Annotated in this window: 55 protein-coding genes and 2 pseudogenes (2 of these 57 running past the window's edge); 26 read left to right on the top strand and 31 right to left on the bottom strand. The window is 62.5% G+C overall.

Going from position 1 to position 56,825, the window contains the following annotated elements; translation table 11 throughout:
- The 5 genes from R8871_RS19470 to ugpQ all read right to left on the bottom strand — a co-directional run.
- Positions 1-769 carry the 5' portion of an ABC transporter ATP-binding protein gene (locus R8871_RS19470; RefSeq protein ID WP_175051942.1) on the bottom strand. The gene continues 302 nt to the left of window position 1, outside the view, so the window shows 769 of its 1,071 coding nt (coding positions 1-769); the start codon lies at positions 767-769; its stop codon lies off the left edge, out of view.
- A gap of 45 nt (positions 770-814) precedes the next feature.
- Positions 815-1,606 (bottom strand): ABC transporter permease, encoded by a 792-nt coding sequence (locus R8871_RS19465; protein WP_054035688.1) that lies wholly within the window; start codon positions 1,604-1,606, stop codon positions 815-817.
- A complete protein-coding gene (locus R8871_RS19460) occupies positions 1,603-2,541 on the bottom strand; it encodes an ABC transporter permease (RefSeq protein ID WP_217468905.1) in 939 nt (312 codons plus the stop codon). Before R8871_RS19460 ends, R8871_RS19465 begins: the two co-directional genes overlap by 4 nt.
- Before the next feature lie 157 nt (positions 2,542-2,698).
- A complete protein-coding gene (locus R8871_RS19455; RefSeq protein WP_175051941.1) occupies positions 2,699-3,811 on the bottom strand; it encodes an ABC transporter substrate-binding protein in 1,113 nt (370 codons plus the stop codon).
- A 116-nt stretch (positions 3,812-3,927) separates the two neighbouring features.
- Positions 3,928-4,713, bottom strand: coding sequence for a glycerophosphodiester phosphodiesterase (gene ugpQ, locus R8871_RS19450; RefSeq protein WP_175051940.1), 786 nt, complete (start codon positions 4,711-4,713; stop codon positions 3,928-3,930).
- A 554-nt stretch (positions 4,714-5,267) separates the two neighbouring features.
- On the opposite strand from ugpQ, the gene R8871_RS19445 reads away from it, so the two are divergent.
- Positions 5,268-6,038 carry a DeoR/GlpR family DNA-binding transcription regulator gene (locus R8871_RS19445; RefSeq protein ID WP_093645621.1) on the top strand — a complete coding sequence of 257 codons (771 nt, stop codon included), beginning with the start codon at positions 5,268-5,270 and terminating at the stop codon, positions 6,036-6,038.
- A 68-nt stretch (positions 6,039-6,106) separates the two neighbouring features.
- Here the strand turns inward: R8871_RS19445 and R8871_RS19440 are convergent, their stop codons facing one another.
- Positions 6,107-7,774 (bottom strand): Na/Pi cotransporter family protein, encoded by a 1,668-nt coding sequence (locus R8871_RS19440; protein WP_175051939.1) that lies wholly within the window; start codon positions 7,772-7,774, stop codon positions 6,107-6,109.
- Between the two features lie 225 nt (positions 7,775-7,999).
- Between R8871_RS19440 and R8871_RS19435 the strand changes: the two genes are divergently transcribed.
- Entirely contained in the window at positions 8,000-8,683 is a 684-nt protein-coding gene (locus R8871_RS19435) for a histidinol-phosphatase (protein WP_175051938.1), read from the top strand.
- 27 nt (positions 8,684-8,710) lie between these two features.
- Here R8871_RS19435 and R8871_RS19430 read toward each other — a convergent pair whose 3' ends face one another.
- Genes R8871_RS19430 through tauA form a run of 3 tightly spaced genes read right to left on the bottom strand, consistent with a single transcriptional unit; the run spans position 8,711 to position 11,454 of the window.
- A complete protein-coding gene (locus R8871_RS19430; protein WP_175051937.1) occupies positions 8,711-9,580 on the bottom strand; it encodes an ABC transporter permease subunit in 870 nt (289 codons plus the stop codon).
- On the bottom strand, positions 9,577-10,389 hold the full coding sequence (locus R8871_RS19425; RefSeq protein ID WP_175051936.1) for a taurine ABC transporter ATP-binding protein: 813 nt from the start codon (positions 10,387-10,389) through the stop codon (positions 9,577-9,579). The genes R8871_RS19430 and R8871_RS19425 overlap by 4 nt, the downstream gene beginning before the upstream one ends.
- A gap of 42 nt (positions 10,390-10,431) precedes the next feature.
- Positions 10,432-11,454 (bottom strand): taurine ABC transporter substrate-binding protein, encoded by a 1,023-nt coding sequence (gene tauA / locus R8871_RS19420; protein WP_175051935.1) that lies wholly within the window; start codon positions 11,452-11,454, stop codon positions 10,432-10,434.
- A 241-nt stretch (positions 11,455-11,695) separates the two neighbouring features.
- Here tauA and R8871_RS19415 point away from each other — a divergent pair, with 241 nt between their 5' ends.
- Positions 11,696-12,175 carry a hypothetical protein gene (locus R8871_RS19415; protein WP_246287626.1) on the top strand — a complete coding sequence of 160 codons (480 nt, stop codon included), beginning with the start codon at positions 11,696-11,698 and terminating at the stop codon, positions 12,173-12,175.
- A 54-nt stretch (positions 12,176-12,229) separates the two neighbouring features.
- On the top strand, positions 12,230-12,364 hold the full coding sequence (locus tag R8871_RS38725; RefSeq protein WP_281370241.1) for a hypothetical protein: 135 nt from the start codon (positions 12,230-12,232) through the stop codon (positions 12,362-12,364).
- Positions 12,365-12,482: 118 nt separating this feature from the next.
- Here R8871_RS38725 and lipA read toward each other — a convergent pair whose 3' ends face one another.
- The 3 genes from lipA to R8871_RS19400 all read right to left on the bottom strand — a co-directional run bounded on the left by lipA (position 12,483) and on the right by R8871_RS19400 (position 14,692).
- Complete coding sequence (gene lipA, locus R8871_RS19410) at positions 12,483-13,490, bottom strand: lipoyl synthase (RefSeq protein ID WP_054035853.1); 1,008 nt, start codon at positions 13,488-13,490, stop codon at positions 12,483-12,485.
- A gap of 13 nt (positions 13,491-13,503) precedes the next feature.
- Positions 13,504-14,229: a lipoyl(octanoyl) transferase LipB gene (lipB, locus tag R8871_RS19405; protein WP_175051934.1), complete on the bottom strand. Its 726-nt coding sequence runs from the start codon at positions 14,227-14,229 to the stop codon at positions 13,504-13,506.
- A 136-nt stretch (positions 14,230-14,365) separates the two neighbouring features.
- Entirely contained in the window at positions 14,366-14,692 is a 327-nt protein-coding gene (locus R8871_RS19400) for a DUF2917 domain-containing protein (RefSeq protein ID WP_054035681.1), read from the bottom strand.
- Between the two features lie 98 nt (positions 14,693-14,790).
- Here R8871_RS19400 and R8871_RS19395 point away from each other — a divergent pair, with 98 nt between their 5' ends.
- Entirely contained in the window at positions 14,791-15,759 is a 969-nt protein-coding gene (locus R8871_RS19395) for a transcriptional regulator GcvA (RefSeq protein ID WP_175051933.1), read from the top strand.
- A gap of 37 nt (positions 15,760-15,796) precedes the next feature.
- On the opposite strand, the gene R8871_RS19390 is transcribed toward R8871_RS19395, so the two are convergent.
- The 10 genes from R8871_RS19390 to R8871_RS19345 all read right to left on the bottom strand — a co-directional run bounded on the left by R8871_RS19390 (position 15,797) and on the right by R8871_RS19345 (position 24,573).
- On the bottom strand, positions 15,797-16,066 hold the full coding sequence (locus R8871_RS19390) for a DUF493 family protein (protein WP_175051932.1): 270 nt from the start codon (positions 16,064-16,066) through the stop codon (positions 15,797-15,799).
- Complete coding sequence (locus tag R8871_RS19385; protein WP_175051931.1) at positions 16,038-16,994, bottom strand: D-amino acid aminotransferase; 957 nt, start codon at positions 16,992-16,994, stop codon at positions 16,038-16,040. Before R8871_RS19385 ends, R8871_RS19390 begins: the two co-directional genes overlap by 29 nt.
- A 13-nt stretch (positions 16,995-17,007) precedes the next feature.
- Positions 17,008-18,237 (bottom strand): D-alanyl-D-alanine carboxypeptidase family protein, encoded by a 1,230-nt coding sequence (locus R8871_RS19380; RefSeq protein ID WP_175051930.1) that lies wholly within the window; start codon positions 18,235-18,237, stop codon positions 17,008-17,010.
- 344 nt (positions 18,238-18,581) lie between these two features.
- A complete protein-coding gene (locus R8871_RS19375) occupies positions 18,582-19,226 on the bottom strand; it encodes an alpha/beta hydrolase (RefSeq protein WP_175051929.1) in 645 nt (214 codons plus the stop codon).
- Between the two features lie 8 nt (positions 19,227-19,234).
- On the bottom strand, positions 19,235-19,558 hold the full coding sequence (locus tag R8871_RS19370) for a (2Fe-2S) ferredoxin domain-containing protein (protein WP_175051928.1): 324 nt from the start codon (positions 19,556-19,558) through the stop codon (positions 19,235-19,237).
- Positions 19,559-19,711: 153 nt separating this feature from the next.
- On the bottom strand, positions 19,712-20,869 hold the full coding sequence (locus R8871_RS19365) for a VanZ family protein (RefSeq protein WP_175051927.1): 1,158 nt from the start codon (positions 20,867-20,869) through the stop codon (positions 19,712-19,714).
- A gap of 31 nt (positions 20,870-20,900) precedes the next feature.
- The gene (locus R8871_RS19360; RefSeq protein WP_175051926.1) at positions 20,901-21,527 is read right to left on the bottom strand and encodes an ABC-type transport auxiliary lipoprotein family protein; all 627 of its coding nucleotides are present in this window, start codon (positions 21,525-21,527) and stop codon (positions 20,901-20,903) included.
- 34 nt (positions 21,528-21,561) lie between these two features.
- A complete protein-coding gene (locus tag R8871_RS19355) occupies positions 21,562-22,548 on the bottom strand; it encodes an MlaD family protein (RefSeq protein WP_175051925.1) in 987 nt (328 codons plus the stop codon).
- A 16-nt stretch (positions 22,549-22,564) separates the two neighbouring features.
- Positions 22,565-23,443: an ABC transporter ATP-binding protein gene (locus tag R8871_RS19350; protein WP_175051924.1), complete on the bottom strand. Its 879-nt coding sequence runs from the start codon at positions 23,441-23,443 to the stop codon at positions 22,565-22,567.
- Positions 23,440-24,573, bottom strand: coding sequence for an MlaE family ABC transporter permease (locus R8871_RS19345; RefSeq protein WP_175051923.1), 1,134 nt, complete (start codon positions 24,571-24,573; stop codon positions 23,440-23,442). Before R8871_RS19345 ends, R8871_RS19350 begins: the two co-directional genes overlap by 4 nt.
- A 106-nt stretch (positions 24,574-24,679) precedes the next feature.
- On the opposite strand from R8871_RS19345, the gene R8871_RS19340 reads away from it, so the two are divergent.
- The 3 genes from R8871_RS19340 to R8871_RS19330 are packed head-to-tail and all read left to right on the top strand — an operon-like array spanning position 24,680 to position 26,690.
- Complete coding sequence (locus R8871_RS19340) at positions 24,680-25,585, top strand: biotin--[acetyl-CoA-carboxylase] ligase (protein ID WP_175051922.1); 906 nt, start codon at positions 24,680-24,682, stop codon at positions 25,583-25,585.
- On the top strand, positions 25,582-26,397 hold the full coding sequence (locus tag R8871_RS19335) for a type III pantothenate kinase (protein ID WP_175051921.1): 816 nt from the start codon (positions 25,582-25,584) through the stop codon (positions 26,395-26,397). The genes R8871_RS19340 and R8871_RS19335 overlap by 4 nt, the downstream gene beginning before the upstream one ends.
- Before the next feature lie 53 nt (positions 26,398-26,450).
- Positions 26,451-26,690: a hypothetical protein gene (locus R8871_RS19330; protein WP_175051920.1), complete on the top strand. Its 240-nt coding sequence runs from the start codon at positions 26,451-26,453 to the stop codon at positions 26,688-26,690.
- Positions 26,691-26,693: 3 nt separating this feature from the next.
- Here the strand turns inward: R8871_RS19330 and rfaE2 are convergent, their stop codons facing one another.
- The 6 genes from rfaE2 to R8871_RS19300 form a co-directional block, all read right to left on the bottom strand.
- The gene (rfaE2, locus tag R8871_RS19325; protein ID WP_054035671.1) at positions 26,694-27,176 is read right to left on the bottom strand and encodes a D-glycero-beta-D-manno-heptose 1-phosphate adenylyltransferase; all 483 of its coding nucleotides are present in this window, start codon (positions 27,174-27,176) and stop codon (positions 26,694-26,696) included.
- 126 nt (positions 27,177-27,302) lie between these two features.
- Positions 27,303-28,175 carry a ferritin family protein gene (locus R8871_RS19320; protein WP_175051919.1) on the bottom strand — a complete coding sequence of 291 codons (873 nt, stop codon included), beginning with the start codon at positions 28,173-28,175 and terminating at the stop codon, positions 27,303-27,305.
- Between the two features lie 587 nt (positions 28,176-28,762).
- Positions 28,763-29,548, bottom strand: a complete 786-nt coding sequence (locus R8871_RS19315; protein ID WP_175051918.1) for a PhaM family polyhydroxyalkanoate granule multifunctional regulatory protein — start codon at positions 29,546-29,548, stop codon at positions 28,763-28,765.
- A 195-nt stretch (positions 29,549-29,743) separates the two neighbouring features.
- Positions 29,744-30,625 (bottom strand): enoyl-CoA hydratase/isomerase family protein, encoded by an 882-nt coding sequence (locus tag R8871_RS19310; protein WP_175051917.1) that lies wholly within the window; start codon positions 30,623-30,625, stop codon positions 29,744-29,746.
- Between the two features lie 102 nt (positions 30,626-30,727).
- Positions 30,728-31,948, bottom strand: coding sequence for an ABC transporter substrate-binding protein (locus tag R8871_RS19305; protein WP_175051916.1), 1,221 nt, complete (start codon positions 31,946-31,948; stop codon positions 30,728-30,730).
- Between the two features lie 270 nt (positions 31,949-32,218).
- Complete coding sequence (locus tag R8871_RS19300) at positions 32,219-33,202, bottom strand: fumarylacetoacetate hydrolase family protein (RefSeq protein ID WP_175051915.1); 984 nt, start codon at positions 33,200-33,202, stop codon at positions 32,219-32,221.
- Between the two features lie 169 nt (positions 33,203-33,371).
- Here R8871_RS19300 and R8871_RS19295 point away from each other — a divergent pair, with 169 nt between their 5' ends.
- From R8871_RS19295 to R8871_RS19265, 7 genes and pseudogenes are all read left to right on the top strand, one after another.
- A complete protein-coding gene (locus R8871_RS19295) occupies positions 33,372-34,277 on the top strand; it encodes an IclR family transcriptional regulator (RefSeq protein WP_175051914.1) in 906 nt (301 codons plus the stop codon).
- Positions 34,278-34,287: 10 nt separating this feature from the next.
- Complete coding sequence (locus tag R8871_RS19290) at positions 34,288-35,583, top strand: DUF3108 domain-containing protein (protein ID WP_175051913.1); 1,296 nt, start codon at positions 34,288-34,290, stop codon at positions 35,581-35,583.
- Positions 35,584-35,741: 158 nt separating this feature from the next.
- Positions 35,742-36,530: an alpha/beta fold hydrolase gene (locus tag R8871_RS19285; protein ID WP_175051912.1), complete on the top strand. Its 789-nt coding sequence runs from the start codon at positions 35,742-35,744 to the stop codon at positions 36,528-36,530.
- A 117-nt stretch (positions 36,531-36,647) separates the two neighbouring features.
- Complete coding sequence (locus R8871_RS19280; RefSeq protein WP_007179533.1) at positions 36,648-36,905, top strand: BTH_I0359 family protein; 258 nt, start codon at positions 36,648-36,650, stop codon at positions 36,903-36,905.
- A 328-nt stretch (positions 36,906-37,233) separates the two neighbouring features.
- Positions 37,234-38,304, top strand: a complete 1,071-nt coding sequence (locus R8871_RS19275; protein WP_175051911.1) for a homocysteine S-methyltransferase family protein — start codon at positions 37,234-37,236, stop codon at positions 38,302-38,304.
- 118 nt (positions 38,305-38,422) lie between these two features.
- A pseudogene (gene metH / locus R8871_RS19270) lies at positions 38,423-41,149 on the top strand (methionine synthase); the annotation flags it as partial.
- A 157-nt stretch (positions 41,150-41,306) separates the two neighbouring features.
- On the top strand, positions 41,307-41,516 hold the full coding sequence (locus R8871_RS19265) for an acid-shock protein (protein WP_175051909.1): 210 nt from the start codon (positions 41,307-41,309) through the stop codon (positions 41,514-41,516).
- 131 nt (positions 41,517-41,647) lie between these two features.
- On the opposite strand, the gene R8871_RS19260 is transcribed toward R8871_RS19265, so the two are convergent.
- Positions 41,648-41,974, bottom strand: a complete 327-nt coding sequence (locus R8871_RS19260) for a DUF1840 domain-containing protein (protein ID WP_175051908.1) — start codon at positions 41,972-41,974, stop codon at positions 41,648-41,650.
- A 342-nt stretch (positions 41,975-42,316) separates the two neighbouring features.
- Here R8871_RS19260 and argS point away from each other — a divergent pair, with 342 nt between their 5' ends.
- From argS to R8871_RS38480, 7 genes and pseudogenes are all read left to right on the top strand, one after another.
- Complete coding sequence (argS, locus tag R8871_RS19255) at positions 42,317-44,107, top strand: arginine--tRNA ligase (RefSeq protein ID WP_175051907.1); 1,791 nt, start codon at positions 42,317-42,319, stop codon at positions 44,105-44,107.
- Positions 44,108-44,168: 61 nt separating this feature from the next.
- The gene (locus R8871_RS19250; protein ID WP_175051906.1) at positions 44,169-44,987 is read left to right on the top strand and encodes an SPOR domain-containing protein; all 819 of its coding nucleotides are present in this window, start codon (positions 44,169-44,171) and stop codon (positions 44,985-44,987) included.
- Between the two features lie 184 nt (positions 44,988-45,171).
- Positions 45,172-45,810, top strand: a complete 639-nt coding sequence (locus R8871_RS19245) for a thiol:disulfide interchange protein DsbA/DsbL (protein ID WP_093645709.1) — start codon at positions 45,172-45,174, stop codon at positions 45,808-45,810.
- Between the two features lie 16 nt (positions 45,811-45,826).
- Positions 45,827-46,600, top strand: coding sequence for an SDR family oxidoreductase (locus R8871_RS19240; RefSeq protein WP_175051905.1), 774 nt, complete (start codon positions 45,827-45,829; stop codon positions 46,598-46,600).
- Between the two features lie 3 nt (positions 46,601-46,603).
- Positions 46,604-47,422, top strand: a complete 819-nt coding sequence (locus R8871_RS19235) for a cobalamin-binding protein (RefSeq protein ID WP_175051904.1) — start codon at positions 46,604-46,606, stop codon at positions 47,420-47,422.
- Between the two features lie 246 nt (positions 47,423-47,668).
- Complete coding sequence (locus R8871_RS19230; protein ID WP_175051903.1) at positions 47,669-49,255, top strand: ABC transporter substrate-binding protein; 1,587 nt, start codon at positions 47,669-47,671, stop codon at positions 49,253-49,255.
- Positions 49,256-49,390: 135 nt separating this feature from the next.
- Positions 49,391-49,606 (top strand): annotated as a pseudogene (locus tag R8871_RS38480) (transposase); the annotation flags it as partial.
- Between the two features lie 327 nt (positions 49,607-49,933).
- Here R8871_RS38480 and R8871_RS19225 read toward each other — a convergent pair.
- Positions 49,934-51,898 carry a clostripain-related cysteine peptidase gene (locus R8871_RS19225; protein WP_175051902.1) on the bottom strand — a complete coding sequence of 655 codons (1,965 nt, stop codon included), beginning with the start codon at positions 51,896-51,898 and terminating at the stop codon, positions 49,934-49,936.
- A 176-nt stretch (positions 51,899-52,074) separates the two neighbouring features.
- Positions 52,075-53,148, bottom strand: a complete 1,074-nt coding sequence (locus tag R8871_RS19220; protein WP_175051901.1) for an MBL fold metallo-hydrolase — start codon at positions 53,146-53,148, stop codon at positions 52,075-52,077.
- Positions 53,149-53,336: 188 nt separating this feature from the next.
- On the opposite strand from R8871_RS19220, the gene R8871_RS19215 reads away from it, so the two are divergent.
- From R8871_RS19215 to R8871_RS19200, 4 genes are all read left to right on the top strand, one after another.
- Positions 53,337-53,741: a MerR family transcriptional regulator gene (locus R8871_RS19215; RefSeq protein WP_054035656.1), complete on the top strand. Its 405-nt coding sequence runs from the start codon at positions 53,337-53,339 to the stop codon at positions 53,739-53,741.
- A gap of 86 nt (positions 53,742-53,827) precedes the next feature.
- Positions 53,828-55,657: a bifunctional isocitrate dehydrogenase kinase/phosphatase gene (aceK, locus tag R8871_RS19210; RefSeq protein ID WP_175052181.1), complete on the top strand. Its 1,830-nt coding sequence runs from the start codon at positions 53,828-53,830 to the stop codon at positions 55,655-55,657.
- Between the two features lie 94 nt (positions 55,658-55,751).
- Positions 55,752-56,528, top strand: a complete 777-nt coding sequence (gene can / locus R8871_RS19205; protein WP_175052180.1) for a carbonate dehydratase — start codon at positions 55,752-55,754, stop codon at positions 56,526-56,528.
- A gap of 22 nt (positions 56,529-56,550) precedes the next feature.
- A protein-coding gene (locus R8871_RS19200) for an acetyl-CoA C-acetyltransferase (protein WP_175051900.1) crosses the window boundary here: on the top strand, positions 56,551-56,825 show its start. 934 nt of this gene lie beyond the right edge of the window; the window shows 275 of its 1,209 coding nt (coding positions 1-275); the start codon lies at positions 56,551-56,553; its stop codon lies beyond the right edge, outside the window.

Raw genomic sequence — 56,825 nt, 5'->3', positions numbered from 1 at the left:
GACCGTCGACGGCCATCTTGCCCGTTTTCGGATCGATCACATGCCCCGCCAGAATGTTCAGCGTGCCGACGAACGACGCAACGAAGCGCGTGCGCGGATAGTTGTAGATCTCCGAAGGCGTGCCGACCTGTTCGACACGCCCCTCGTTCATCACGACGATTCGGTCAGAAATGGACAGCGCCTCTTCCTGATCGTGCGTCACGAAAATGGACGTGATGCCCAACTCGCGCTGCAACGCCCGGATGTCTTGCCGCAACGAAATGCGGATCTTCGCGTCGAGCGCCGACAGCGGTTCGTCGAGCAACAGCACCTGCGGCTTGCTGGCGAGCGCGCGCGCCAACGCCACGCGCTGCTGCTGGCCACCCGACAACTGCCACGGATAGCGTTCGCCGAGATGCGGCAACTTGATCAGTTGCAGCATCTCCTCAACGCGCTTCTTGATCTCCGCCTGCGGACGGTGCGTGATCTTCAGCCCGAAGCCGATGTTGTCGGCCACCGTCATGTTCGGAAACAGCGCGTACGACTGAAATACCATGCCGACCTTGCGCTGCCGCGTGCGCAGATGCGTCACGTCCTTGTTATCCAGCCGGATGATGCCGCGCGTCGGTGTTTCGAAGCCGGCGATCATCCGCAACACCGTGGTCTTGCCGCAACCGGACGGGCCAAGAAACGTGATGAATTCGCCGCGCTCGATCTTCATGTCGAAGTGATGCAGCGCCGTGTTCGCCCCGAAGGACTTATGCAGATTTTCGATCTCAAGGAATGCCATGATTCGCTGCCTTAGTCGGACACATGAGTCCGTCAAATGAGTCCGTCAAACTTTCTGGCCGCTAAGCGCGCGGGCCGAGCCGAATACCTGAATCAAACCCATCGACGCCCACGTGATCACGAACGCGATGATCGCAAGCGCCGACGGTTCGTACGCGCGGTTCGCGCCAATCAATTGCAGATACGGGCCAAACGCGGGGCGGTCGAGCAGACTCGCCAGCGTGAATTCGCCGATCACCACGGCAAAGGTGAGAAACGCGCCGGACAGAATGCCCGAGCGAATGTTCGGGAAGATCACCTTGAACAGAATCGTCGGCCAGTTCGCCCCGAGACATTCCGCAGCCTCGGTCAGCGAGCGCACGTCGACCGCACGCAGACCGGCGTCGACCGCGCGATACATGTACGGCAGCGAGAGCGTCACGTAACCGAACACCAGCAACAGGTCGGTCGCGCGTTCGTTGGCCGTGAGCGGCAGAATCGAACTGCTGTTGTAGATACGCAGATAACCGAACACGATCACGATCGCCGGCACTACCAGCGGCAACAGCGTGATGAATTCGACGACCGGCCGCAGCTTCGGCAAGCGCAACTGCACGTAGTACGCGGTCGGCACCACCAGCAATACGCCAACAATGATCGTCAGCACCGCCATCAGGATCGAATACCCGAACGAGGCCTGAAAGCGTGGATCGCTCAGCACGACGCTATACGCTTCGAAGCTGTACACGCCGCGCTTCATGCGCAGGCTGAATTCGAAGGTGGCGAGCAACGGAATCAGAAAGTACAGTGAACCGACGATCATCGCGGTCCACGCACCCACACGCGACTGGCTTTTCATCGACGGCCCCTTTCAGCGCGCGAACGCAGCCAGATGTAGCCGCCATTCGACAGGCCCGTCACGAGCACCATGCCGAGCGCGAGCGCGTAGCCGAGGTTCTGGTTGTGCATCACGTCGCCGCGAATCTGCGCGTACAGCAGGATCGTAACGATGTTCAGCGAACTGCCGGTCAGTGCATAAGCCGTGGCGACCGCGCCGAACGAATTGGCGAACAGCAGCAGCGTCGCGCCAAGCACGCTCGGCCACAATACCGGCAACGCTACGTGGCGCCAGTATTGGAAGGCCGTGCCGCCGAGGCAGTCACAGGCTTCGCGCCACTCGCGCTTCAGACCGTCGAGCGCGGGCGTGACGATCAGCACCATCAAAGGAATCTGGAAGTACAGGTAAGTCAGCGTCAACCCGGAGAAGCTCAGGACGCTGAAGCCCGTCGAGTACAGATTGAAGCCGAGATATTTTTTCAGCAATACGGTCACGAGACCGACGCGCCCGAGCGTACAGATGAAGGCAAATGCGAGCGGCACGCCGGCAAAATTCGAGGCGACGCCGGAGAACGTCATCAGCGTAGGACGAATCCAGCCCGGCAATTTGCCTTGCACCGCAGCCCACGCGAGCAGCGAACCGATCAACGCGCCGCCAAACGCAGAAGCTGCGCTCACCTTGAAGCTGATCCAGTAGGCGTCCAGCACCGTGGGCTGGAGCAGGTCGCGAAAGTTGCCGAGCGTGAAGTGGCCTTGCGGATCCTGAAATGCGCCGACCATCAGAAAGCCGGTCGGCAGAATCAGGAACAGCAGTGCGAAGGTGAAAAACGGCACCACGCCGATCCAGGCGAGAAACTGCGACGCGCGGCCCGGACCGTTGACGCGAGGCGTTGGCGTGGGCACAGGCGGAACCAGCAATTCCGGCTGCACCGATCCAGCATCCGATGAAGCGCTCATAACTCACCCTTAGGCAATCTGGCTAACGCGTGGCGCGCCGCTCTCGTGGAGCGGCACGCTACCTTTGAAACTACGCGTTGCGGTTAGAAGCGGCGGCGTGTGCAGCCTGCGATTGCTCGCTGCTGCATGGCCGCCGCAACCGCGTGCGCCGCGGCGATTACTTGACGTTCGCGCCGACCGTTTCGTCCCAGTGCTTCGTGATGGTGTCCTTGTAGGCGTCCTGTTGGGACAGCGTCGGGAACACCACGTTCTTGTAAGACGACGGCGGCGGCAGCTTGTCGAGCAGCGCTTGCGGGACCTTCTTCTGCGCCACGAGTTCGTTATAGCGCATCGGGTGGCAATAGCCGGTCAGCCAGCCGATCTGGCCTTCGTCGGAGTACAGGTATTCCATCCACAGCTTGGCGGCATTCGGATGCGGCGCGTAGGCGCTGATCGCCTGAACGTACACACCGGCAACCACGCCCGTCTTCGGAATCACCACTTGTACCTTCGGATTGCCCTTCAGCGTGTCGCGGTCAGCCAGCGCGTTGTAGTCCCAACGCACGACGATCGGCGTGGTGCCCTGCGCGAGCGATGCGGCCTTGCCGATCACCGGCACAAAGTTGCCGTTCTTGTTCAGGTCGGCGAAATACTTGAGGCCGGCCTTGTCGGCCTTGCTCACGTCGCCCTTGCTTTGCGACAGACCTGCTGCGAACACGGCCTGGATCGCCTGATTGGCCGTGCGCGGGTCGCCAGCTAGCGAGACGGCGTTCTTATAGTCTGACTTGAGCAGATCGCTCCAGTCGGACGGCGCCTTGTCGATCATGTCGGCGTTCACTTCAAACGACAGCACGCCGTAGTAATCGCCATACCAGTAACCGTCAGCATCTTTCGAATCTTTCGGAATCGAGTTCCACGACGCGACCTTGTACGGCTGCAGCAAACCTTCGGCCTTCGCGGTCGGACCGAACGACAGACCCACGTCGATCACGTCAGGTGCTTGCGGACCCTTGTTGCCCTTGTTCGCCTTGATGGCTTCGACTTCGTCGCCCGAACCCGCATCCGGATTCAGCTCGTTGATCTTGATGCCGTACTTCTTCTGGAAGCCGGCCACCAGTTGACCGTAGTTGCACCAGTCGTGCGGCAACGCGATCACGGTGAGTTGGCCTTCCTGCTTGGCGGCTGCGACCAATGCGTCGAGCGGCGCGGCCGAGGCGCTGCTCACGCCGGCTGCGGCGACACCCGCAGCGGCCGACATCGAAAATAAACGAGCTAACGCGGTGCGCTTCATAGTTATCCCCATCCTCTGCCGAAATTGCTACGTTTGGAAAATTTCTAATTTCTAGCTCTATGGGCGCACACCTGTGCAAGCTCGCACTCGCGCACCCGCGCCATGCTCAGTCCGGTTCAGTCTGGATTCGCCGGCGCCGAAAACATGTCGTGTTCCAGTCTATCGATGCGATCTGTACAAATCATGTCGACGCCCCATTGCGCCAGCACCTGCGCACGCTCGGGCTCGTTCACCGTGTAGGCCAGCACGCGCAATCCGGCCGCCTTGATCTCGGCGACCAGCGGCTCGCTCAGGTACCGGTGGCTCGCATGCAGCGACACGCAGTCCAGCTCCCGCACGATGCGCAGCCAGTCAGCCGGCACCTCTTCGAACAGCATGCCGCGCCGCAGCGAGGGCGCCGCATCGCGCGCAGCAGCAAGCGCCTCGAACGAAAACGATGACAGCAGCGGCGGCGTTTGCCCTTGCCACAAAGTCAGTGCACCGCTTGCGACCAGGCGCCCGGTGATGTCGTCGCGCCCTGCGCAGGGTTTGATTTCGATGTTGGCGGCAATGCCATCTTGTGCGCAACGTGCAGCGGCCTCGGCGAGCGTCGGCAGATGCGTGCCGGCGAACTGCGGCCCGAACCAGGCGCCAGCATCAAGCGCGGCCAGCTGGTTCCACGTGTGTTCAGCAGCGGCGCCATGACCGTTGGTGGTGCGTTCCAGTGTGTCGTCGTGCAACAGAAAGAGCTGATTGTCGGCGGAGAGTTTGGCGTCGAACTCGACCATGCGGTAGCCGTAACGCACACATGCGTCGAAACCGGCCAGCGTGTTCTCCGGCGCCAGCGTGCCGCCGCAGCGATGCGCAACCAGCCTCGGATACGGCCAGTCTGCGGATAAGGTGCGATCAATCCCGTTTCCCACGTCTCGTTACCTTCCAGATAGAGCGGGTTAAATATGCTCTCGACACGTTCCCAGCTGCCACCGCCGTCAGCCACAATTGCGTCATGCAGTCTTTACGCGCGAGCCCCGGGCGTAGTATCGCGCCAATGGACGACGCTGCGATAGCTGGCCGCACGTCCAATGCCGCGCCCGGCTACAGCCCTGCAATCCTATTGTCAGGATGCCGAACCGTGCGGTTTCCCCGCAGCACCGTATACAGTAGCGAATGGTCCAGACGGCAGATCCCAAGATCCATTATGGCGACGACATGTGTCTAACAAATTGCCAGAAAACGCCGCGAAATGCTCGAAATCGGACATTTCAATTCCTTTTCGAACATTTGATGTTCGAAATATGCGCCGCGCTTCGATCTGCGAAGGCTAAGGTGAAATACACAAACTTGCAAGCTGCCAAAAAAATACAACACAATTCGACTAAAGTAGTACGCTTGTAATTGTCCGGACACACATCCGTGTCCACGATGACACTATTAAAACAAGCCCTGTGAACGCGCGTTCGCATCCAAGGAAAAATGCATGTGGCAGGAAGACCGTCATCAGAGAATTCGCGCATTGCTGTCTACGCTTCAGCGCGTATCGACCGAACGGATCATGGCGGACCTCGGGGTGTCACGCGAAACGGTGCGGCGCGATCTGCTCGACCTGGAGGCGCTCGGTGAATTGCGGCGCGTGCATGGCGGCGCGATCAAACCCGCCGACGAGGCGCCGATCGCCGAGCGCGCCCACACGCGCGTCAAATCCAAAACGGCAATTGCCAAGGCGGCCATCGGTTTGATCGCGAGCGGCCAGACACTGTTCATCGACGCGGGCACCACCACCGCAGCGCTCGCTGAAGAGCTGGCGAAACTGGCGAACCTGACGATTGTTACCAACTCCATCGACGTCGCGCTGAAAATGCGTGGCGCCGTGGATCAAACGGAAACGGCCAACGAAGTGATTCTGCTCGGCGGCTCGATCAGTGATCGGGCAATGGCGACCACCGGCGCGACCACCGTGCTCGACATCCAGCGCTATCGTGCGGACATGGCCTTGCTCTCGCCGGTCGGCATCGATCACCGGCATGGCGCGACCAACTACGATCACGCTGAAACCGAAGTGGCGCGCGCCATGGTCGCCAACGCGGACCGCGTGGTGATCCTTGCCGACTACAGCAAGATTGGTCAGCGCAGCCGGATTTCGTACTGTCCGGTCGATCGGATCGATGTGCTGGTCACCAACAAAAAGGCGGCCGAAGCCGCCGACTTTGCATCGCTGAAAAAGAAGCTGGAAGAGATCGTTCTGGCTTAGGGCGCCGGTGCGTTCGGCGCTCCGCGCGAACGCCTCAGGGAGCGCGGCAAGCGCGCCGCGCAAGCCGCTTATTCCTTCACATGCATCGTGTCGAGCACGCGCTTGCGCAAGCGCGTGTCGCGCAGCGCGCCGGCTGCTTCGAGTACCGGATAGGCCGTCGAACAGAACAGCGAATTGAGCCGCTTCATGTCGCTGATCAGATCCAGATGCAACGCGCTGGTCTCGATGCTGCGCAAGGTTTGTCCGGCGAGCCTGTCCAGATGTTTGTATGAATACGCGCGCTCCAGATCGCGAAAGCGCTCTTTCTCGGCCAGCAGCCGCTCGGCGCACCGCAGATCGTTATTCAGAAATACCGAGAGGCCAAGCTGCAGATTGCTGACGAGCCGTGCCTGCAAGTCGTCCAGTTCGCCCAGCCCCTCCTCCGAAAACGACAGCCGGTGCGCGATCTTCTTTTCCTCGATATCGCCGACGATTCGCTCGATGATGTCGCCCGCGTGCTCCAGGTTAATCGTCAACGAAATGATGTCAGTCCAGCGGCGGCTATCGGCTTCGTCGAGTTGCTCGCGGGAGATCAGCGTCAGATAGCTTTTGACCGCGGCGTAAAGCTGGTCGACGTCGTCGTCCATCCGGATCGTTTCGCGCGCCTTGTCGAGGCTGTTTTCGTGGATCAGGCCCGCAACGTTATCGAGCATGGTGCGCACGATGTCGCCAATACGCAGCACCTCGCGTGCGGCGTTCGCGAGTGCGAGCGTGGGGGTGGAAAGTGCAGCGGCATCCAGATGCAGCGGCCGCAGTTCGCCGTTGGGCTGTGGCCGGTCCGGCAACACCCGCGTGCAGATGCGCGCCACCGGATCAATCAGTGAGAGGCATGCGCAGCAACGCAGCGTGTTATAGATCACATGAAAGCCGACCACCGCTTCGCGTGGATTCGCGATCAGCGCCGGCAGGCCGCGTGCAAGCAGCGGCGCGAACGGCAGGATCAGCAGCGCGCCGGCCAGCTTGAACGCCAGGCTACCCAGGGCCAGACGCCGCGCCGCCGCATTCTGCGCGAGCGTGCCCATCAGCGCCAGCAAACCGCTGCCGAGATTCGCGCCGATCACGAGACACAACGCCACCTTCAGTGAGATCACGCCGGACGAGGCAAGCGTTGCTGTCAGCAGAACCGCCGCGAGACTCGAATAGGACAACATGGCAAATGCTGCGCCGACCAGCGCGTCGAGCATGGTGTCGCCGGTCAGCGCGCCGAACATCACGCGTACGCCGGCGCCTTGCATCATCGGCTGCGCGGCTTCGACGATCAGGTGCAGCGCCAGCAGGATCAAGCCAAGCCCGATCAGCGTACGGCCAACCTGGCCCGTGCGGGTTTGCTTGCGCGACAAAAAGAGCGGCACGCCGAACAGAATCAGGATCGGCGACAACCATGTCAGATCGAGTGTCAGCAGCCGCGCCATCAGTGCGGTACCGACGTCGGCGCCAAGCATGATCGCAAGGCCGCTCGTGAGTGGCAGGAGACCTTGCGCGGCGAACGACGTGACGATCACCGCCGTTGCATTGCTGCTCTGCACGAGGCTTGTGACGCCGACGCCTGAAAGGAAGGCACGCCAGCGGCTACTGGTGCTGCGCCCGAGGACACTGCGCAGATCGGCGCCGAGCACGCGCAGGATCCCGGTACGCACGATGTGCGAGCCCCACACGAGGAGCGCCACACCAGCCAGAAGGTTAAGGAGAATCAACATAAGGCACTGCGCATCCGTTCCTGCTGCCATGAGCCGAACCGCATGCCGCGTGAACCGGCACCCGGGGCGTTTATGACAGTAGTGTTGCACATTTTTGCCTTATTGTAATTTTGTGCTTTTAAATATACGCTCGTGCCGATCTGTGGATTGCTGTGTACCGGCTCATCGTCCGGCGCGCAATTCACTCGATTACTTCGTTCGCTCACTTCATCACAAGGACTCTGGATGAGCCGCAACCTTGCGCTGTTCGACCTGGACCATACGCTGCTGCCGCTCGATAGCGATCAGGCGTGGGCCCACTTCATCGCCGGATTGGGCATAGAAGGCGCTGCGCAGCACGCGGAAGAAATCGACGATTACTACCGGCAGTACGTGGCCGGCACGCTCGATATGGCTGCCTATCTGAACTACACATTGGCGCCGCTGGCTCGCCACTCACGCGAGCAGCTCGACGCGTGGCATGCGCAGTTCATGGAGAAGGTGATTGCGCCGGCGATCCTGCCGGCTGCGCGGGAACTCGTGCAACGTCATATTGAAGCGGGCGACCTGTGCTGCATCGTCACCGCCACCAACGTGTTTATTACGAGGCCGATCGGCAAGGCGCTCGGCTTTGACCATCTGCTGGGGATCGATCTCGGCACCGAAGGCGGCGATCCTTTGGCTCGCTTTACCGGAAACGCAGTCGGCGTGCCGACCTTCCGCGAAGGCAAGATCACGCGCACCGAGAGTTGGCTGGCTTCGCTCGGCCATCGTCTGCAGGATTTTCCGCAGAGCTGGTTCTACAGCGACTCAATCAACGACGTGCCTTTGCTCGAGCTCGTCACGCATCCAGTCGCCACCAATCCCGACCCGCGCCTGCGCGCCATTGCGACGGAACGCGGCTGGCCGGTGATTGAGTTGTTTGCTTGAGATTGCGTGGCCTGGCGCGGGCTGCGGCTACACACGCCCCTTCCACGGCACCAGCCGCCGCTCCAGCGCACGCATGCCGAGATCGAACAGCCACGCGATCAACCCGATCAGCACGATGCCCATGACCACCACATCGGTACGCAGAAAGCTCGACGCATTGAGCACCATCTGACCGAGGCCGGCGGTGGCCGCAACCATCTCGGCGGCAACCAGTGTGGTCCAGCCGAAGCCGATGGCAATCCGCAAGCCGGTCAGAATCTCGGGCAACGCTGCGGGCAAAACCACATATCGCACGATCTGCCCGAAGCGGCCGCCGAGCGAATACGCCGCATGAATCTGCTCGATGGTCGCACTGCGCACACCGGCACGCGCCGCCATTGCAATCGGCGCGAAACAGGCGAGATAGATCACGACGATCTTCGCCGTCTCGTCGATACCGAACCAGATCACCACCAGCGGCAGATACGCAAGCGGCGGCAACGGCCGGTAGAACTCCAGCGGCGGATCGAGCAAGCCGCGTGCAACCCGGCTTACGCCCATCAGGATTCCGACCGGCACCGCCGTGACCGCGGCCAGCGCGAAGGCGCCGAACACGCGCAGCGCACTCCATGCGAGATGCTCTGAGAGCGGCAAGCCGCCTTGAATACGGCCGTGCCAGGCGTCCAGAAAGGCGGCCCAAACCGCCTCGGGCGTCGGCAGAAAGAGCGGCGGCAGCCAGTGCAGATGCGTGGCAAGCCACCATAGCGCCGCGAGCGTCGTGACCGAGACTGCGCTCAGCACCACGGTCGGACCTTCGCCCGGCAAACGCCAACCGCGTACCGGCCGCGCTTTACGCCGCGGCGGCTCGCTTGTCTGGGTCAGGGGCACGGTGCCCAACGATTCACGTGAAGCCGTCACGACAGCACCTCTTCATGGTCCTGGTCGCGCTCAGCCCGTTCGTGCAGACGGCGCACCAGCCGTTCGCGCCATTCGATGAAATCCGGCGACGACTTCACCGCACGTGCGTCGCGTGTCTCGAGAAAACGCTGCGCGAATGGCAGGTCGTAACTCTCGGCGATACGGCCGGGTCCCGGCGTCATCACGACGAGGCGTGTCGCCAGAAATAACGCTTCTTCCACGCTATGCGTGATAAAGAACACCGTCTTGCGTGTGCGGCCCCAGACGTCGAGCACGAGTTCCTGCATCGACTCGCGTGTCATCGCGTCGAGCGCGCCCATCGGTTCGTCCATCAGCAGCACTTGCGGATCGCTTGCCAGCGCGCGTGCAATGCCCACGCGCTGCTGCATGCCGCCCGACAGCGCGTAGACCCGCGAGCGCGCATGCTTCTCGAGCCCGACCAGCGCCAGCATGTCCAGCGCGATGCGCTCGCGCTGCGCCTTCGGCACACGCTGGAAACGCAGACCGAGCGCGACATTGTCGAGCACGTCGAGCCAAGGCATCAGCGCGTATTTCTGAAACACGACACCGCGATCCGCGCCCGGTCCAAGAACGCGCTCGCCGTTCAAACGCACCTCGCCTTCGGTCGGTTGAATGAATCCGGCGATGCAGTTCAGCAAGGTCGTCTTGCCGCAACCGGATGCACCCAGCGCGACGACGAACTCACCCGGCTCGATGCGCAGATCGACGTCAGCGAGCGCGATATGCGGCGCCGCGCCGCGTGCGCCTTCGTAGGCGACGTGCAGCCCACGTATCTCAAGACCGCTCATCGTCGTGCTCCATGATGCTGATGGGTAAGCTCGCTAAAGAAGTTAATGCGCCGCACGCTGTACGAACTGCGGGTCGACGCCGGTCGAGTAATCGGCCAGCACGTTCTGAATCGTGCCCTGCGTCTTCAGGAACGCAGCAGTCGCGGCGAGCGATTTCGCCGCTCCGGATTGCGCACCGCCGCCAAGCCATGCGCTCGAAGCCTGCTGCGCCGGCGTCGGGAATGCATACAACGCGAGGCTCGCAGGCACTTCCTGCGCGGTGGCGCCGGACTCCTTCGCAACGGCCTCGACCTGCGGCGACGTCGCGGTCCAAGCCGACGTGTGATCGCGATAGCTCGCATCGGTCGCGGCCAGCACCTTCACAAAGCGCGCGACGAACTCAGCGTTCTGACTAGCAAACTTGCGGTCGACGACGAAGCCGTCGAAAGTCGCCTTACCGGTTTGCTGCGCGACCTGCCCGGATGTGATCAGCACCTTGCCGTTCTTCTTCACCTTCGCCAGTACCGGGTCCCAGATGTAAGTCGCGTCGATGTCGCCACGCTCCCACGCCGCCGCGACTTCAGGCGGGCGCAGATTGACGATCTTCACATCCGACGGATTCACGCCGGCGCTCTGCAGTGCGACCAGCGTATGAAAGTGCGAGGTCGACACGAACGGCACGCCAATTTTCTTGCCCTTCAGACCGGCGACACTGGTGACATTGGAACCGTCACGCGCGACTAGCGCTTCGGCGTCGTTGATGTTGTCCAGAATCCAGAACAGCGAAATATCGACGCCCTGCGACAGTCCGGCGGCAATCGGGCTCGACCCCGCTTCGCCGAGTTGCACCGAGCCCGAAGCCAGCGCGCGGATCACGTCGGCGCCGCTGCCGAGCTTGCGATAGGTGACCTTGTAGCCGGTGGCTTTCTCGACTTCGCCCGTGGCCTGCGCATAACGCCAAGGCACGACCATGTCCTGATACGCGATCACGACTTCTTTGGTGTCGGCGTAAGCGGCGGAAGAAAACGGCGCGGACAGCGCCAGCAGCGTAGCGAACGCAGCGAGCGGACGAAGGAAGCGGTTCATCGGGAAACCCCTTTAGCGTGTGTTGTCTGGGAGGCTTCCGACTATAGGGAGTTTGTTCGCGGACGGTTCTAATTAATCCGCGATTGCTAATGACGCTGTTCGAGCATTGCTTTTCACGCTGAGTTGGATCGGCGCGGCTGTTGCGACCGGCAGTGGATCGGTTCAAGCGGATGATGACGGCTCAGGATGCCTTTGCACAAGCTAGCCGTTCGGCGGATGGTCGTGCTTCCGCTGCGGCCGCATGATCAGCGGATTACCTTCAGTTCGTATTCCTATGGTCGATTTTCTTAGCCGCTTGAGTTGGTTGTTCTTCAATGTGGGCGTGCCTGTTTTTGCGCCGATCGCGTTGCTTCCTATGTCGAATTTTTCGCGCTACTACCGGCACGCGGCGCGAGGTATTGCGCGGCGATCCATTCAGGACGGTCAGCTTTTCTGGGTCGTCATTTCGATGTGTGCGAGCGCGTGCTACGAGATTGGTAGTGCTTTGAGCGAAGCATCGACGCACAGCACATTAGTGCTCATGTTGGCCGCACTTCTCTGGCATGTGCTCTTCATCGTCGCAGCGTCAGTCCTGGTATGCCTGGGTGCGGCTGACGCAGCGGCTCGTCCAGCGCGTCACGCAGGAGAACAGGAGCGTGATAGTTGGTTGATGTGGTTTTCGCTACTCGTAACCGCTGTCGTCGCAGTCTCCTTTTCCGCATCTCATTATTCGTTTACCTAACTAAATTCGATGCTCTGAGATATACTTTTTTCCTCAGTCTCAAGGAGATCCAACATGCCCAATTTGATCGACCGCCTCATCGAAGACCGCGCACTGCGCCATCGCTTCATCCTCTTTCTCTACCCGTTCACGATCATCGGCGGAGTGATATCCGTTACTTGCAGTCTGCTCGCGCGTCATTACCGCTAGGCAACGCCGGCAGATCACAGCGCGGAACCGCTGAACCACCCGTTCCCGCGCCCCAAAAAAACAAAGCCCGCAACACGTGCGGGCTCTGCATTTTCAAACTAGCAACACACTAAACCATTCAAACCACGCCCGCTCCATGCGCCTGCAGATCGGCGTGGTAGCTCGAGCGAACCATCGCGCCCACAGCGGCGTGCGTGAAGCCCATCTTGTAGGCTTCTTCCTCGTACATCTTGAACGTGTCCGGATGCACATACGAGCGCACCGGCAGATGGTGTTCCGACGGTTGCAGATACTGGCCGATCGTCAGCATGTCCACGTCGTGCTCGCGCAGATCGCGCATCACTTGCAAAATTTCTTCTTCGGTTTCGCCGAGGCCGACCATCAGGCCTGACTTGGTCGCGACGTCCGGATGCAGCGCCTTAAAGTCCTTCAGCAGCTTCAGCGAATGCGCGTAGTCCGAACCGGGGCGCGCTTCCTTGTAAAGACGCGGTACCGTTTCGAGGTTGTGGTTCATCACATCGGGCGGTGCGGCATTCAGAATGCCGAGCGCGCGATCCAGACGGCCGCGGAAGTCCGGTGTCAGAATTTCAATGCGTGTCTCCGGCGACAGCTCGCGCGTCTGACGGATGCATTCCACGAAGTGGGCGGCGCCGCCATCGCGAAGATCGTCACGGTCGACGCTGGTGATCACCACGTACTTCAGCTTCAGCGCAGCGATGGTGCGCGCCAGATTGCCCGGCTCATCCACGTCGAGCGGATCGGGGCGGCCGTGGCCGACATCACAGAACGGGCAGCGGCGCGTGCACTTGTCACCCATGATCATGAACGTTGCGGTGCCCTTGCCGAAGCATTCGCCGATGTTCGGGCAGCTCGCTTCTTCACACACCGTGTGCAGGTTGTGTTCGCGCAGAATCTGCTTGATCTCGGAAAAGCGCGAATTGCCAGTGGCCGCTTTGACGCGGATCCAGTCCGGCTTTTTCAGCTTTTCGATCGGGATGATCTTGATCGGAATACGGGCGGTTTTGGCTTGCGCCTTCTGCTTCGCGGTGGCGTCGTAGGCAGCGGCAGGAGCCGGCACGGCATCAGGAGCGGGGGAAGCTGCTAGGTTCGCGGTAACGTCAGTCATTCGTTCGGTCCAGTCAGGCGGTGAGAGCACCGGCCTGCGGTTGGGCGACGGCCGCGGGACTGCCGTCGAGGTTTGCGGTGAGGCGTGCTGCAAAGGTACGGGCCACGTCGTCCCAGCCGGCGGCAACGCCCAGCGTTGCCATATCGACTGTTTCGAGCCCCGCGTAGCCACATGGATTGATGGCCAGAAACGGCCGCAAGTCCATGTTCACATTCAGGCTTGCGCCGTGATAGCTGCAGCCGTTGCGGATTTTTAGACCCAGCGCGGCGATCTTGGCGCCGGCGTGCAACCCGGCGTCCGGCCCGGGCGCCACGTAGATACCGGGGGCGCCCGCCTTGCGTTCTCCGGCGAGATTATACGCCGCGAGGGTGTCGATCACGGCCTGCTCGATCCGGGTGACCATCTCGCGCACCATCAGCTTGCGTCGGCGCAGGTCCAGCAACAGGTAGGCAACCACCTGTCCGGGCCCGTGGTACGTGATCTGCCCGCCTCGATCGACTTTGACAAGCGGAATGCCGCTGTCGGCGGCCAGCAGATGCGCTGGGTCGCCGGCCTGGCCTAGCGTGAAGACGGGGGGGTGTTCGACCAGCCAGATCTCGTCGGGTGTATCGGCGGTGCGCGCATCGGTGAACGCGCGCATCGCCTCGAAACTGGCTTCGTAAGGTTCGTTGCCGAGCCAGCGCAGCGTAAGCGGCGCCGTGGCGGGCAAGGGAGACGGGGAAACCGGGGTGGTGCACATGATCCCGACAGTTTACCGAAATCTGGACATCCCCGCCGGACGCGCCCACTTCAGGACTCGGCGGCGCTTCGTTTCACCCCGAAGCGCCGGTCAACTGCAGCGCCGGTCCGCCATCGCGTCACGGCGCCGCCAGCGCTCACACCGTGCGCCAGCCCCCACGCATGCGGGCTGCCAGCCGTTCGCCCACCCGCGCGAGCCAGTTCAGCGCACGTTCATCGCAGCGTGTCGGCACTGAAAACGCGACCTTCGCATGCGTGCTGCCCTCGGCGCTCAACCACAGCCGTTCACCGCGCCGCAGCCGCAACGTGTGGCCGGGCTGCAGCCAGTAGTCCTCGGTGTCGTCGCTGCGCGTGACCCACACCGCGCCGCCGTGCACGACCAGCTTGGTGCTGCGTGCTACCTTCATAGGAATGGTTTCGCCATTGCGGATTTCAAAGGCGATACTAGAGGAAATTTCTCGCATGATGCCCTCGCCAAAATTCGTTTCGTGACTACAATCCTATGCGTGACAAGGGTTTACGCAAAACGATCTATTTTCACCTCTATGTGAGAAATATTGCGATGGATCTCAGGCAATTACCCCCTCTGAACGCCATCAAGGCGTTCGAAGCAGCCGCCCGTCACGAGAGCTTCTCGCGTGCCGCCGACGAACTGTTCGTCACGCACGGCGCCGTCAGCCACCAGATTCGCGCGCTGGAGGAGGAACTGGGCATCGCACTGTTCGCCCGCGACGGCAAGCGCGTGCGGCTCACGGACACGGGCCGCCGCTATGCCACGCGCGTGCGCACCGCGTTGATGGGGCTTGCTGACGCCACCCGCGAAGTCCGCGCCGGCGACCGCGAACGGCGCCTCGTAGTGTCCATGCTGTCCTCGTTTGCGGCGCGCTGGGTGACGCCGCGCATCGGCAGCTTTATCGAGGCGCACCCCCAGTGGGACCTCGAACTGCTGTCCACCAACGCGCTGACGGACTTCGCGCGCGACGACGTCGACGTGGCGATCCGCTTCGGCTATGGCAAATATTCGGGGCTGCACGCGGAATTGCTGCTGGAGGAGATTTTCTTTCCGGCTTGCGCGCCGAATTTCAACGGCGGCAAGCTGCCGCAAACGCCGGCCGATCTGGCCAAGGTCCCGCTACTACGCTCGGACGACGAACTCTGGCGCCCGTGGTTCGACGCCGCCGGCCTCACCGACTGGCAGGAACCGAAGCGCGGCGTGCTGTATCAGGATTCGTCGAACCTATTGCAGGCGGCCATCGACGGTCAGGGGGTCGCGCTCACACGCCGTTCGCTGGCGATGCACGAGATCGCGGCAGGCCGCCTTGTGCGGCTATTCGATGTAGATGGGCCGAGCCCATGGCAGTACTACTTCATCTGCCCGCCGCAGATGCTCGAAACCGCGCGCGTCAAGGCGTTCCGGGCCTGGGTATTCGAAGAAGTGGGACGGTTCAAACAGCTTTTCGAGCAGGCTTGTGAGGTGGGCTCTGCTGCAAGCGCCGATCTGGCGGCGGACGCATTGCGCGTCACGCCGTAATCCAGGGGCATCCGTAGGCACGGATGCCTAGCCGGCCTTAAAGCACCACTTTCACCATCGGATGACCAGTAAGCGCGCGATAAATATCGTCGAGCTGCGCCTGGCTCGTCGCGCGCACCGTAACCGTCAAACCGGTGTAATTGCCGCCGCTGGACGGCCGCGTTTCCACGCGAGCGGGATCGACTTCGTTATCGAACTGCCGAACCACCGAGACAATGGTCTCGGCGAACTCGGGATGCGACTTGCCCATGATCTTGATGGGAAAATCGCACGGAAACTCAAGCAATGATTCTTTCGCGGGATTCACTTTCTACTCCTTGCTGCGCTTCTTGCGCTTCCCTGGCCTTGGCGCGCTGATAGGCCGCGTACAACGCCGCAAACACCGCGCCCGGCTTGCCGCTACCAACCGGCTGACCGTCGAGCTGCGTGACCGGCAGCACTTCCTTCGTGGCGGAACTGACCAGAATCTCGTCGGCGGCACGCAACTCGGCTTCGGCGATCTCGCGCGCTTCGAAGCGGATGCCGCATTCGCCCGTCAGCTCTTCGATCAGGCTGTAGCGAATCCCTTCGAGAATCTTGTGGCTGCGCGGCGGCGCGTACAACACGCCATCCTTCACCATCCAGATATTCGAAGACGAACCTTCGGTCAGCATGCCGTCGCGAAACTGGATCGTCTCGAACGCGTCGTTTTCAGCCGCGTACTGCGCCATCAGAACATTGCCGAGCAGCGACACCGATTTGATGTCGCAATTGAGCCAGCGACGGTCTTCCGCGGTAACGCAGCGCACGCCCTGCGCGCGCTGGGCAGCGTCCGGCAGATTCAGCGGCGTGACCATCACGAACACGGTCGGCTGAATGCCGGCCGGGAACGCGTGACCGCGTTTCGCGACGCCCCGCGTGATCTGAACGTAGGCAATCGCGTCCTGATCGGCGCGCAGGCCTGCGTCCGATTCATTGACCGCGACTACGCTGTCGATCAGCTCGCGCCAGCCGGTATCGTCGAACGGATTGACGATGCCGATCTTGTCCAGCGACCTCGCGAGACGCGCCAGATGATGCCTGAAGCGAAACGCCGTACGGCCGCTCGCATGCGGATACAAGGGGGCGACTTCGTAAATGCCGTCACCGAAAATAAAGCCGCGGTCGAGAACCGGCACGCGCGCTTCAGACAAGGGCACCAGCTCGCCGTTCAGATAAACGATCGGATCGAGCGAAACATCGGAAACAGCGGTCATCGCAATCGGGCTCTTACTTCTTCTTGTTGAACATCAGCATCAGCGAATCCCACACGCGGCCGACCACGCCGGCTTGCGGCACAGCCTGCAATGCGACGATCGGGAATTGCGCCAGCACCTTGCCGTCGGCCACGAGTTTCGCGGTGCCGACCTGCTGACCGTTCGCGATCGGTGCGATCAGCGGATCGATCTGCTCGATCTGCGGCTTCACCTTGTCGCCCATGCCCTTCGGCACGGTGATGTACTGATCGCCCTTCACGCCGATCTGCACGGTGTCCTGCGCACCCTTGTAGACGCGCGGCGTGCCCAGCACCTGGTTTGCCTTGTACAGACGCACCGTGTCGTACGCGGTGTAGCCGTAGTTCAGCATCTTCAGGCTGTCCTGCACGCGGTCGTGTTCCTTGACCTCGCCCATCATCACCGAGACGAGGCGGCGCGAACCGTCGGTCGTGCCCGGCAGCGAACGCTTCGCGCTGGCGATCAGGCAATAACCAGCAGCTTGCGTGTGACCGGTCTTCAGGCCGTCCACCGTCGGGTCGATCCACAACAGACGGTTGCGGTTCGGCTGCTTGATCTTGTTGTACGTGAATTCCTTGACCGAGAAGATGTTGTAGTAGTCGGGGAAGTCACGAATCAGGCGCGCCGACAGCACTGCGAGGTCGCCCGCCGTGGTGTAGTGCTGCGCGTCGGGCATGCCGTTCACGTCGGCAAAATGCGTGTTCTTCATGCCGAGTTTCTGCGCTTCGGTGTTCATCATGTTGACGAACTGCGCCTCGCTGCCGCCCACCAGTTCGGCCAGCGCGATCGCCGCGTCGTTACCCGACTGGATGATCATGCCGTACACCAGATCGTGCACGGTCACCGGCTTGTTGGCTTCGATGAACATGCGCGATTCGTCGGTGCGCACGCGGCGCACCGCTTCGCTCGGCATCACCGTCTGGTCCATCGTGATCTTCTTCGTCTGCAATGCTTCGAAGACGAGGTACGCGGTCATCAGCTTGGTCAGCGAGGCCGGTTCAACGCGTTCGTCTGCATTGCCCGAGGCGAGCACCTGATTGCTGGTGGCGTCGACGAGCACCCACGAGCGCGCGTTCACCGCGGGCGGCGGCACCTGCGCGAACGCCGTGCTGGCAACGAGCGTTGCCGGCAGCACGATGCCGAGGGTCACGGCACGGCCAAGCGTAGTGGGAACGAAAGAAGAAACTGACGGGAATGACGTGCGGCCGGAGGTGGAGAAACGCATAGGGTCGATTCGTGCGGAAAAATACATCGCGCGCAGGGCGCACAGATTGGAGGAGCCGGTCGGCGAGCGTCAGGCCGTAAAAACGGCGCGGCGCCCATTGGACTTCCGGCGACGCGATCGGTTCGCGCAGCACGCCTCGCATCCGGCACCGCTGCGCACGAGCAAGAAGCTACGCGTCGCGCGAACTGCCGGGTGGGCAATGCTGCGCCCAAAAAAGAGCGCTCATTATACGCGCGCTATCCTGGTATCTTTGAGCAAAGGTCGGCGATTAATTTGCGTTTGCACCTACCTGTACCCCGGAAAACACGCGCGGCGCCCTCCAAGTGCGTCCCCGAGTGCGCTCGTTAGCGCCAGGCGTCGACGATGATCCGCTTCAGGACATGCAGCTTGCGATGCAGAAAATGCTCTGCCCCCGGAATCACGACCACCGGCAATTCCTGTGGCCGCGCCCAGTCGAAAACCGACTGAATGGGAACGGTATCGTCGATTTCGCCGTGAATCACGAGCGTGTTTTCCGGTACCGGCGCGACTTCCCACCGGCTCGCCGCCGTGCCCACGAACACGATCCGCTCGATCGCCTGACCTTCTTCGCGCAGCTTTGCGGCCACGTGCGACAGCACGAAGGTGCCGAACGAAAAACCCGCCAGTACGAGGGGCAGATCGCCCTGTCCTGCCTGAGCGCGCATGTGGTCGAGCACGGCGCGCAGATCTTCGCGCTCGCCGATACCGGCGTCATGCTCGCCTTGCGTTTCGCCGACGCCCCGGAAATTCGAGCGGTACGTCACGTAGTTCAACTGCACGAGCGTGCGGGCGAGCGTCTGCGCGACCTTGTTGTCCATCGTGCCGCCGAACAGCGGATGCGGGTGCGCAACCAGCGCGATACCGCGCGGCGCAGCGCCGCTCTCACGCATCTCGTCGGGCAGATCCAGCGCGACCTCGATCTTGCCGACCGGGCCGTCGATCAGATACTTCTTCGTATGTACATTCATGGCGCGGTTTATTGATCGATTTTCAGACGCTCGACGACTTTGCCGTTCACAAGATGCGAATCGACGATTTCATCGATGTCGCTCTCGTCGACATACGTGTACCAGACGCCTTCCGGATACACGACGAGCGCCGGGCCGAGTTCGCAACGCTCGAGACAGCCGGCCTTGTTGATACGCACATGGCCCGGGCCTGCAAGGCCGAGTTGCTTCACACGCTTTTTCGCGTGTTCCTGCATCGCCTGCGCGTTGCAATTCGCGCAGCTCGGACGCTCCGCGCCGGGATCGCGCTGGTTGAGACAGAAGAAGACGTGGTACTTGTAGTAGGAATCCATGATGTCCGGAGGGGCGAAACCGTAAGAGTGGGAATGGCGCTGGAAGCGCCGCAGCGCGCCTGTTGTGCGGAAGATTATAGCGGGCGGGGCTGGCGGTCGCTGAGCGGCGGACGCACGGCCGCTCGCATGCGCCGCTCCTGCTTCATGTGCGCTTCATGCACGCTTCGTGCTCCGCTTGAGCCACACCTGTTCGACCAGATAGGCGAGCCACACCAGCGCCGCATACGGCCAGATCCACGCGATCCAGTGCGCGAGACCGTTGAAGTGCAGATACCGTCCCTGGCGCCAATCCGCCAGTACGGCATCGAAATACGGATTGACCGGCAGCAGATTGACGAACACCAGCGCGACCGTCAGCGCGCAGGCCGCGAGCGCAGCCCGCGACCTGCGCCGCAAGCGCAGCGCCAGCAGTGCGGCGACGGTGCCGCACACGAGCCCCTCCAACGCGCCGGGCGTCGCCCAGTCGAATGCAAGGCCGGATTGCGATTGCAGAAAAGTCGCGCCTGCCTTCACGCACAAGGTCATGACGATAAACACGATCAACAGGCGCACGAGCGGCGCATGGCGGCGCACCGGCAGCGACGCCAGAGCCAGTGCGGCGAACAGATTGAGCGTGGTGATGACGGCTTCCCAGGCGTCGTCAGGCAGCCAGGCGGCAACGAGCGCCGGCCACGCGCCGACGTGCCAGGCCGTCGGCGTCCACGCGAGCAAGGCGTCCTGCGTCGTTGAATCGAAACGCAGCCACAGCTCGCGCGGCCAGTTACCGAGACCGAAAAGCCGTGGCGCCGGGTACATGGTCGCAAACGGCCACAAGGCGACGAGACACGCGAGCGCCGCCGTGTCGCGCTCGAACCAGAGAAGCCGCACACGCCGCAGCAAGCCGCGATCGAGCAACGCGCCGGTGGCGGGCGACATGATCGCCGCGCCGAGCAACGCACCGAGCGCATTGGCGGCCAGGTCGAGGTTCGAGGCCACGCGCGTCGGCAGATAGGTTTGCACCGCCTCCATCACGCCCGATAGCAGCCCACCGAGCACGAAGGCCAACGCGACCGCCAGCGTGCCGCGCCAGCGCGGATACACCGCGAGCACCACCAGCGCGCCGAACGGCATATAGCCGAGCACGTTCGTGATGACGTCGAACGCCGTCAGGTACTGCGGCATGGGATCGGACAGATAGGCAAAGGGAGCCAGGCCGAGCGAGCGCCAGCCGGAAAACGGATACCACGAACCGTAGACGATCAGCGCCGTATACAGCCCCAACGCCTGCCGGGCGAGCGCCGACGGGCGGCGCTGCCAGGGCTTAACGCTCATGCAGCGCTCCGTTGCGTGCGCTGCATGCCGGTCATTGCGCGGCGACCAGCGCCTGCACGCCAAGCCATGCACTGATCTGCGCGACGAGGTCGTCGCTGGCCGCGGCGAGCGCCTGCGCGCCGCCGGCGGCGTCCGTCGAACTGGACGGTGCGCGGGCGAGGAAGGTGCGCTGGCCGATCACCTTGCCGTTTTGCGTCAACGTGGCGCGCGCGGTGACGGCGGCGTGGCTTTCCGACTGGCTATCGAAGACCTGTTCGAACTCGCTCAGATCGACCTTCAGGACCGGCGCGTGCACGCCATCGGCCCCGGTCAGCACGGTGCCACGCGAACTGAGCGCACCACGCAGACGTTGGGTCAGCAGTTGCGAGGGCGCCATGGTCCAGTGGCTATTCGCATACGACGCCGTCTGCTGCGCGTCGGCGTAGCTGAGCCGGTAAATCAGCTTGTCGGATTCAAGATTGTCGGGCGCGGTGACATCGAGCACCTTCACCGCCGGCAGCGTGCCGGCCGAGGCTGCCGGGTTCGGCGGCCCGAGGTCGTAGCGGATGTCCGAGATCGCCGCGGGGGTGCCGGCGCAGCCTGCGGCCAGCACGCCGAACGCGAGCAGCATCGCAAGCGTGGCGCCAGAGGACAACAATCGGTGGGTCAAGCGTGACATGACAATCTTCCTTCTTCAAAACCTGCAAATCATTTCATTTGGCGACGGGTGTAACCGCGGGTGCAGCAGTGCGCGCGGCGGGCCACGAGAAACCGGCTTCGCCAGGACCCGGCGCCGCGCTCGGCGCACCGAACAGCACGCTGCGCGGATTGGTGCTGAACGTGTCGGCAGCGCGGTCCACGGAACGGGCCGCCGAGCGCACGTCTTCGGCGAGCGAATTGACGCGCGGCAACGTGTCGTAACCGACGCGCGCCGACAACTCCTGGATCGAATTGTCCATCGACACCAGCGCGTCGCCCGCTTGCTGCGCCGCCGTGCCGACCTTGTTCAGGTTCGTCTCGAACGGCCCGTCCGGGCGGTTCAGACTGGTGATCAACTGATTGGTCGACGCCAGCGTGCGATCCAGTGCGTTGATCGTGGCGGGCAGCTTGCCGGCTGCCGGCGCCATCTGCTGGGTCAGCGTGGCGACGCCGTCGGCGGCCTTCTGAAGGCTCGCTGCCGTGCCCTGCAACTGGCTAACCATTTCCGGCGACAACAGATTGTCGACGTCGTCGGTGACTCTTTCGAGTTTGCGCAGCAAAACGTCGCCGCGTTGCTGCAACTGATCGAGCAAGCCCGGACGCATTGGCAATTGCGCCACCGCTTTCACCGACGACGCGAGCGGCGTCGGATCGCGCCCACTGTCATCCAGCTGGATGAAGGCGATACCCGTCACGCCCTGAAACCCGAGGCTGCCGAACGTGGAGTGCGTAATCGGCGCGTGCGTGTCGACGAGGATGCGGATCAGGATTTGCCCCGGATGATCCCGATCGAATTTGATCGACTGCACCTTGCCGACGTCAAGTCCGCGATAACGCACCGCCGCGTCGGTATACAGCCCCGTGACGTTGGTGCGCGCAATCAGATCGTACGGCACCCGCACGGAACGGTCGACGTTGAACAAAAAAGCCGCCACTGCGATCGCAGCCAGCAAGGCCACCGTGAAGATCCCTGCCCAGAAGGCATGTGATTTATTTTCCATTGTCAGGTTCCCTGGTTCACAGCGGCAATTCGGACGATGCCGATTCGAGCGCGGCGCGCGGCAATTTCGCGCGGCGTTCCGGCGGCAACGCCTGCAGCGCGCGACGCCCGCGCAGGCCGAGGAAATATTCCCGGATAAAAGGATGATCGACGCCCGCCGCCTCTTCGACCGGCGCGGCGACCAGCACCTTGCGATCCGCCAGCACGGCGACGCGGGTGGACAGCGCGATCATCGTGTCGAGATCGTGCGTGACCATCACCACTGTCAGACCAAGTGCGCGATGCAGCGCGGAAATCAGTTCGACGAATTCATCCGACGCCTGCGGATCGAGACCGGCGGTCGGTTCGTCGAGAAACAGCAATTCGGGTTCGAGCGCAATGGCGCGCGCAATGCCCACGCGCTTGATCATCCCGCCCGAAAGCGCCGACGGCATCTTCGACGCGTGCTTGCACGGCAGGCCGACCATCTCGAGCTTGAGCATCACGATGTCGCGCAGCAGGTCTTCAGGCACCTTGCCGAGTTCGCGCAAGGGCTGCGCGACGTTGTCGAACACCGAGAGCGACGAGAACAGCGCGCCGCGCTGAAACAGCATCCCGGAGCGGCTGCGCATGAGCAGCGCGTCTTCGGGCGAAATGGTGGCAATGTCCTGACCAAACAGCTTGATGGTTCCCGACGACGGCCGCTCCAGACCGAGAATCTGCCGCACCAGCGTGGTCTTGCCCGAGCCCGATCCGCCGACGATCGAGACGATCTCGCCGCGCCGCACGTCGAAATTCAGATGCTGATGCACGATGTTGCGGCCGTAGCGCTTGGTGATGTCGATCACCTCGATCACCGGCTCCGCGATCTCGGGCATCGGTTGGCCGCGTACGGCCTGGGTGAGTGGCGCGATCATCCTAGCCCCACGTTCTGGAAGAGGATCGCGAACACCGCGTCCGCGAGAATCACGATGGTGATCGAGGTCACCACCGAGGTCGTCGTGCCTTCGCCGAGGCTTTGCGAATTGGCCTTGATACGGAAGCCGAAGTGACAGCCGACTATCGCGATCAGCATGCCGAACGCAACGCCCTTGCCAAGACCGATCCACAAGTTCGCAACCGGCACCACGCTCGGCAAGGCACGCGCGAAATAGCCCATGTCGATGCCAAGGACGATCTTCGCGGCGAGCGCGCCGCCCGTCAACGCGATGATGTTAGTCCACATCACGAGAAGCGGCATGGCCACACCGAGCGCGACAACGCGCGGCAAAATCAATCGCAGGCCGTGCGGGATGCCCATCACACGCATCGCGTCGAGCTCTTCGGTGACGCGCATCACGCCGATCTGCGCGGTAATCGCCGAGCCCGAACGCCCCGCCACCAGAATCGCCGACAGCACCGGCCCCAGTTCGCGAATCACCGACAGTCCAAGAATATTGACGATGTACTGATTCGCGCCAAACAGCCGCAGTTGCTGCGCGGACAGATAGCTCAGCACGATGCCGATCAGGAACGCGACCAGCGCAGTGATTGGCAACGCCTTGGTGCCGGCGTTATAGATGTTCGCGGAGATCTCGGTCCACGGCGTGATCTTCGGTTTGCGCGCGATTGCGAGAAGATCGAGCACGACCTGGCCGAGCATGCCGAATCCGCCGTAAAGATGCTCGAAGAACGAGAAGATCGAAAGACCCAGCCGGGTGAACGGATCGAACTTGACCACCGGCTCGACCTTTTCGCGCGCCGTGTCGAGCAGTGCGATGCGCTCGAAAATGTCGCGTTGTGTATCGGTGAGCGTGGTGTCCGGGGGCATCTTGTGGCCCCACACGCGCCACAGCGCCTGACCGCCGACGTGGTCCATCCGGTCGATACGCGACAGATCCCACTGGCGGATGCCTTCGGCGCCGACCAGCGAGCGCAACAAAGGAATCACGTGACCAGTGGCCTTGTCGCGTGCGAGCGCGAGCGCCGTCCACTGGCCCGAGAGCCGGACGATCTTGCCTTGGCTGCCGGCCGCGACTTCAAGGCCGGGCGGAGTGTCGTAGTTCAAGGATCGCTGGAATCTGGTTATCGGATTAGGGGTCATTGTAACGAAGGCGCGGCGCTTGAACCGTGCTCACGGACTCCAGGCGTTCGCAGTGGCTACAATATGAGACATGAACGCCTCCAAGACCCCACCCCAAGCCGCTTCGGCCTCCGACTGGCGCATCGACCGCGAGCGCGCCGTCGCGCTATTCGGTGCGCATGCGCACGACTGGCCGATCGAAATCGTCGAGGAAACGGGCTCGACCAACGCCGACCTGATGACGCGCGTCAAGGCATTGCCGCGCAAGGCCGGCGCGCTGCCGCGGCCGATCGTGCGGGTCGCGTATCTGCAAACCGCGGGCCGCGGCCGGCGTGGCCGACCATGGTATGCGGAACCGGGCAATGCGCTGTTGTTTTCCGTGGCGTGCGTGCTGCCGCGTCCGCTCGAAGGACTGGCGGGCTTGAGTCTCGCGGTGGGCGTGGCGCTGGTGGACGGCCTGCGCTCGTTGCCGGTCGCGGGCCCGGGGCAGATTGCGCTGAAGTGGCCCAACGACGTGCTGCTCGAAGGCGACAAGCTGGCCGGCATTCTGATCGAAACAGCCTGGAGCACGGACGAGGCGAGCGCTGTCGTGATCGGTATCGGCACCAATGTGAAGGGTGCGGACGAGCTCGCCGCCAAGGTCGGCGCGCTTAACGCGAACGTACCGGCGCAAGCGCGCGGCACTACACCGACCGCATTGCAACGCGCACTGCCGAATGCAAACCTCACCGATACGCTGGCGGCGGAACTGAACGCGCTCGAACCCGCGCTGCAGCGCTTCGGTGCGGAGGGTTTCGCGCCGTTCCAGGCACGCTGGAACGCCGTGCACGCCTACGCAGGCCGCGAAGTCGTGCTGCTGGAGCAAGGTAAAGAACTGGCGCGCGGCGTGGCCGCGGGCGTCGACGAACGCGGACAACTGCTGCTCAACACGGCAGCCGGACGTTTGAGCGTCGCAACCGGTGACGTCTCGCTGCGTCTGGCCGACGATACGGCATGACGAGCGGCGCGCCTTATCTGTTGATCGACGCCGGCAACAGTCGCGTCAAGTGGGCGCTGGTGCAGCCGGACGGTACGCAAATCGCAGCCGGCGCGCTGGCGCACGGCGGATCTGACCAGCCTGACTGGTCGACGTTGCCGACGCCGGGCGCCGCATGGTTATCCAACGTGGCGGGCGAAAGCGTCGCGGCACGGATCGCCGCGCTTCTCGACGCTCACTGGCCGCAACTGCCGCGCACGACGATCCGCGCCTCTGCGCACCAATGCGGCGTGACCAATAGCTATACGACGCCGCATGCACTCGGCAGCGATCGCTGGGCGGGCCTGATTGGCGCGCACGCGGCGTTTCCCGGCGAGAATCTGCTCATCGCGACGTTCGGCACGGCGACTACGCTCGAAGCGTTGCGTGCGGACGGCCGCTTTGTCGGCGGTCTGATTGCGCCGGGTTGGACTTTGATGATGCGCTCGCTCGGCGAGCACACGGCGCAACTGCCGACGCTCGACGCCCACGCCGCGCGCGGCTTGCTCGATGCGGACGCCCCGTCTGAGCGCGAGCGCCGCGGCCCGTTCTTCGCGACGGACACGCCGCGCTCGTTGTCAGCCGGATGCACGTTGGCTCAAGCCGGTCTGATCGAGCGCATGTGGCGTGACTTGCAGGACGAATGGCAGGTGCCGGTGCGCCTGGTGGTAAGCGGCGGCGCCGTGGACGAAGTGACAAGTGCGCTAAAAGTGCCGCATACTCGCCACGATTCGCTGGTGCTGTCGGGGCTTGCGCTGATTGCTGCTGAGCACGCGATAGAACGCGACGCCTGAGCCGCAGCCTTCCGGACAACGGCGGCTGAACTTATTAACGGGGAATACTAACGATGCTGCGCTGGCTGATCGCCATCCTGTTTCTTGCCAATATGCTGGCATTCGTCGCGATGCGCGGCGTATTCGGCCCGACGCCCACAGCCGGCGGCCGCGAGCCGAACCACCTGAACCGCCAGCTCCATGCGGACTGGTTGAAGGTGCAACCCGTCACGGCAGCCGAAGCCGCAGACCAGGCCGTGGTAGGCGGCCCGGCGCCGGCGGCGCCGATCGCGGCGTCGGCGCTTCCGCAGTAAAGCTCACCCTTGCGCGCGAACCTTCTTCAATAACGCGGTAGTCGAGCGCTCATGCTCGAACGGAATCGCCAAAGCCTTGCCGCCCCAGCCCCGCACAATGGCCGACTCCGGCAAAACATCCATGTCGTAGTCGCCGCCTTTGACAAGCACATCCGGCCGCAGCGCCGAAATCAGCTCCACGGGCGTCTTCTCGCCAAAGCAAACCACGTAATCGACGCTCTCCAGCGCCGCCAGCAAAGCCATCCGGTCAGCCTCGTTATTGATCGGCCGGTCATCGCCTTTGCCTAGCATGCGTACAGATGCATCGCTATTGACACCGACAATCAGACAAGCGCCGAGCGCTTTGGCGTCGGCCAGATACGTCACATGCCCACGATGCAGGATGTCGAACACACCGTTGGTAAATACAACCGGTGCGGACATCGAAGCGCGCAGCTTCACCAGCGCATCGCGCGTAAAAATCTTGCGTTCAAAAGTGGCGGCCATGACGGAGTCGCAAATAAAAAAGAAGTGCCGCCACGATACACGCCGGACGGCATGAAGCAAAACGGCCCAGCAAGCTCACGCCTGCCGGGCCGTTCCTGAAACGTTAAAACCGCGAACCTGAACCCATCAAGCCGGCTGTTCAGCCGCTTTCTGATCGGCCTGCAAGCGCAGGACGACTTCCTTGCGATAACGGTTCAATTCCTGCGCGGTGTTGAACGTGCGCTCAAACAGAATCGACAGGTTGTGCAGAATCCGCTCGACCACCTTCTTTTCCCAGCCGTCGTCAAAACGGATCTGTTCGTCGAGCCAGCGTTCAAGCCATTCCGGATCCGGCAGACGCGATTGAATCGTGTCGCGCGGGAACAGCGCCTGATTCACGTGCAGGTTGGTCGGATGCAGCGGCTTTTCCGTGCGGCGTGCCGATGCCATCAGGACGCCGATCTTGGCGAACGCAGCACGCGCGATGTCGCCGGTTTGCACCATCGCTTTCTTCATGTAGCGCAGGTACGCGCCGCCATGACGCGCTTCGTCGCGCGAGATGGTTTCGTAGATGGCCTTGATGACCGGCTCGGTGTGCCATTCGGCAGCACGGCGATACCAGTGGTTCAGGCGGATTTCGCCGCAGAAGTGCAGCATCAGCGTTTCGAGCGGCGGCGCCGGATCGAATTCGAAACGCACGGCGTGCAGTTCTTCTTCGGTCGGGCACATTTCCGGCTTGAAACGGCGCAGATACTCCATCAGCACCAGCGAATGCTTCTGTTCTTCGAAGAACCACACGCTCATGAACGCGGAAAAATCGCTGTCGTGATGGTTGTCACGGAGGAACATTTCCGTGGCGGGCAACGCCGACCATTCGGTGATCGCGTTCATCTTGATCGTCGCTGCCTGCTCGTCGGTCAATAGCGATGCATCGAACTTGTCCCAGGGAATGTCTTTCTCCATGTCCCATCGAACGGATTCGAGCGATTTGTAAAGTTCCGGATAAAGCATGGTGTTCATAGTCCCACCCCTGTTCTGCGCATACTGTCTGTGTCTGTAACTACTACGTGTAGCACTTTTGCTTATGACGAACGAAACGCACCGTTTTGTGCACCGTTTATCGGCCAAGCATTCAATTTTACGCGGTAATCGGCCGCCTAGATGCACCGGGCAGCAAAGAAGTCCGGCGTTTGCGCGGCGCGGCTAACCAGAAGTTACGCGCTGCGCGGCCAACCGTGGGTGAGGGATACCCTATGCCTGAGGTCGAGCCAGTCTGCGATGAATCCGCACCGTCCAGCTCTGCGCCGGTGGTACCGGCGGCGAATGGCGCAAGGACGGGTCGCATGGGTTGTTTTCAGCGCACGCCCAAAAGCCAAATGAAGCTTACACAATGATAGCACGCTGACTTTACGGTTCCCGTGCCCTGGCAGACGCAATTCCCGCGCCTGATTGACTTCTCTCAATAAATGGCCCGATTCACGGAGTGTGGCCGACGATCGGGGTCAAAACCATGACAGGCGGCGAATTCCCTTTGCTGGAGCCGCCGGTCGGGCCGGCTGTGCACGCTGTCGGCGCACAGGTCGCGCCGACCGGTTTCATTCCTGTCGTCAAACATCCTTTTTCGTTGCGCGGGGAGCGGTGCTCGCACTGCCTGCCCGCTTCGCGGCCGTTGAAGCCGACGGCGCTGCCCGTTTCGCTGCAGGCCGTTTGGCTGCGGTCCCCTCCGGCACGTCAGCCGCTTCGCCTGCGGATGCTGAAGCGCTCGCCACGCTTTCAGGCGAGTCCGTTGCCGAGCCGTCCGATGCGGCCGCACCTGGCTGCGTCATCGCAAACTGGGCGATCTGATTGAACTGCGATTGCAGCAGATTCCACCAGCCGGAGGCGTCGAACGGCGGCGCCGCAGCGGCCTCGCCTTCTTCGGGTGCCGGGTCGGACGCGGCCGATGGGCTTGCACTGGCCGAAGCCGAAGCCGCAGAGGCTTCCGGGTGCGGCCAGCCGGTCGGAGACGGACTCGGCGCGGCAGCCGCGGAAGCCGGCTGCGCCATCGACGACTGCGCGAACGCACCAAACGCACGCAGCGTCGCGAGCGTGGCACGCTGCACTTCGAGCGCCTGAATGGCGGACTGCAGCATGTTCAGATTCAGCTTGAGCCACTGCTCGACCGCGCGCATATCGGTGATGCGCTTATCGAGTTCTTCGACGTTGGTGAGCGGCGCCATCATGTCGGACATCATCGACAGCGACGGCCCAAGGTTGCTGCCAGGCTGCGCGCCCGAAAACGCCGAACCGAACGGCGAGAGACGCATCATGCCCCACATGCGTTCGAGCATTTCAGCGGGCGGAAAACCAGGAAAGCCGGGAAAGGGCGGCGTGGTGCCAGATGTATCAGTCATGCTTGTCGCCTCGCTGCATAAAGGGAAGGAAATAGCGCCGTCCCGCGCGCGTCTGATTCGAATTCGATCATACCGCGCGTGGTGCTGCGAATCGCGCTTAGTTTGGGCTGCGGTTTGCCCCATGTTTGCCCCGCTCGCGCAGCACCTCAAGTGCCGACCGGCGGGGCGTTGCGCAATGTGAGCCGGCCTCCGGCTTCAGGAGCGCCCACCGCCCGGCGTCTGCCGAGGCGGCCCATTCCACGGGTCCGCGCCGCCAAAATCCGGGGCACGCCGCTCGCGCAGCGAGCTCACGCCTTCGCGCACATCCGGTCCGGCGAAGCCCATGAATTCCAGTGCCAGTGATGTATCGAACGCCGGCCCCGCCGAACGCAGCCAGTTGTTCAGCGCGTACTTGGTCCAGCGAATCGCCGTTTGCGAGCCGTGCGCCAGTTTCTGCGCGACTTCAAACGCTTTGGGCCGCAGATCGTTTTCGTCGACGGCGAGCGACACGAGACCAATCCGCTCAGCTTCCTCGCCGCTCACCGGCTCGCAAAGCAGCAGGTAGTACTTGGCCTTGGCCATGCCGCACAGGAGTGGCCAGACGATGGCCGCGTGATCGCCGGCGGCCACGCCCAAACGCGTATGGCCGTCGATAATGCGCGCCGACTTCGTCGCAATCGAGATATCGGCGAGCAGCCCGGCCACGAGTCCCGCGCCGACCGCCGGGCCGTGCATTGCCGAAACGATAGGCTTGCTGCAGTTGATCACGTTGTAGACGAGATCGCGCGCCTCGCGCCACACGCGGGCGCGGACGTCGAAATCGGTCGCCATGTCTTCAACCAGTTGCAGGTCGCCGCCGGCCGAAAAGCCCTTGCCCTCGCCGCGAATGATCGCGACGCGCGTGTCGGGATCCCGGTCGATATCACGCCAGATTTCGGCGAGTTCGAAGTGCATCCGCGCATTAGCGGTGGCGAGGCCGCTCTTGTTGGCGCCCTCGCCGCTCATCACGACTTCGAGCACGCCATGCGGATGGCGGTGCAATTGCAGCGAGTGGTAGTGCGCGTAAAACGCGTCGTTACTGTGTGGTGCCTGAGACATGATGAGCAATCCGTCTATCGGTATGTCGGTTGAAACCGTCGCCCCAAGCTAAGGGCACATTCGCCATATTCCGCGCTAGTCCCGCGCAAACCCAGCAAAATTTCAATGCGGCTGATAAACCCACTTCGCATTCTTGATTTCGACCATCACGCGTGCCCGTTGATCGAGTCCGAGGTGATCCGTGGCGCTCATGTTGACCACGCCGTTGGTGTCCGCAAGAGCACGTGTCGCTTCCAGCGCATCACGTAAAGCACCGCGAAATTCCGGCGTGCCGGGCGCGGCCACCTTGAGCGCGATCGGCACCGCGTTGCTGAGCAGCATGCCGGCGTCCCAGGTGTACGAGCCGAACGCCGACACGCTGCCCGGTCCGCGCAATGCCTCGAAGCGCGCGATGTAGTCGAGCGCGAGACGTTTGGCGGGATGGTCCGCCGGCAATTGCGCAGCGACCAGCACCGGGCTCGCGGGCAGGAACGTGCCGTTGCAGTCGGCGCCGCACACCCGCAGGAAGTCGTTATTGCCGACGCCATGATTGTGATAGATCAGCCCTTTGTAGCCGCGTTCCCTGAGGGTCTTCGGCGGCAGCGCGGCGGGCGTGCCGGCCGCGCCGACCACCACCGCATCCGGATGAGTCGCGAGAATCTTCAGAACCTGGCCGGTCACACTCGGATCGGTGCGATTGAAGCGCTCGCTCGCCACCACGTTGATGTGGTGCAGTTGCGCGAACTTCGCGACTTCGGTGTAAAAGGTTTCGCCGAGCGCGTCGGCCTGCCCGATGAACGCGATCGTTTTGACGCCGTGCGTACTGGCGTGCTCGGCAATCGCCGAGGCCATCATCGCGTCGGTCTGCGGAGTCTTGAATACCCAGTGGCGTTTTGCATCCACCGGTTCGATGATTTTCGCCGACGAGGCCAGCGAGATCATCGGCGTTTCGCCATCGGCAACCACGTCGATCATCGCGAGCGAATTCGGTGTGATCGACGAACCGATAATCGCGTCGACGTGATTTTCGGAGATCAACTTCTTGGTGTCCTGCACGGCCTGCGTGGTGTCGGACGCGTCGTCGAGCACGATGTATTCGACGCTCTGCCCGCCGATCTGCCTGGGCAGCAGTGTGACTGTGTCGCGCGCGGGAATGCCGAGCGACGCGGCGGGCCCGGTCAGCGAGAGCACGAGGCCGATCTTCACCTGCGCGAGCGCGATGGTGGGCAGCGCGGCACACAGCGCGGCGGCAAGAAGGGCGAGCCCGCGGCACGATGGTGTTGCGCGTACGCTCGCTGTGCGCGTGCCCAGGATTGCTCGTTCGGTGGTTTCAAATCGCGGCATGCTGTCTCCTCACCTCGGTTTTTCGTTTTGATGTATCGCCGGTGTGCTGCTTGAGTGCTGCTTGAGTGTTACTTATGTGTTGCTTGTGTCCTGCTCACGTGCGGCTTCGCGTTGGTTTCGCGATCAACGGACAGCCGCTATCCCGGGGCCGCCGCCGCGCCAGTCAGTGTAGCGGCGCCTCGTGACGGCGGCATCGGGCGAAACCCTTTCGTAAGCGACGAAGCGCTCACGGCGCTCCCCTGATGCCACGGTCCGCACCAACCCGGCGCATCAATCCAGCGGCGCAATGCCCTGGTCGATTGAACCGAAAATCGACTTGCCCGCATCGTCGAACATCTCGATCTTCACGGTATCGCCGAACTTCATAAACTCGGTTTGCGGCGCACCGTGCTCGATGGTCTCGAGGCAGCGCTTCTCAGCGATACAGCAATAGCCGCGCTTCGCGTCCTTGTTCGACACCGTGCCCGAGCCGACAATCGCACCGGCGCGCAGGTTGCGCGTTTTCGCCGCGTGCGAAATCAGTTGGCCGAAGTGGAACACCATGTCGGTGCCGGCATCGGGTTGGCCGACCTTCCTGTTGTTCCAGTGGACAATCATCGGCCGGTGCAGGCGCCCTTCGCACCAGCTCTCGCCGAGTTCATCGGGCGTCACGGCAACCGGCGCGAACGACGTGGCCGGCTTGCTCTGGAAAAAGCCGAAGCCCTTTGCGAGCTCAGCGGGGATCAGATTGCGCAGCGAGACGTCGTTGACGAGCGTCACCAGACGTACGCTCCTGAGCGCCTGGTCGGGCGTGGCGCCCATCGGCACATCGGTGGTGATCACGGCGACTTCCGCTTCGAAGTCGATGCCGAATTCTTCGGAGGCGCACAGCACATCGTCTTTCGGGCCGATGAAGTCATCGCTGCCGCCCTGGTACATCAGCGGATCAGTCCAGAATTCCGGCGGCATTTCCGCGCCACGCGCGCGGCGCACCAGCTCCACATGATTCACGTACGACGAACCGTCGGCCCACTGGAACGCGCGCGGCAGCGGCGCCATGCATTCTTTGGCGTCGAACGGGAAGGTGTTGCGCGCGCGGCCCTGGTTGAGCGCGTCGTACAGGTCCTGCAATTGCGGCGCATAGAAGGCCCAGTCGTCGAGCACGCGCTGCATGGTGGGCGCGATCGCGTCGGCGACGGCCGCGGTGTGCAGGTCGCGGGACACGACGATCAGTTGACCGTCGCGCGTGCCGTCCTTCAGCGTGGCAAGTTTCATAGGGGAGTGAACCGTTAGTGACGATAGAAGGAATCTATTCTACGATGGTGAATCGGCGCGGCCCAAGTGCCGTCGCCCGGCGGCGGTTTGCGCAAGGTGGCGGCACGGTCGTCGGACCCGGCTCAACGCCTCTCTCACTGTCTTTGAACGCGCTCCATGCGCCTCGCTCATGCCTCCAATTGCCCGCTCCGGCGCGATCCGTACCGATACCGACTCCGCTGAACCGCAGGAACCACGGGAACCGCTCGACGCGCCCGAATCCGACGACGAAAGCATCGAGGCCGGCGAGGAAAAGCTGCGCTCCGGCATCCAGTCGATCGAAGTCGGTTTCAGGTTGCTCGAGGTGCTGACGCACGAACCGCGCGCGATGATGCTGCGCGATCTGGCGCAGCGTGCCGGCATGAGCCCGGCGAAAGCGCACCGCTATCTGGTGAGCTTCCTGCGCCTCGGCGTAGTGGCGCAGGATCCGCTGTCGGGCCGCTACGAACTGGGCGGCTTCGCGTTGCAATTGGGGCTCGCGCGGCTTGCCCGCGTCGACGGCGTGAAGCTCGCACGCATTGCGCTCGCCGAACTGCGCGACCAGCTCGATCTGACGGTGGGCATCGCCGTGTGGGGCAATCAGGGGCCGACGATGGTCCACTGGATGGAATCGAGCCACCCGGCCAAGGCGTCGCTCAAGCTCGGCGACGTGATGCCGCTGCTCAGCTCCGCCACCGGCCTGCTGTTTGCCGCCTATCTGCCGTCCAGCAAGACCGCCGCGATGCTGGAGCGCGAACTGGCCGATTCGCGCCGCTCGTCGCATATGGGCGGCCCGCGCACGCGGGACGAGGTCGAGCGGGTGCTGGCCGAGGTGCGGCAGCACGAAGCCGCGCGTGTGGAAGGCATGTTGCTGCCGACCATCCACGCGTTCTGCATGCCGGTCTTCGACTCGACCGGCGATCTTGCGCTGGGCCTGGTCGCACTCGGCCACGAAGGCGCATTCGATATCCGCTGGGGCGGCGAGATCGATATGGCGCTGCGCGAATGTGCGCAAAAGCTCTCGTATGAGCTCGGGTATAGTGCGGCGCCACGCTGACGATTCGCCTATGTCCACACCTTCCACCGCACAACGCACTGATCGCACGCCGCCCGTCGGGTCGCGCGCCGGTTTGCGGATCGGGCGATGGCTTGCGGTTCTGCTGGCAGTGGCCGTCCTGCACTGGATCGCGGCGCAATGGGTCGAGCGCAACCGCGCGTCGCTGAATCCATCAGACAACGAACATGTCCCGGTGCAGGTTGCACTGCTGACACCCGAGCGTATCGAACGAAAACCCGCTACCGACGCGCAGCAAGCGGCAACGCCTGCGCCGGCGCGCAAGGCCGTTGCAAGCAAGCCGCGCGAACACGTGTTGACGGCGACGCAACCGGCAAAGCAGGCGCCCGCGGTCGCGGCCGCATCCGATGCCGCGGCGAGCGCACCGGCTGCGGCGAGTCAATCCGATGCCAACGCCAAGGCGGGCGCAACCGCCGCCGGCACGGCCAGCGCCCCTGCAGCCGCGAGCGCGCCTCAAGCTGCCACGGGTGTGAAGTTCTCCGTTCCGCCGTCCGGCGAACTGCAGTACGACACGTTCTACAACGGCGTGCGCAATCAGCCGGGCACCATCCACTGGACCAGCAACGCACAGAGTTATGAAATGGTCGTCTCCGTGCCGTTGCCGTTCGTCGGCACGTTCGTGTATTCGAGCCATGGCCGCATCGACGCATTCGGCCTCGCGCCGGATCAGTACATCGAAAAGCGCGGCCGTCGTCCGGAAGACGTGGCGATCTTCAATCGCATCGACAAAAACATCGCTTTCACGCGTACCCCAACCACGCTGCCGCTGCCCGACGGCGCGCAGGACCGTTTCAGCATGGTCATGCAACTCGCCAGCCTCGTGCGCGGCGACCCGGCCGCCTATAAGCCGGGCGTGACGCGGCAATTCTTCGTGGTCGACAACAACAGCGGCGAGAACTGGCCAGTCGAAACAATCGGCGACGAAACCATCCGCACCGCGCAGGGCTACCTCGAGACGCGCCACTTCAAGCGTTTGCCTCGTCATGACGGGGATCTGCGCCGCATCGACGTTTGGCTCGCGCCGTCGCTTGGCTGGCTGCCCGCGCGAATCATGCAGACCGAACCGAATGGCACGCAATTCGAACTGGTGTGGCGCGGCAAGCTCAATGCAGACGAGACGGGCAGTCAGGGCGGCAGCGTTGACGGCACGAGTGGTTCCAATGGCGCCGGCAATCCTTCACCTGACAATTCGGCAAACCAGTCGCCCGCCAACTCACCGCCACTAACGCCGGAAACTACCCCCGCAGTCGATTCGACCGTGCCTGGCAACTCGCCCGAAAAACCCTGAACCCGAGCAGGGTCTCGAACAGATCGCTGAAACTTCCGCGACGCAACTCACTCGCACGATGAACTGCAACCGTTCGCGCGGCCGTCACGTAGGTATAGTGAAGGCGGAAGAAGCGCGCCAACGGCTCTTTCCACTGCGTCCCCCTTCAAGGAGCCCGCATGCAAGTGAAAATCAACGGTATCGAAACGCGCTATGTCCTGAGCAATGAGGGCGGCGGGCCGTGGCTGACGTTTGTTCATCAGCTCGGCGGCGATCTGTCTGTGTGGGACCAACTCGCCGGCTATTTCCGCGACGAGTACACCGTGCTGCGCTACGACCTGCGCGGCCACGGCAAGACCGCGGTATCAAGCGACCCGTTCAGCATTGCCGATCTGTCCCGCGATCTCGCCGAACTGCTCGATGCGCTCGGCGCACCCACCACGCATCTCGTCGGCATGTCGATGGGCGGCATGATCGCGCAGCAATTCGCGCTGGACCATCCGTCGCGCGTCGACACACTAACCGTTGCCGACACCACAGCCGGCACGCCGCCCGAAGGCCGCGCGATATGGGATCAACGCGCGGCGGCGGCGCGCAATGAGGGTATGGCGCCCCTGGTGCCCGCGACGTTGAGCCGCTGGTTGACGCCCGATTTTCAGGCAGCGCATCCCGAAGCAGTCGAGCAGATTCGCGACGTGCTGACCCATACGTTGCCAGAAGGCTACGCGATGGCGTGCGAAGCCCTGCGCGATTTCGATCTACGCGGTAAGCTGGGAACAATTCGTTGCCCGACGTTGGCCGTGGGAGGCCGCCATGACACGGGCACGCTACCTGCTGCTACGCAGGCAATAGCAGACGCCATCCAAGGCGCACAGTTCGAACTACTCGATGCCGCTCATCTCGCGCCCATCGAGCAATCTCACCGTTTTGCTGCACTGCTTGAAACGTTTCTTGGAAAGCCGGTCTAACCGGTAGGTTCGGAACTGTACAAGCGTCAATCCGGACCCACCCCTTGAATTCCACACCACAAGCTCCACCTATGGCGCAGGAATGGCCAGGAGCCAACGGAAATAAGGAGTGTCGCCATGCAAATGATCTATAACAGCCCCAACTATTGTGTCGTCGAGTTTCCGCCGCAGGAAGGCCCGCTGGCCATGAAATCCGGCGGCTACGAGATCGTCGACAAGAACATGCAGCGCGAAATCTACATTGACGGCGCAATGGCAGCGCGTTTCCGCGAGCATGTGCAAAAGCTGATCGAAGAGGAACCGTCGCTGGATGAGGTAGACGAATTCCTCGGGCAATTCGACAGCCTGATGCATCAACCGGTGATTCTTCACTAACTGAAGGGTTTAACGTAACGGTTTGGCGACAACCATCGACCGCGCCGACCGGCTTAGCCGGCGGCCTTTACAAGTCGGTCAGCAGAAGTAACGCGGCCCAGCAGGCTTTCACCTGACTGGGCCGTTTTGTTTCCCCTGTTGTTTCCCCTGTCGTTTCGACTTCTGTTTCCCCTGTCCTTTCCTCTGTTTGTTTCCGCTGCGGCCAGAGCCCCGGCCACCGTTGCCGCGGCACGCGCATCCGCCTGCCGGGCGCGCGCCAGGCGGGACCGCCCCACAGCGGCTACAATGACAGGTTTCCCGAAAAAGCCGGCGCAAGCCCTCGTCCGCCATGAACCAGCCTGCTCAATCCGCCACGCCAGTCCGTCCCGACGCCGCCTACACGCGCGGCACGGCGCTGCCCGCGCTGCTCAAGTCGCGCATCCTGATTCTGGACGGCGCAATGGGCACGATGATCCAGCGCTACAAGCTCGACGAAGCCCGCTATCGTGGCGAGCGCTTCAAGGACTACGGGCGCGACATCAAGGGCAACAACGAGTTGCTGTCGATCACGCAGCCACAGATCATCGGCGAGATTCACGAGCAGTATCTCGCGGCGGGCGCGGACATCATCGAGACCAACACGTTCGGTGCGACCACGGTTGCGCAGGCCGACTACGGAATGGAAGACCTCGCCATCGAGATGAATCTCGAATCGGCGAAGCTGGCGCGCGCCGCCTGCGATAAGTATTCGACGCCCGACAAGCCGCGCTTCGTCGCCGGCGCGATCGGACCGACGCCGAAGACAGCGAGCATTTCCCCTGACGTAAACGATCCGGGTGCGCGCAACGTGACGTTCGACGAACTCCGTGCCGCGTACTACGAGCAGGCGAAGGCCTTGCTCGACGGCGGCTGCGACCTGTTCCTCGTCGAAACGATCTTCGACACGCTCAACGCCAAGGCCGCGCTGTTCGCGCTGGACGAGCTGTTCGAAGACACCGGCGAGCGTCTGCCGATCATGATTTCGGGCACCGTCACGGATGCATCGGGCCGGATTCTCTCGGGACAAACCGTCGAAGCTTTCTGGAACTCGCTGCGTCACGCCAAGCCGCTCACCTTCGGTTTGAACTGCGCGCTGGGCGCAGCGCTGATGCGCCCGTACATCGCCGAACTGGCGAAGCTGTGCGACACCTATGTGTCGTGCTATCCGAACGCCGGTTTGCCGAATCCGATGAGCGATACGGGCTTTGACGAATTGCCGGCGGATACGTCGGGATTGCTGAAAGAGTTCGCGCAGGCAGGCCTCGTGAATATCGCAGGCGGCTGCTGCGGCACGACGCCGGAGCATATTGCGGCGATTGCCAAAGCGCTGGCTGAAGTGAAGCCGCGCCAATGGCCGACGCAATACCGCGACGCAGCCTGAGCCTGGCGGCTCGCTCCTGACCCGCCAGTCTTCCGCTATCGAACCCGACGCACGTAATTGCACGCAACTGAGTGCACGCAACTGAGCGCACCCAACTAAACGCACGCAACCGAACCGCACCTACGCCATGACCGATCACACCATGCGCCTTTCCGGCCTCGAGCCGTTCAACGTCACGTCCGGGACGCTCTTCATCAACGTCGGTGAACGCACCAACGTGACGGGTTCGAAGGCGTTCGCGCGAATGATCCTGAACGACCAGTTCGACGACGCGATCGCGGTCGCCCGGCAGCAGGTCGAAAACGGCGCGCAGATCATCGACGTCAACATGGACGAGGCCATGCTCGATTCGAAAGCGGCGATGGTCCGCTTCATGAATCTGATCGCGTCGGAACCGGACATCGCGCGCGTGCCGATCATGATCGATTCGTCGAAGTGGGACGTGATCGAAGCGGGCCTGAAGTGCGTGCAAGGCAAGGCGATCGTCAATTCGATCTCGCTGAAAGAAGGCGAAGAAGCGTTCCGTCATCATGCGAACCTGATTCGCCGCTATGGCGCGGCCGCGGTCGTAATGGCCTTCGACGAGCAAGGTCAGGCCGATACGTTCGAACGCAAGACGCAGATCTGCAAACGCTCCTACGATTTCCTCGTGAACGAAGTCGGCTTCCCGCCGGAAGACATCATCTTCGATCCGAACATCTTTGCGATTGCGACCGGCATCGAAGAGCACAACAACTACGCCGTCGACTTCATCAACGCCACGCGCTGGATCAAGGAAAACCTGCCCTACGCGAAGATCAGCGGCGGCGTGTCGAACGTGTCGTTCTCGTTCCGCGGCAACGATCCGGTGCGCGAGGCGATCCACACCGTGTTCCTCTATCACGCGATTCAGGCGGGGATGGACATGGGCATCGTCAACGCGGGTCAGCTCGGCGTGTATGCCGACCTTGATCCGGAGTTGCGCGAGCGCGTTGAAGACGTCGTGCTGAATCGTCGTGAAGACGGCACCGATCGTTTGCTGGAAATCGCCGACAAGTTCAAGACCGGCGCCGCGAAGAAGGAAGAGAACCTCGAGTGGCGTAATCAGCCCGTCGAGAAGCGTCTGTCGCATGCGCTGGTGCACGGCATCACCAACTTCATCGTCGAAGATACCGAAGAGGTGCGCGCGAAGATCGCCGCAGCCGGCGGCCGTCCGATCAACGTGATCGAAGGCCCGCTGATGGACGGCATGAATATCGTCGGCGACCTGTTCGGTCAGGGCAAGATGTTCCTGCCGCAGGTCGTGAAGTCGGCGCGCGTGATGAAGCAGGCCGTCGCGCATCTGATCCCGTACATCGAAGAAGAAAAGAAGCTGATGGCCGAAGCCGGCGCCGACGTGCGCGCGAAGGGCAAGATCGTCATCGCTACGGTGAAGGGCGACGTGCACGACATCGGCAAGAACATCGTCTCGGTGGTGCTTCAGTGCAATAACTTCGAAGTGGTCAACATGGGCGTGATGGTGTCGTGCAACGACATTCTTGCCAAAGCGAAGGTCGAGGGCGCGGACATCATCGGCCTGTCCGGTCTGATTACGCCGAGCCTCGAAGAAATGGCCTACGTTGCCTCGGAAATGCAGCGCGACGACTACTTCCGCATCAAGAAGATTCCGCTCCTGATCGGCGGCGCGACCACCTCGCGCGTGCACACCGCAGTGAAGATCGCACCGCATTACGAAGGCCCGGTGGTGTACGTACCGGACGCGTCGCGCTCGGTCTCCGTGGCCTCGAGCCTGCTCTCCGATGAAGGCGCAGCGAAGTACGTCGACGAACTCAAGACCGACTACGACCGCATCCGCGACCAGCACGCCAACAAGAAGGCCCTGCCCATGGTCACGCTCGCCGAAGCGCGCGCGAACAAGACCAAGGTCGATTGGGCCGGCTACCAGCCGGTCAAGCCGAAGTTCATCGGCCGTCGCGTGTTCAGGAACTTCGATCTGAACGAGCTGGCGAACTACATCGACTGGGGTCCGTTCTTCCAGACTTGGGACCTGGCCGGCCCATATCCGGCGATCCTGAACGACGAGATCGTCGGCGAATCGGCCCGCCGCGTGTTCTCGGACGGCAAGTCGATGCTCGCGCGCCTGATCCAGGGCCGCTGGCTGCAGGCTAACGGCGTGATCGCGCTGCTGCCGGCCAACACCGTGAACGACGACGACATCGAAATCTACACGGACGAATCGCGCTCGGAAGTCGCCCTCACGTGGCGCAACCTGCGCCAGCAAAGCGTGCGGCCGGTGGTGGACGGTGTGATGCGCCCCAACCGCTCGCTCGCCGACTTCATCGCGCCGAAGGAGTCAGGCGTGGCCGACTACATCGGCATGTTCGCGGTCACGGCGGGTCTGGGCGTAGACGTGAAGGAAAAGCAGTTCGAAAAGGATCACGACGACTACAGCGCGATCATGCTCAAAGCGCTCGCCGACCGCTTCGCCGAAGCCTTTGCCGAAGGGCTGCATGCCCGCGTGCGGCGCGACCTGTGGGGCTACGCGAACGCCGAGACCCTCTCCAACGAAGACCTGATCGCGGAAAAGTACCACGGCATCCGTCCGGCGCCGGGCTATCCGGCCTGCCCGGACCACCTTGTGAAACGCGACATGTTCGACGTGCTGCAAGCCACTGAAATCGGCATGAGCGTGACCGAATCGCTGGCCATGCTGCCGGCGGCCAGCGTCTCCGGCTTCTACCTGGCGCATCCGGACAGCACCTATTTCTCGGTCGGCAAGATCGGCCAGGACCAGCTGGAAGACTACGCAAAACGCATGTCGTTGTCGAAAACAGACGCTGAGCGGGCCTTGGCGCCTTTGCTGTAAGCCTTGCGGGGCGGGCGACCTACTATATCGGGCACGCTAGGCTGAATATTTGCGGCAGTGTAATTTTCGGCTTTGTAGACTGAAACGGCATCAACCCGCCAGACGCGGCCAAAACGCGTCGGCTTATCAAATTGCAATCGTCAACGGAGAAAATCGTATGAAGAAGCTGACGCTGTTATTGACTGCTGTTTCGCTCGCCGCAGGCGCCTCGGTGGCGCTGGCCCAGCCCGCTGCCCCCGCCGCGTCGAGTTCGGTCAGTTCGTATTCACCGCCGACCGTGAAGCACGTCAAGAAGCCCAAGAAGCAGAAAATGAAGAAGGGTGCGTCGGCACCGATGGCCGCCCCGGCTGACGCCGCCAGCCAGTAAGCCGTTTCGGCAGACGGGCCGTTAAGACCCGTGAAAGACAAAGAGCCCGCGAATGCGGGCTCTTTTCATTGACACGTCACGACCAGCGCCGCGAGCGCGGCGAACACGACCGTCGGCGGACCGCCGCGGGATCAGAGACCCCAGACGATATCCGCGTTTTCCTTCTGCGCGGCGCGCAGCATGTCGAGGAACGGATACGCACGCTGGGCGAGTCCCGGCGGGATCTCATGATGCTCGTGGCCGTCTTCGCCTTCGTGAAAATGGCCGTCGTGCTCGGCACGTTCCTGCTTGTCGGTGTGGATGGCCGATTCGAGTTTCGTGATCGCGACGCTCAGTTCGTCGTGGGTGATGACACCCCGCTCACCCAGGCGCTTGCCGACAATGCCGACCAGGTACTGAGCGAGATTTTCCAGCATCATCACGTCCGGAGCGGCGCGACATTTGAAAGTAATCAGCATGACTGTTCCCTTTTTCGTTATGTTGGATTGACGCGCGAACGGCTGTAAGCCGACCGTCGGCGCGCGTTACGTTGACACGCCGATCAGGCACGGCGGCCACGGCCCTTGGTGGGCATCTCATTGAACATATTAGCACCTGCTAAAATCCGTCTGGACGGAAAAGCGCGCCGCACACCGCGCCAGACACGTTGCACGCTACGTGCCTGATGACGCCCCGAAGTGCCCGGCGCATCCCGGCCGGTGCAGCGCCGCTTTCCACGCTTCTGACGAATCGGCTGCGCCTCGCGCGCCGCCGCCGCTTCTTCCGCATCACCGGATTGCCTCACTGGACTCGCAACAAGCATGCTGCCTGCACACAAACATACCCTCGAAACACTGCTCGCCGACACGGTGAAGCAGGTTGCCGACGCAACCCAGGGCGCGAGCGAAGCCGCCTTCGTGTCGCCCACGATCACGCTGGAGCGTCCCAAGGTCGCCGCGCACGGCGACGTCGCCTGCAATGTGGCGATGCAACTCGCCAAGCCGCTGCGCGCCAACCCGCGCCAACTGGCGCAACAGATCGTCGACTCGCTGCTCGCGCGGCCGGGAGCCAAGGGGCTCGTGGAAGCCGCCGAAGTGGCCGGCCCCGGCTTCATCAACCTGCGCCTCGCGGCCGCCGCCAAACAGGCGGTGATCGCCGCGGTGTTCGCTGAAAAGGACGCCTTCGGCCGTTCGCAGCGCGAAGCCGGCAAGCATGTGCTGATCGAATTCGTCTCGGCCAACCCAACCGGCCCGCTGCACGTCGGCCACGGCCGTCAGGCCGCGCTCGGCGACGCGCTCTCGAACGTGCTGGCTAGCCAAGGCTGGGACGTGCACCGCGAGTTCTATTACAACGACGCCGGCGTGCAGATCCAGACGCTCGCCCTGTCGACCCAGGCACGCGCCTGTGGGCTCGCCCCAGGCGACGAAGGCTGGCCGGCCTCGGCGTACAACGGCGAGTACATCGCCGACATCGCCAAAGACTATCTGAACGGCGTCACGGTTGCCGCGAGCGACGGCGAACCCGTCACGGGCGCGGCCGACGTCGAAGACCTCGAAGCGATCCGCCGCTTCGCGGTCGCCTACCTGCGCCGCGAGCAGGACATGGACTTGCAGGCCTTCGGCGTGAAGTTCGACGAGTACTACCTGGAGTCGTCGCTGTACAAGGAAGGCCGGGTCGAAAAGACCGTCGAGGCGCTGATCGCCGCCGGCAAGACCTATGAACAGGAAGGCGCGCTGTGGCTGCGCACCACCGACGACGGCGACGACAAAGACCGCGTGATGCGCAAGAGCGACGGCACCTACACGTACTTCGTGCCGGACGTCGCCTACCACGTCGCCAAGTGGGAACGCGGCTTCACCAAGGTCATCAACATTCAGGGCTCGGACCACCACGGCACGATCGCGCGCGTGCGCGCCGGCCTGCAGGGTCTCGGCGTCGGCATTCCGAAGGGCTATCCCGACTACATCCTGCACAAGATGGTCACGGTGATGCGCAACGGCGAAGAGGTGAAAATCTCCAAGCGCGCGGGCAGCTATGTGACGGTGCGCGACCTGATCGAATGGTCGGGCGGCGCGACGCCGGGCTCGGAAGCCGCCGTCGACCTGATCGACGAAGAGACGATTCGCCGCGGCCGCGACGCCGTGCGCTTCTTCCTGATCTCGCGCAAGGCGGACACGGAATTCGTATTCGACATCGACCTGGCGTTGAAACAGAACGACGAAAATCCGGTGCATTACGTGCAGTATGCGCATGCTCGGATCTGCTCGGTCATCGCGGAGTGCAAGGCGCGCTACAACACGGACGAGAGCACGCTGTCCACGGTGGATGTGTCGCCGCTCACCAGCGAACGCGCCATGGCCTTGCTGAACAAGCTCGCCGAATTCCCGGACATGCTCGAGCACGCCGCAGGCGAACTCGCGCCGCACGCGGTCGCGTTCTATCTGCGCGACCTCGCCGGGGAATTCCACTCGTTCTACAATGACAGAGCCGAACGCGTGCTGGTCGACGACGCTGCCGAGCGCAATGCACGCGTCGCGCTGCTTGCGGCCACACGTCAGGTGCTGGCCAACGGTCTCGCGACGATCGGCGTCTCCGCTCCCGTCAAGATGTAAGTCCTCCGGCGCAACATGCATGCGGCCGTCGTTATAATCGACGGCCGTTCCAGGATTCTTTTTGCAGGTGATTCATACGATGGCAAAACCACGCCGCACAACAAAGCAATCGCAATCGAAACAAACCGGGGGGACTTTTCTCGGCATCGTGCTGGGCCTGATCGTCGGTCTCGCGATCGCGGTAGTGGTGGCGCTGTATATCACCCGTGCGCCTACGCCGTTCGTCTCGAAGGTCGCGCCGCCCGCGGCGCCCGACACCGGCGCGAGCCAGGCGCAGCAATACGACCCGAACCGTCCGCTGCAAGGCAAGACGCCGGGGCAGCCGGTGCCGCAAGCCGCGCAACCGGCGCCGCCGAACACCGCACCGGGTCAGACCAACGCGCAGACGCAGTCGGGCATGCTGGAAGAACCGCAAATCGTCGAAGTGCCGCCGTCGAACGGCAATGCGAACGGCACGGCAGTCGCACCGAAACCCGCGCAGGATAACGGCAACGGCACGGCCACCGCACCGGTGAAGAAGCCGCAGGGCGCAAGCGCACCGGCCGCCACCGCGGCAGGCTCCGCACCGAAGGGCACGTCGCCCACCACGGCTGCCAACGCCAAGCCGGGTTCAGGCGCGGCGCCGACAGCGGGTGACGCGAACACGGGCTACTTCCTGCAAGTGGGCGCCTACAAGACCTCGGCCGACGCCGAGCAGCAGCGTGCGCGTCTCGCCTTCCAGGGCTTCGAATCGAAGGTCACGCAGCGCGATGCGGGCGGCGTGACGTACTACCGCGTGCGGATCGGCCCGTTCTCGAAGTTCGAGGATATGAATTCGAGCCGTCAGCGTCTGTCCGACGCGGGCGTGGATACAGCCGTGATCCGCTTTACGAAGCAATAAGCCAACAATAAACAAACCGTGATTTGCCGGAACGCGCCGCCGCCGAACTATCGGCGTGCGGCGCGAGTCACAAGCTCAACCGACAAGCACAACGGACGACTAGAGCGTCTAACGCCGACATTGAAAACGGTGACGGGCATTTGCGTGGCGCCACCGTTTTACCGCCTACTTGGGTCATCACAACATGAAAAAACTGCTGAGCATTCTGTTCCTCTCGCTGGGCCTGGTTGCCGCCACGGCGCATGCATCGCCGGCCGCGCCGGTTTCGGGCAAGGACTACACCGTGCTGTCCACGCCGCAACCTACGGACGTGCCGGCCGGCAAGATCGAAGTCACCGAATTCTTCTGGTACGGCTGCCCGCACTGCAATGAATTCAACCCGTACCTCGAAGCATGGGTGAAGAAGCAAGGTCCGGACGTGGTGTTCAAGCGCGTGCCGGTTGCCTTCCGTGACGACTTCATTCCGCACTCGAAGATGTACCACGCGCTTGACGCACTCGGCCTCGCCACGCAACTCACGCCGAAGGTCTTCAACGAAATCCACGTCAACAAGAACTACCTGCTGACGCCGGAAGACCAGGCCAAGTTCCTCGCGAAGAACGGCGTCGATCCGAAGAAGTACATGGACGCGTACAACTCGTTCTCGACGCAAAGCGCGCTGCAAAAAGACAAGAAGCTGATGGACGACTACAAGATCGACGGCGTGCCGACGCTCGCCGTGCAAGGCAAGTATGAAACCGGCCCGGCTGCGACCAACAGCCTGCCGGGCACGATCCAGGTGCTCGACTACCTGGTGCAGCAGGTCCGCGCCAAGAAGATGTGATGTTGAAGGCGCCGGAATGAGCCCCCCCCTGAAGGTTTTCATTACCGGCGCCTCGAGTGGCATCGGCCTCGCGCTCGCCGCCGAATATGCGCGGCGCGGCGCGATTCTCGGCCTGGTCGCCCGCCGCGGCGACGCCCTCGCCGCCTTCCAGCAGTCCCATCCGCAGAATTCCATCTCCACCTATTCCGTCGACGTCCGCGACGCCGAGGCGCTCGCCGAAGCGGCCGCGCAGTTCATCACGCAGCACGGCTTGCCGGACATCGTGATCGCCAATGCCGGTATCAGCCGCGGTGCGGTTACCGGGCACGGCGATTTGCGCACGTTCCGCGAAGTAATGGATATCAACTATTTCGGCATGGTCGCCACCTTCGAGCCGTTCGCCGCCGCCATGGTCGCGGCGAAGAAAGGCACGCTGGTCGGGATCGCGAGCGTCGCCAGCGTACGCGGCTTGCCGGGGTCGGGCGCGTACAGCGCGTCGAAGTCGGCGGCGCTCAAGTATCTGGAAGCGCTGCGTGTCGAGATGCGGCCGCTCGGCGTCGGCGTAGTCACGATCGCCCCCGGCTATATCCGCACGCCGATGACCGAGCACAACCCGTACACCATGCCGTTCCTGATGGACGCTGACCGCTTCGCGGTGAAGGTCGCCGGGGCCGTCGAGCGTCAAACCGCGTTTGCTGTGTTCCCATGGCAGATGCGCATCGTGGCAATGCTGCTGCACGTGCTGCCGCGCTGGCTCTACGACCGCGCCTTCGAACGCGCACCGCGCAAACCGCGCGCCGCCACCGAGTAAGTCATGCAGCCCCGTGCGGTCGATGCAGCCGGCGTCGCGCACGAAATGGGCAGCGCCAATACCCGCATCGTCTCGCTGGTGCCGAGCATCACCGAATTGCTATTCGCTCTGGGACTCGACAGGCAGATTGTCGGCCGCACCGGTTTTTGCGTGCATCCACACAATCAGGTGCGGCAGGTGCGCAAGGTCGGCGGCACCAAGTCCGTGAATGTCGACGCGATTCGCGCTTTGCGGCCCACCCATCTGATTGTCAATATCGACGAAAACGAGCGCGATACCGTCGAGCAATTGCGTGCGTTCGTGCCGCACATTGTCGTGACCCATCCGCAGACGCCGCAGGACAACCTCTCGCTGTACGCGCTGCTGGGCGCGATCTTCGACCGCGAGCAGGAAGCGCGGCGCTTGAGCGAAGCGCTCGAAATACGTCTGCATGAGGCTGCGGCGCAGGCGTTTCCCAAGCAAAACGTGCTGTATCTGATCTGGCGCGAACCATGGATGACGGTGGCGCGCGATACCTACATCGCCGCGATGCTGAGGCTCGTGAACTGGCAGACGCTGCCCGACGTGCAAGGCGGCGCGACCGGCGAAGCGCGTTATCCCGTGCTCGACTTCGACCATGCGCCGTGGCTTGCCGGCGTCGATCGCATACTGCTTTCCAGCGAGCCATATCGCTTCACACAAGCACATTGCGACGCGCTGAAGCGTGACCCGCGTCTGGCCGGCAAGCGCATTGAGTTGATCGATGGGGAGTTGGTGTCGTGGTACGGCGTGCGCGCGGTCGAAGGCATCGGTTACCTGATGCAGCGCGCGGCTGCGTCATGAGCGGCGCCAGGAGCACCGACACACTCAGCCCATATGGATATGCGGATTAAGTTGTTGTCGCCGCAACCACCCTTCGATAAGCTTTCGCGAAGGCGAGGACGTGCATGTAGCGCAGTATCCAAACCATGCGCCAGCGCCGGAAACGTATCACAATAAAGACGACGGCCAGACCGGTCGCCACCCGTCAACGGAATACAACCACACAACCAGACGCACTGCCTGACTGCGCTTGTTATGGGAGATCCTATGCGCTTCAAACTGCTCGCAGCCGCCGTACTGTTCACGGCGCCCGCGCTCGTGCTCGCCAAACCGCTGACCGTCTGTACCGAGTCGAGCCCCGACGGCTTCGATGTCGTGCAGTTCAATTCACTCGTCACGACCAATGCGTCGGCCGACGTGATCTTCAATTCGCTCGTCTCATACGACGAGGCTGCGAAGAAAGTCGTGCCCGCGCTGGCCGACAAGTGGGACGTGAGCGCCGACGGCCTCACCTACACGTTCCATCTGCGCCCGAACGTGCAATTCCAGACCACCGACTACTTCAAGCCCACCCGCGCGCTGAATGCCGACGACGTCGTCTTCACGTTCGACCGCATGCTCAACGACAGCAATCCGTGGCACAAGGTGGCGGGCGCAAGCGGCTTCCCGCACGCGCAATCGATGGGCTTGCCGAAGCTCATCAAGTCGATCAGCAAGGTCGACGGCGACACCGTCAAGTTCGAACTGAACGCGCCGGATGCGACCTTCGTGTCGATCCTGACGATGGGTTTCGCCTCGATCTATTCGGCTGAATACGCCGATCAGCTGCTCAAAGCCGGCCAACAGATCGACCTGAATTCGAAACCGATCGGCACCGGTCCGTTCGCGCTGAAGAGCTACACCAAAGACGCGGTCATCCGCTACGACGTGAACCCGACGTACTGGGGCGCCAAGCCGAAAATCGACCGCCTGATCTACGCGATCACGCCGGACGCCACGGTACGCGCACAAAAGGTCAAAGCAGGCGAATGTCAGATCGCGCTGTCGCCGAAGCCCCAGGATCTCGCTGAAGCGAAGAGCGACAAGTCGCTCGCCATCGTGCAAACGCCCGCGTTCATGACCGCCTTCGTCGCCCTGAACACGCAGAAAAAACCGCTCGACAACCAGAAGGTGCGTGCGGCTCTGAACATGGCATTCGATCGCACCACGTACCTGAAGGCGATCTTCGACAACACCGCGACGCCGGCCGTCAATCCGTATCCGCCGAACACGTGGAGCTACGACAAAGCCGTGAAAGCGTGGCCGTACGATCCGGTGAAGGCGAAGAAACTGCTCGCCGACGCGGGCTATCCGAACGGCTTCGAAACGACGATCTGGGTGCGTCCGAACGGTAGCGTGCTGAACCCGAATCCGAAGGCCGGCGCCGAACTGCTGCAAGCCGACTTCGCCAAGATCGGCGTGAAGGCGGATGTGAAGGTGATCGAATGGGGCGAGCTGATCAAGCAGGCCAAACAAGGCCAGCATGACACGCTGTTCATGGGCTGGGCTGGCGATAACGGCGATCCGGATAACTATCTGTCACCGCTCTTCAGCTGCAATGCGGTGAAGTCTGGGATCAATTTCGCGCGCTTCTGCGATCAGGATCTGGACAAGCTGATCGCCGACGGCAAAGCGACGCCCGATCAGAGCAAGCGCGCGAAGGCATATGAACAGGCGCAGCAGATCATCCACGATCAGGCGTTGTGGATTCCGCTGGGTTATCCGACCGCAGCGGCCATTACGCGTACAAACGTGAGCGGCTATCGCGTGAGTCCATTCGGACGGCAGGACTTCGGCGCGGTCGTGGTTCGCTAGCCATGACTTGGAAGCTGTTGCGAAATCAGGTTTTGGGTCTGCTAACCTTTTTGACTTGGGGTTAACTTCCCGTCTTGTTTTGTCCAACAGGAAGCGATACCTAGAGAATTCATTGGCGACGAATTCTAGTTACTCATCAAACCGCATTTACCTGCTCGGGCACCGCGTAATCGCCAATACGCGGACCGACTCCCGACCGTGCCGCGCTGACGGGCATCATGTTCGTGCCGCGCTCCGGCATTGGGTGAAATCAGCTGCCGCAAGAGGTTCTGGTCCGTTCGGGCATTGCCTTGCTCGCGACGGCTCGCATCATGGCAAGAAGCAGGAGTCTCGCAACTCATTCACGAAACGTACGCCCGTGTTTTCGGCTTGCGCCTTGATTTGCTGGACGCGGCTCAAGCCACCTCATAGCTAATTTACGAAAATCTCGCGGGGATCCGGGCGTCCACCGAGGCAGCCGAAGGCAGGGCCGCCGAAGAGCAAGCGTTGATGCATCCAGGCACGGCCGTCACGCACGACGGGCCATGCTGTCCACGTGGCTTTCGTGAAGCCGGCGCGTGAATCCACACTCAGCAGGGTGCGGGGTATACGCCCTTTGCTGTCGCTGCTCAATTGCGTAGGGATGGAAGGGGCACTTTGCTGCGGCGCGCCGCGTCAGCGGAACGCCGCAGCAAAAAATCAGAAGCTGTGCGGGATCGGGGCGGTCATCTGGGAGGTTTCCCGGAAGTCGCTAACCATCATCCGCAAGTCACTTGTCACCGACTGCACCCCAAGCTGCTTCAACTCCAGCTTGCCAGCGTCGAAGGTCATTTCAGACGGTTGAACCGAAACCACGTCTTGCTTTACCAGATCGTAGCTCACAATCGCCAGCGCGACCTTGTCGGTAGATTTGATGTCGTTGTCGGTGCGTGGAGAAACCGAGATGGACGAACTCGACTCACCCTCGTATCGGCCGACGAACGTCAACGTTTCCGAGCCTTCGACGCGTTCGAAAACGAGAACTGAAAATTCATTGTTCACAAACACGCCCACGCCCAACGAAGACACGGTTTGCTCGGCGCCGTCGATCATGCGCGTCTCGTCCGCCAGTAATTCTACGGTGGCAAGGCGGCCGTTGAGCCAGTACCATTCGTCGTCCATCTTCGTCGTGATGCCACCTGACAGAGACGAACCAACACCGATCGGGCGGCCTGCTAGCACCTGCACGACGCCCGGAGTCTGGGTCGGCGATGTCATGTAGAGTCCAGCGTCCTTCTGACCGAAAGCGCTCGTCACCGCCGCCCGAAGCATCGCACCACTCGAGCGGCTGGTGTCGATCGTGATAAGCGGCGTCTGCAGGTCAGCGAACTTCACATACGCGTTGATCAGCGACTTGTAGGAAGGCGAGAAGTCGAGCTTGGCGTACTGCGTGCTGTCATCCTGCGTGAGCTGTCGCGATGGGAAATAGATGCTCAAGCCGGTGGCCGACAGGGCCAGCTGCCCATTCACCCGATACACAACTGCGTTACGCACCGCCGACGAAACCCGCCTGCCGGTGTCAGTGGTTATACCGGCCGCCGTCAGTCTGTCTGCAAAGACGCCCAGGTCGGCCAAATCAGCAATGTGGTTATGCGACGACATCGCGCCGAAGCTCGTTGTCAATACGCGCTCGCGCGCCAGGCGCGTCCAGTTGTCAGTGGACCGTTGCGCGTACGACGACAACTCATCCGCAAACGGCGCGAGCGCTTCGGTGATCGCGGCAACCCGGCTGAGGTCGGTCACTGAGAACGTGATGTCTGAGTCTGCACGTGCCAGCGCGCCGGAAGCCACCTGCTCGTCGCTTTCTTTTTTCTGGCGTGCGATGTAGCTATCTGTGATGATCCGGCCAAACTGCACCGGATCCATCGTCGGCTGCGCCGCGAGCGACGAGAACACGGTGCGGTAATCCCAGCCACTGCCGGGCTCCAGTTCCTCCGACGCGGCCAGATAGTCCGCATACGGTGCAAGTGCAGATGCCACCTCGGTAGTCGCCATCAAGCACGCGTCGAAGCCGATCAGGTCGAAGTGGATACCTGTCTGCTGTTTCGCAGTGGCGAGCGCCGTCTGCATTGCCGGCAGCGACATCGACGGCGAGTCAGGGAACATCTCGTCTGTGCCGAACCCTTGGGTTCCGCCGCCGTGGTCCCACATGACCAGGCGATAGTTCGTCGCCGGATATGCGTTTCGGGCCCATATCACGAAGTCGGACAAGGTTTTCGATTCAAGCATGTTCGCTTTGCCGAGATCCTCCTTTAACTGGAGTTTGCCGTTCTGGACGACATATCGGCGAACCGTAGTCCAGTCGGTAACCAGACCAGCAGGGTCCTTCTTGTTTGCCGCGCCGGTGGTGACGACGACGTTCACGTCCTTTGACGCGGTTGCCGCGACCAGATCCTTCAGGTTGTTGCTAGCCTGATTGCTTTTCGACTCGAGATCCGACCCAACTACGTAGATCATCACCGTGGCGGCAGCCTGCGGGGGGGATGCATTGTCGGCTCTCCCGCCGTCAGCACTGCCGCTGTTCCCGCTGTCAATACTGCCACCACAACCGAAAAGCACAATCGGGATGATGCATGCGATCACCCATCTAACAAACGCCAATCTGCTCACTTTGTTTTCTCCCATTACTACCTAAATGGGGTCGCATTCTAGTGACAGAAAGGCATTCGCAAGCTCGTTAAAGCGACGATTAATTGAACTAACGTAAATTCGCGCCTGACAATCGAAAAACACTGACGTCGCTACGGCGCTAGCCCGTCAAACCGTTCAGAAAACACTGACAGCGCCAAGACTGCGGCGCATTAGGCCGTCGCAAAACGGATCAAGCCATCCGCGTTCTCGCTCCGCGCGAGCTTGCCCGCGTGCCACAGAAGATGCAGGTGCGCGAGTGCTTCGCCCATCGCGAATGTCATCTGATGGATGTCGAGCTGACGGCGGAACATGATTGGCACGATGTCAGCGGCGCTACACGGTTTCTCCGTACATGCCGCCATCACCTCGGCAAGGCGCGCGTCATGATGCTCGCGCAACTGCTTGATCCGCGTACGCACGCCACGAAACGGCTTGCCATGCGACGGCAGCACGAGCGTGTCTTCAGGCATCGTCTCGTAGCGGCCGAGCGATTCCAGATACAGCGCGAGCGGCGTGCTTTCGGGTTCCATGTCGAACACCGAGACGTTGGTCGAAATACGCGGCAGCACCATGTCGCCGGAGATCAGCGTGCCCGTCTCTTCGCAATGCAACGCGCAGTGTTCCGGCGAATGGCCGAAGCCCGTTACCACGCGCCACGTCTTGCCGCCGATCTTCACGCCATCGGCTTCGCGCAGGCGGCGGTACTGCCCAGGAATCGCCGGCACGAGGCTCGAGTAGTAGCTCGTGCGATTGCGCAGCTTCTCGAGCGACGTCTCGTCGTTCAGGCCGTGACGCGCGAAATGGCGCGCCGCGCCCTCACCGCCTGCATTGGAGCCGTCGCCTGCCGCCATCACGCGGGCCTGCATGTATTCGCCAAGCGTCATCCACAAGCGCACGTCCCAGCGTTTCTTGTCGCCGCCGCTGCAAATCCAGTGCGCAAGGCCAATGTGGTCCGGGTGGCAATGCGTGACGATCACGCGCAGCACCGGCAGGCCGTCGAGCACCGAGTCGAACACTTTCTCCCAGTTCTCCTTGATCGTGTCCGACGTAATACCGCAGTCGACTACCGTCCAGCCTTGTTGACCGTCGATCTCATCGCGTAGCAGCCACAGGTTGATGTGGTCGAGGGCGAACGGCAGCGGCATGCGCAGCCAGAACACGCCGGGCGCGACTTCCATCGTCTGGCCCGCTTCGGGCAAGGTGTCCTTGAACGGGTAGTCGAGTTGATGTTCGAGTGCATTCATTGTGATTGTCTTCCTCCGTCGGCCGTCCGGCATGGCGAGGTATGCGATGCCGGATGGCGTGGTTGCGGCCCGGCCGGGACATGCCGGTGCCGTATTGCGCCGTAGTTGCGTTTCGATCAAGTTGACGATAACGTAAACGTCGATTCTATCGTTCAATCCGATTTTCTGCCCGGCTACGGGATGCCCCGATGAACACGCAATACACGATCACCGAGCTCGCGCGGGAATTCGACGTCACGCCGCGGGCGATCCGCTTCTACGAAGACCAGGGTTTACTCTCGCCCAGCCGCGAGGGATCGAGCGGCTTGCGGCGCGTCTATTCGGGCCGCGACCGGACCCGCCTGAAGCTCACGCTGCGCGGCAAGCGCCTCGGCTTCACGCTGTCGGAGATCCGCGATCTGCTCGACGTCTACGAGTCGCCGACCGACACCGTGCCGCAATTGCAGGCCTTCCTTGCCACGGTGGCGCGACATCGCGACGTGCTCGAACGTCAACTGGAAGATCTGAACGCAACGCTCGAAGACCTCGCGCAATACGAAACTCAGGCGCGCGCGTTGCTGGAAGGCGGTTCACGCGAGACCAGGTCCGCCTGAGCGGAGAACGGCGCGACGCGCCGCGGGTGCACCCGGACGATACAATCATGGGTGTCTTCACGACATGGGATGAATGCACGGCCGACATGAATCACTTTCCCAAACTGCTGTCGTCACAGATCGGCTTTGACGTCGCCCAGACGATGCTCGAAGGATTCGATCGGCACTACCGCATCTTCCGTGACGCCGCGATCCATGCCAAAACGCTCTTCGAAGCCGCAGACTGGCATGGCCTGCAAACGCTGGCGCGCGAGCGCATCACCTCGTATGACGATCGCGTCGAGGAATGCGTCGAACTGCTCGAAGACGAATACGACGCCGAGAATATCGACGACGAAGTGTGGCAGCAGATCAAACTCCACTACATCGGCCTGCTGACCACACACCGCCAGCCCGAGTGCGCGGAGACGTTCTTCAATTCGGTGTGCTGCAAGATCCTGCACCGTTCGTACTTCAACAACGACTTCATTTTCGTGCGTCCCGCGATCTCGACCGAATACATCGAGAACGACGAACCGGCGGCGAAGCCGACCTATCGCGCGTATTACCCCGGCAAGGACGGTCTTGCCGCGACGCTCGAGCGCATCGTCACGAACTTCCAGCTGGAGCCGCCGTTCGAAGACCTGACGCGCGACGTCCAATGCGTCATGCAAGCGATCCACGACGCGTTCGGTGTGTTCGACGAAGCGCCCAACTTCCAGATTCACGTGCTTTCGTCACTGTTCTTTCGGAACAAGTCGGCGTATATCGTCGGACGGATCATCAACGGCGATCTGTTGCTGCCATTCGCTGTGCCGCTGCGCCATGTAAAGCCCGGCGTGCTCGCGCTCGATACGGTGCTGCTCAAACGCGACCAGTTGCTGATTATCTTCAGTTTCTCGCATTCGTACTTCCTGGTGGACATGGAAGTGCCCTCCGCTTACGTCGAGTTTCTCGGCACGATCATGCAGGGCAAACCGAAGGCGGAAATCTATACCTCGGTGGGCTTGCAGAAGCAGGGTAAGAATCTGTTCTATCGCGATCTGCTGCACCATCTGAAGCATTCCAGCGATCCGTTCATCATCGCGCCCGGCATCAAGGGGCTCGTGATGCTGGTGTTCACGTTGCCGTCGTTTCCGTACGTATTCAAGCTGATCAAAGACCACTTTCCGCCGCCGAAGGAAACCACGCGCGAGCAGATCAAGCGGAAGTATCAGCTCGTCAAGCGTCATGACCGTTTGGGCCGCATGGCCGACACGCTCGAATATTCGAGCGTCGCGCTGCCCATTTCGCGGCTCGACGAAGCGCTGTTGCGCGAACTCGAAAAGGAAGTGCCGTCCTTGATCGAATACGACGGCGACAACCTGGTGATTCGCCACATGTATATCGAACGCCGGATGGTACCGCTCAACCTGTTCCTGCAGAACGGCAGCGATGACGACGTCGAGCACGGCATCAAGGAATATGGCAACGCGATCAAGGAATTGATGCAGGCGAACATCTTCCCTGGCGACATGCTGTACAAGAACTTCGGCGTGACGCGTCACGGCCGCGTCGTGTTCTACGACTACGATGAAATCGAATACCTGACGGAATGCAACGTGCGCGCGGTGCCGGCGCCGCGTTACGAGGAAGACGAAATGTCGGGCGAGCCGTGGTATTCGGTCGGCCCGCACGACATTTTCCCGGAGACATACGGCACGTTTCTGCTCGGCGATCCACGCGTGCGCCGGTCCTTCATGCAACATCACGCGGACTTCTTCGATCCAGCGCTGTGGCAACGGCACAAGGATCATCTATTGAAAGGCGAACTGCCCGACTTTTTCCCGTACGACAGCAGCGTGCGCTTCTGCATCCGCTATCCGGAACGCTTCGCCGATGCGGCGTCCGGCATCCCGGAGAACCAGGCAGATGAACGCACCGTGCGCGTGGCGTAAGCACTATGCGCTGCCCGCATCGTTGAATGCATCGTCCGAACCTTATGCAACGACATCGACCGGTCAATCGGTCGAGCAACCGCCAAGACTCAACATGAACACGAACGATTCTCCCGCTGCCAATCCGCTTGCCCACCTGTTCGACAACAACGACGCGTGGGTGGCCCGCAAGCTCTCAGAAGACCCGGAGTACTTCTCGCGTCTCGCGCACCAGCAGACACCCGAATATCTGTGGATCGGCTGTTCCGATTCGCGCGTGCCGGCCAACCAGATCATCGGCCTGCCGCCAGGCGAAGTGTTCGTGCACAGAAATATCGCCAACGTGGTGGTGCATACGGATCTGAATTGCCTTTCTGTGATCCAGTTCGCCGTCGATCTGTTGAAGGTCAAGCACATCATGGTGGTGGGTCACTACGGCTGCTCAGGCGTCGGCGCGGCGCTGCACGGCCGGCGCGTGGGTCTGGCGGATAACTGGCTGCATCACGTGCAGGACGTGCGCACCAAGCATGCTGCGCTGATCGAAGAGTGGCCGCTCGGTGAGGCGCGTCATCGGCGGCTGGTCGAACTGAATGCGATTGAACAGGTTATGAACGTATGCCGGACCACCATCATCAATGACGCGTGGGCGCGCGGCCAGGAACTCACGGTGCACGGCTGGGTGTATGGCGTGCATGACGGCAAGGTGCGCGACCTCGGCATGACAATCAACGACCCCGCGGCACTCGATGCAACCTATAGGCGCTGCATTGCTGCTGTGTCGGCCGGCGGTGCGTACCAGGAAGACAACGATGCGGCGGCCGCCGAAGCGGCCCAGCTCGGCGACGTGCCGGCCATCGTCGAAGGTGTGATCAAACAGCTTAAACATGATTGAAACCCGCACGAATGAAACCCGCATGAGTGAGACAAACATGAGCGAGACAAAGTCTGATCCGATCGTAATCGTAGGTGTGGCCCGTACGCCGATGGCGGCATTTCAGGGCGATTTCGCAACGCTAACCGCGCCGCAGTTGGGCTCGGTTGCGATTGAAGCCGCCGTGCAACGCGCCGGGTTGAAACCCGAGCAGATCGACGAAGTGGTGATGGGTTGCGTGCTGCCCGCCGGCCTCGGCCAGGCGCCCGCGCGTCAGGCCGCGCTCGGCGCCGGCTTGCCGCTCGCCACCGGCAGCAC

Source organism: Paraburkholderia sediminicola (assembly GCF_902859805.1).
In the GTDB taxonomy this organism is placed as follows: Bacteria; Pseudomonadota; Gammaproteobacteria; order Burkholderiales; family Burkholderiaceae; genus Paraburkholderia; species Paraburkholderia sediminicola.
The sequence above is the reverse complement of the archived record's forward strand: the minus strand, read 5'-3'. Positions and strand labels throughout refer to the sequence as shown.

Coding starts and splice junctions, on each gene's coding strand:
- R8871_RS19365 (WP_175051927.1), bottom strand. CDS start 20,869: ATGAGCGTTAAGCCCTGGCAGCGCCGCCCGTCGGCGCTCGCCCGGCAG.
- R8871_RS19435 (WP_175051938.1), top strand. CDS start 8,000: ATGAGCCGCAACCTTGCGCTGTTCGACCTGGACCATACGCTGCTGCCG.
- R8871_RS19305 (WP_175051916.1), bottom strand. CDS start 31,948: ATGCCGCGATTTGAAACCACCGAACGAGCAATCCTGGGCACGCGCACA.
- R8871_RS19215 (WP_054035656.1), top strand. CDS start 53,337: ATGAACACGCAATACACGATCACCGAGCTCGCGCGGGAATTCGACGTC.
- R8871_RS19220 (WP_175051901.1), bottom strand. CDS start 53,148: ATGAATGCACTCGAACATCAACTCGACTACCCGTTCAAGGACACCTTG.
- R8871_RS19275 (WP_175051911.1), top strand. CDS start 37,234: ATGAACCAGCCTGCTCAATCCGCCACGCCAGTCCGTCCCGACGCCGCC.
- R8871_RS19300 (WP_175051915.1), bottom strand. CDS start 33,202: ATGAAACTTGCCACGCTGAAGGACGGCACGCGCGACGGTCAACTGATC.
- R8871_RS19360 (WP_175051926.1), bottom strand. CDS start 21,527: ATGTCACGCTTGACCCACCGATTGTTGTCCTCTGGCGCCACGCTTGCG.
- R8871_RS19290 (WP_175051913.1), top strand. CDS start 34,288: ATGTCCACACCTTCCACCGCACAACGCACTGATCGCACGCCGCCCGTC.
- R8871_RS19295 (WP_175051914.1), top strand. CDS start 33,372: ATGCCTCCAATTGCCCGCTCCGGCGCGATCCGTACCGATACCGACTCC.
- tauA (WP_175051935.1), bottom strand. CDS start 11,454: ATGAACCGCTTCCTTCGTCCGCTCGCTGCGTTCGCTACGCTGCTGGCG.
- R8871_RS19465 (WP_054035688.1), bottom strand. CDS start 1,606: ATGAAAAGCCAGTCGCGTGTGGGTGCGTGGACCGCGATGATCGTCGGT.
- aceK (WP_175052181.1), top strand. CDS start 53,828: ATGAATCACTTTCCCAAACTGCTGTCGTCACAGATCGGCTTTGACGTC.
- lipA (WP_054035853.1), bottom strand. CDS start 13,490: ATGACTGACGTTACCGCGAACCTAGCAGCTTCCCCCGCTCCTGATGCC.
- R8871_RS19460 (WP_217468905.1), bottom strand. CDS start 2,541: ATGAGCGCTTCATCGGATGCTGGATCGGTGCAGCCGGAATTGCTGGTT.
- R8871_RS19240 (WP_175051905.1), top strand. CDS start 45,827: ATGAGCCCCCCCCTGAAGGTTTTCATTACCGGCGCCTCGAGTGGCATC.
- can (WP_175052180.1), top strand. CDS start 55,752: ATGAACACGAACGATTCTCCCGCTGCCAATCCGCTTGCCCACCTGTTC.
- R8871_RS19380 (WP_175051930.1), bottom strand. CDS start 18,237: ATGCGTTTCTCCACCTCCGGCCGCACGTCATTCCCGTCAGTTTCTTCT.
- R8871_RS19355 (WP_175051925.1), bottom strand. CDS start 22,548: ATGGAAAATAAATCACATGCCTTCTGGGCAGGGATCTTCACGGTGGCC.
- R8871_RS19445 (WP_093645621.1), top strand. CDS start 5,268: ATGTGGCAGGAAGACCGTCATCAGAGAATTCGCGCATTGCTGTCTACG.
- R8871_RS19310 (WP_175051917.1), bottom strand. CDS start 30,625: ATGTCTCAGGCACCACACAGTAACGACGCGTTTTACGCGCACTACCAC.
- lipB (WP_175051934.1), bottom strand. CDS start 14,229: ATGTGCACCACCCCGGTTTCCCCGTCTCCCTTGCCCGCCACGGCGCCG.
- R8871_RS19235 (WP_175051904.1), top strand. CDS start 46,604: ATGCAGCCCCGTGCGGTCGATGCAGCCGGCGTCGCGCACGAAATGGGC.
- R8871_RS19455 (WP_175051941.1), bottom strand. CDS start 3,811: ATGAAGCGCACCGCGTTAGCTCGTTTATTTTCGATGTCGGCCGCTGCG.
- R8871_RS19370 (WP_175051928.1), bottom strand. CDS start 19,558: ATGGATTCCTACTACAAGTACCACGTCTTCTTCTGTCTCAACCAGCGC.
- R8871_RS19285 (WP_175051912.1), top strand. CDS start 35,742: ATGCAAGTGAAAATCAACGGTATCGAAACGCGCTATGTCCTGAGCAAT.
- R8871_RS19330 (WP_175051920.1), top strand. CDS start 26,451: ATGCTGCGCTGGCTGATCGCCATCCTGTTTCTTGCCAATATGCTGGCA.
- R8871_RS19265 (WP_175051909.1), top strand. CDS start 41,307: ATGAAGAAGCTGACGCTGTTATTGACTGCTGTTTCGCTCGCCGCAGGC.
- R8871_RS19320 (WP_175051919.1), bottom strand. CDS start 28,175: ATGAACACCATGCTTTATCCGGAACTTTACAAATCGCTCGAATCCGTT.
- R8871_RS19225 (WP_175051902.1), bottom strand. CDS start 51,898: ATGGGAGAAAACAAAGTGAGCAGATTGGCGTTTGTTAGATGGGTGATC.
- R8871_RS19400 (WP_054035681.1), bottom strand. CDS start 14,692: ATGCGAGAAATTTCCTCTAGTATCGCCTTTGAAATCCGCAATGGCGAA.
- R8871_RS19415 (WP_246287626.1), top strand. CDS start 11,696: ATGATCAGCGGATTACCTTCAGTTCGTATTCCTATGGTCGATTTTCTT.
- R8871_RS19375 (WP_175051929.1), bottom strand. CDS start 19,226: ATGAATGTACATACGAAGAAGTATCTGATCGACGGCCCGGTCGGCAAG.
- R8871_RS19340 (WP_175051922.1), top strand. CDS start 24,680: ATGAACGCCTCCAAGACCCCACCCCAAGCCGCTTCGGCCTCCGACTGG.
- R8871_RS19385 (WP_175051931.1), bottom strand. CDS start 16,994: ATGACCGCTGTTTCCGATGTTTCGCTCGATCCGATCGTTTATCTGAAC.
- R8871_RS19335 (WP_175051921.1), top strand. CDS start 25,582: ATGACGAGCGGCGCGCCTTATCTGTTGATCGACGCCGGCAACAGTCGC.
- R8871_RS19230 (WP_175051903.1), top strand. CDS start 47,669: ATGCGCTTCAAACTGCTCGCAGCCGCCGTACTGTTCACGGCGCCCGCG.
- R8871_RS19245 (WP_093645709.1), top strand. CDS start 45,172: ATGAAAAAACTGCTGAGCATTCTGTTCCTCTCGCTGGGCCTGGTTGCC.
- R8871_RS19280 (WP_007179533.1), top strand. CDS start 36,648: ATGCAAATGATCTATAACAGCCCCAACTATTGTGTCGTCGAGTTTCCG.
- R8871_RS19425 (WP_175051936.1), bottom strand. CDS start 10,389: ATGAGCGGTCTTGAGATACGTGGGCTGCACGTCGCCTACGAAGGCGCA.
- R8871_RS38725 (WP_281370241.1), top strand. CDS start 12,230: ATGCCCAATTTGATCGACCGCCTCATCGAAGACCGCGCACTGCGCCAT.
- rfaE2 (WP_054035671.1), bottom strand. CDS start 27,176: ATGGCCGCCACTTTTGAACGCAAGATTTTTACGCGCGATGCGCTGGTG.
- R8871_RS19350 (WP_175051924.1), bottom strand. CDS start 23,443: ATGATCGCGCCACTCACCCAGGCCGTACGCGGCCAACCGATGCCCGAG.
- R8871_RS19260 (WP_175051908.1), bottom strand. CDS start 41,974: ATGCTGATTACTTTCAAATGTCGCGCCGCTCCGGACGTGATGATGCTG.
- R8871_RS19315 (WP_175051918.1), bottom strand. CDS start 29,548: ATGACTGATACATCTGGCACCACGCCGCCCTTTCCCGGCTTTCCTGGT.
- argS (WP_175051907.1), top strand. CDS start 42,317: ATGCTGCCTGCACACAAACATACCCTCGAAACACTGCTCGCCGACACG.
- R8871_RS19440 (WP_175051939.1), bottom strand. CDS start 7,774: ATGTTGATTCTCCTTAACCTTCTGGCTGGTGTGGCGCTCCTCGTGTGG.
- R8871_RS19395 (WP_175051933.1), top strand. CDS start 14,791: ATGGATCTCAGGCAATTACCCCCTCTGAACGCCATCAAGGCGTTCGAA.